Origin of the sequence: Mesorhizobium sp. M0772 (assembly GCF_040320135.1) — a bacterium.
Classification (GTDB): Bacteria; Pseudomonadota; Alphaproteobacteria; order Rhizobiales; family Rhizobiaceae; genus Mesorhizobium.
The window spans coordinates 1-55,885 of sequence record NZ_JAMYPB010000040.1 but is presented as its reverse complement, the minus strand read 5'-3'; the positions used below and the strand labels follow the sequence as shown (position 1 = coordinate 55,885).

Below are 55,885 nucleotides of genomic sequence, written 5' to 3'. Positions count from 1 at the left end.
ATGCCTTGTGGTTGCCGTCGCGATCCGCCGTGGTTCTGACCGATGGCGGCAGGGGTGTGTACTATCGCGGCCGTGAAGAGACAGGTCTCTGGCACCTGCCCCCGCACCGGGTTGCGGTCGTCGACTCCACAGGCGCGGGTGACTGCTTTCATGGCGCCTATGCCCATGTGTTGACGCGCGGAGCCGACACTGCGGGCCGGGTGGCATTCGCGGCCGCGGCGGCGGCCGTTTCGATAACGGGGCGTGGCGGGCGCGAGGCGCTTCCGACCGAGGACCAGGTCGTGCAACTCCTGGCATCGGCGAACGCGCCGTCAGCAGTCGACCTGAAAAATGCGCATGTGGATGCTGGAGCATGACCTGAAACGATCCGACGAAACATTTCGCAGGCGAACACAAGCCCAGGAGAATCATAAAAATCAGGGCTTATACTTGTGGATGGAGGAATATGGCAGAAGTCATTCTTGAGAAGATCTGCAAAACCTACGGGAACAGTTTTCGCGCAATCGACCAGTTGAACCTGTCCGTCAAGGACGGCGAGTTCTTGATCCTCGTCGGGCCTTCCGGCTGCGGCAAATCCACGGCGTTGCGAATGATCGCGGGGTTGGAAGACATCACCAGCGGCAGCCTTCGGATCGGCGGGGTCGACGTCGTCGACATGCCGCCCAAGGACCGCGACATCGCGATGGTGTTCCAGAGCTACGCGCTCTACCCGCATATGACGGTATCCGAAAACATCGCCTTTTCGATGCGGCTGGCAGGCAAGCCGAAGGCCGAGCGCAAGAAGCGCGTGGACGAGATCGCCAAAACTCTTCAGCTGACGTCTTTGCTGGACAGCAAACCCGCGAACCTGTCAGGCGGGCAGCGTCAACGGGTTGCCATGGGCCGCGCCATGGTGCGCGAGCCGGCCGCCTTTCTCATGGACGAGCCGCTTTCCAATCTGGATGCGAAACTGCGTGTGCAAATGCGCGCCGAAATCACCAGCCTGCAAAAGCAGCTCGGCGTCACGACCATTTACGTGACCCACGATCAGATCGAAGCGATGACGATGGGCGACAGAGTCGCGGTGTTGAAAGGCGGTGTGCTGCAGCAGGTCGACACACCCAAGAGGCTCTATGAATCGCCGGTTAACGCCTTCGTTGCCGGCTTCATCGGCTCTCCTTCGATGAACCTTTTCGAGGCGACCCTGAAGGGCGGCGAGCTCGCTTTTCGCGACTTCGCCGTCCGGCTGCAGGATGCAGCCTTCGTGCGCAGGCCGGCCTTGAGGTCGTATGCGGGGCGCAAGGTCGTGTTCGGGATCAGACCGGAGGATCTTTATGACAGCAGCCTTGAATCCGGTCGCAAGTATCAGACGATACCGGCCAGGGTGACCTCGATCGAGGAACTCGGCTCCGAACAGATCGTCCACATGAACATCGACGCGGTCCGGGTGGACTCCGGCGATCCGGATGCGGTGGACGATTTCGGCCTGGCGTCGAACGCGGTGGCGAGGTTCGAGCCGATCAGCGCCGTCCGCTCCGGCTCGGAAATCCGGTTGGCCGTGGATGATGCCAAGTTCCATTTCTTCGATCCCGAAACGCATCTGGCGATCTGAAGATCTGCGGAAGACCGCGGGCGGGAGCGAGGTGCCTGCGGAAGATACAAGAAGGCTTCTGAATGAACAGACGATCGTCCGCATTGTGCGGCCGACCTTGAAGAAGGAGGAGAAAATGATGTTTCGGATACGACCCGCGATGCTGAAAATAGCCGCGGCCGCATGGTTGCTTGGTGCAACCGGCGCCATGGCGGACACGACGCTGGAATTCACCCAATGGTGGGAGCCCGAATTGCCGGCGGGATCGCTCAGGGCAATCATGAACGACTTCGAGGCTGCAAACCCCGGCATCAAGGTGACGCTGGTCAGCGGTCCCTATGCGACCACGCGAGACCAGATCTCGGTCGGCGCCGCAACCGGAACGCTCAGCGACGTCGTCGGTCTCGACGGCGCCTGGGTGAACAATCTGGACGCGCAGGGTGCGCTGGCCGACATGAACCCGATGATGGATGCGAGCGGGTTCGACAAGACCCAGGTCGCGGATATCATCAAGGTGGACGGCAAGGCGGTGATGTTTCCCGTGGCTTCGTTCGTCTATCCGGTCTTCGTCAATCTGGACCTCGCCGCCCAGGCAGGCGTCACCAAGCTGCCGTCGACCCGCGCGGAGTTTCTCGAAGCCGCCAAGAAGATGACCCATGCCGACAAGAACCAGTATGGCTGGGTGCTGCCCCTGTCGCTGCAAACGCCGTCCGGTGTCCAGAACGACCTGATGTCGTGGGTCTGGGCCTCGGGTCAATCGATGATGGTTGAAGGCAAGCCGGCTCTCGAGGGCAAGCCGGTCGTCGATATGCTCACTTTCGTCAAATCGCTGAACGACGCCGGCGTCATCTCGCCCGGCATTGCCACCAAGACCGAGCAGGAAAAGGTCGAGGAATTCGTCAACGATCGGGTCGGAATGATGATCGACTCGCTCGCGCATGTGAATCTCATCCGCAAACGCAATCCCAAGCTGAACTTCGACCTCATCCCGGTCCCGGTCGTGGCGGACTACAACGGCAAGCGCGGCCTTCCCTATGCCTCCTGGGGCATCGGCATCTCTGCCGCCTCGAAACATCAGGATGAAGCCTGGAAGCTCGTCCAACATCTGATGAGTGAAAAGGTGAATGCCAAGCTCGTGTCGCTTGCAAACGCCTTCCCGGGGAACGTCAACGCCAAGCCCGATTTCGTGACCTCGGACAAGGCTTTCGCCAAGGCTTTCGAAATCTTCCAGACCGGCTATCTCGCCAACGAGTTCACGGGCCTGCCGGTGGCTGAAGACCTGATGACCCAGTTCGACGTGGAGGCTCAGAAGATGCTTGCCGGCGAGCAGTCTCCGGAACAAGCCGCAACCAACGCTCAAAAGGGCTGGATGGCGAAATTCTGAGCGGCCCATTGCCCGTTTGCTATCTTCCACCGGGTGGCCCGGCCTCGGCCAGGCCACCCGTCAACAACGGATCGCAATTTGAGATGGACCTGTTTTTGAAGCGCACCTTCCTCCTGAAGGCACATCCCAGGGGTCGCACATGACCAGGCAGAAGCGCTCCCACCATCGACTGAAACGAGCGGTCGCACCCTATCTCTATCTGTCACCATCGCTCCTCATAATCGGCCTTCTGATGCTGCTGCCGATGGTGACGGTGATTGGCTATTCGTTCCAGAACAGCGCGGTGCTGCGTCGCGACCCGTCCTTTGCCGGACTGAAACACTACCAGGCGATCTTTGCCGATCCGGTGTTCTGGGCCTCGCTGTGGCACACGCTCTACTTCACCTGCATGAGTGTCGTCTTCCATATGACCATCGGCATGCTCTTCGCACTCATGCTGAACAGCGACCGCATCAATCCGACGCTGCGCAACATTCTGCGCGTGCTGTACATACTGCCCTGGCTGTTCACCGCGGTAATTATCGCGGTGATCTGGCGCCTTCTGCTTGAGCCGAATGGTGTCGTGAACAGTGTTCTCATGCAGATGGGCATCATCGGTTCCAAGGTCGAGTGGTTTTCCTCGCCCGCGACCGCGCTGCACGCCGTCACCTTCGCCAATATCTGGGCGGGCTACCCGCTTTTCATGGTCAGCCTGCTCGCAGGCTTGCAGGGCATTCCCAAGGATTTCTACGAGGCCGCCGATATCGACGGCGCGAAGGCCTACCAGAAGTTGATCTTCATCACCATTCCGCAGCTGATGCCAATCATCATCAGCATCTCGCTGCTCGACTTCATCTGGACCATGCAGGTCTTTCCATTGATCTGGATAACGACGGGTGGCGGTCCGATCTACTCGACCGAGGTCCTCAGCACCTACACATACAAGCTGGCGTTTTCGAGCTACAACCTGTCGCAGGCCTCGGCGAGCGCCGTGGTCATCCTGCTGATCTCTCTCGGCCTGACGCTGTTCTACATCCGCTATCAAAAGGCTCGGTAGTCACATGAGGAAAATGCACACGCCGAAAGACAGGCTGATCACCGCCGCGCTCCATGTCGCGCTTGCCGCAGGGCTCTTTTTCGCGGCCTTCCCGATCTACTGGATGCTGAGCAGCTCGTTCAAGTCGAACACCGAAATCTTTGCCCTGCCACCAACCGTCCTGCCGAAGGCCTTCACGCTGGAAGCGTATGCGGCCATCCTGGGCGACCCGGTAAAGCTGCGCTTCTTCTTCAACAGCTACTTCGTGGCCGGAGCGGTGACCGTGCTGACGGTGCTGATCGCCTTGCTGGCGGCCTATGGGTTCAGCCGTTTCAATTTCCGCGGCAAGGGCAGCCTCAACACTCTCATCATCAGCACGCAGACGATCCCGCCGATCACGCTTTTGATCCCCTTCTTCGGGCTTGTCGTCTCGTATGGCATCTTCGACACCTATGTCGCGCTGATCCTGACCTATCTGGTGTTTACGCTGCCCTATGCGATCCTGCTGATGACGGGATATCTGAACACCTTGCCGCGCGACCTCGATGAAGCGGTGGCTGTCGACGGCGGCACCAGCTGGACCGCACTGTGGCGGGTGATCGTCCCGATTTCACTGCCTGGTATCGTGGCGACGTCGGTCTACACCTTCCTGTTGTGCTGGAACGAATTTCTCTTTGCGCTGACACTGACGAAGTCGACGTCCATGCGCACCGTCCCGATCGGCATCCAGTTGTTGATGGGGCAACACGCCTTCGAATGGAACCAGATGATGGCGATGAGCGTGCTCGGCTCGCTGCCGCTCCTGGTCATCTACCTGGTTGCCCAGAGGTTCTTCCTCGCCGGCATGACCGCAGGGTCGGTCAAGTAGGATGTCCCTCCAACGGAGGTGGATCAAGGAATGAAAGGATGACCGTGAAAGACCTGAAAGTCGGCTGCCAGACCTTTACCTGGGAAATGCTCGGCGACCGTTTTGCCGGCGGCCCGGACGATCTGCTCAAGGCGATCGCCGATGGCGGCTATGCCGGCATCGAGATCACCGACACGATGATCGGCCGCTATGCCGGCAAGCCGGCGGAGTTCGCGGCCGCGCTGAAATCATCCGGACTGACGCTCGTCTCCTTCGCCTTCGGCTCGAAGAGCGGTTTCACGCTCAGGGATGAGATCGGCGCCGACCTCGATACCGCCAAACGCTGGATCGACTTCGCCGCCGCCTTTCCCGGCGCGCTGGTGTCGATGGGCTCGGCCACGATCGTTTCCGACGGGCCGCGCGACCACAAGTTTGCCATCGCCGCCGAGGTCTACAACAAAGCCGGCGAGCTCGGGCGCGAGGCCGGCGTCCAGGTCGCGGTGCATCCAAGCTCGCATCACAACACGCTGCTGTTCGACCGCGCCGACTACGACCGCATCTTCGGGCTGCTCGACGCCTCGCTGGTGGGCTGGGTGCCCGACACCGGCCACATCTTGCGCGGTGGCCAGGACATGGCGGATACGCTCACCACTTATCGCGACCGCATCGGCTATGTGCATCTGAAGGATGTCGACGCGAATGGAACCTGGGCGATGCTCGGCAAGGGCGTCTGTGACACGGCGAAGGTGATCGAGATCGCTGGTGCTGCACCCAATTTCAACGGCTGGCTGGTGCTGGAGGAAGAGTCCGAAACGGCCGCCGCCGACCCTGCCGGCGCCGTCAAAACCAACCGCCAGACAATGCGCGGCTACGGAGCCTGAGACGATGACGACGAACAAGCCCCTGTCCGGCCCCGCCGCAATTGCCGCTCTGCCGCGCAACCGGCTTATCGGCGAGTTTTCGCTGTGGTCGGCCGACCTCGCCAATATGGAGCGCGATTTGAAGCGCATCGAGACCCATGCCGATGTCCATCATATCGACGTCGCCGATGCCCGCTTCACCCCTGGCTTCCTGTTCTTCCCGGATCTGGTGGCGCACATCGCCAAGCTCACCGCAAAGCCTATCCATGTCCATTTGATGGTCGAAGCCGAGATCGTCGAGGAACAGACGCGCCAGTTCATCGAGGCCGGCGCCGACCTGATCAGTGTGCACGCCGAAAACGGCGAGACCGGTCTGCGTGCCGTGAAACTGGCGCGTGAACTCGGGGCCGAGGCCGGCGTGGTGCTGCGGCTGGAAACACCGGTCGCGGCCGTCACGCCGTTCCTGCCGGAAGTGGCGTTCGTGACGCTGCTCGGCACTTCCATCGGCGTCAAGGGCCAGAGCCTGTCCGATCAAGCGTGTCCGCGCCTGATCGAGGCGCGCGCGCTGATGCGCAAAGCCGGCCGCGAGGCCGACATCGTGCTCGCCGCCGATGGCGGCATCCGCCATGAGACCGTGCCGCTGCTGCGCGCCGCAGGTGCGGAAACCGTGGTGCTGGGCTCGCTGGCCTTCGGCGATCCCGACCTTCCCCGGCGCATGGCCTGGCTGCACGGGCTGGAGGTCGCCGCCTGATGACCAAGCTTGCGCTCGCCTTCGATCTCGGTGGCACGGCGCTGCGCGGTGCGCTGGTCGAAAGCGATGGCCGTATCGTCGCTCATGCTTCAGCGTCGACGCTTGCCGGTGCGGGATCGGAGGCGGTGATCAGCCAGATCGTCGCTTTGGCAGGCACGCTCCTCAAGGAACACCCGCAGGCAAAGGTCGCCGGCATCGGCGTCGGTGCGCCGGGGCCACTCGACCCCAAGGCGGGGATCGTCATTGCGCCGCCAACGCTGGCCGGCTGGCATGATGTGCCGCTGATCGACATTCTGGGGCGGCATTTCGGCCTGCCGGTGCGGCTGGAAAACGACGCCAATGCGGCGGCGCTCGGCGAATGGCGTTTTGGCGCCGGACGCGGCAGCGGATCGCTGGTGTTCGTGACCGTATCGACCGGCATTGGCGGCGGCGTCGTCGCCGATGGCCACATCTATCACGGCAGGCGCGGACTGGCGGCCGAGATCGGCCACATGACCATCACCGGTGAAGGCGACCGCTGCTTTTGCGGCGCCATCGGCTGCTTCGAGGCCGTTGCCTCCGGAACCGCGCTCGGCCGCCGCGCCACGCGACTGACCGCGCCGGGCGACGGCTCGCTCTTACGACGGCTGTCAAATGACGGTGACGTCTCGGCCAGGCATGTCGTAGAGGCTGCCAAGGCCGGCGACGCCAACGCTCTCGACCTGATCGAGGCGGAAGCAAAATGGCTGGGCATCGGCTTCACCAATCTCTTGCATCTCTATTCGCCCGATCTGATTGTCATGGGTGGCGGCCTTTCCAACGGGTTCGACCTTCTGGCACCGTCGATCAGAGCGGTCATCCAGCAGCGAGCGATGCCGGCCTATCGCGACGTGCCGGTCGTGCAGGCTGAACTCGGCGACCGCGCCGGGCTGATCGGCGCCGCGAGCCTGATCCTGTGGGAAGGCGAACCGGGTGCGCCGCTGGCGATGGCGCAGGACGACAAGGACAGAGGCGCGACCCCCGATGCCACGGAGGCACGCCATGGCTGAACTCGAGCTGCGCGGCGCGCGCGAAGATGGTGAATGGTCCAGTTTTGAATGCAGCGCCAAGGTCCCCGAAGAGGACCCCTACCCTTCGCGATTCCAGCTGGCGTATTTTCGGATCGTTTGCCGCTTGTCTTCCGACAAGCCAACAAGGAGACTCTCCTCGAGATAGCCTTGCCGGATGAGATTGGCGAAGACCTGTATTAGCTGTGAATAGCGATAGTCGAACATCTGGTCGATCTTCCGTCGCTGCTGCCGCAGAAAGTCTTCGACATCCCACATTTCGGAAGGCGTTGCCGCAACGTGGGCCCTGCTCTTGAGTTCAGCCAACGTCTTGTCGAGCGCCACCTTCAGCGCTGCGTCATAGGCAGTGCGGGCGACTTTCTTTTCGGACGGAGACCATTTCTCATCAGCGGTCATCGACTGTCTCTATCGTGTTCGCGGCGGCCGTCATCCGGTAACCCTGGGACGCAGGACCCCGCCTTTGGGACCAATCTACTTTCCGCAATGGTGATCGTTGACCTTGTTCAGCGCATTCGCGTCCGGCCCGACCCGGTCGTAAGAGCACGGGCCGGCCGCCGTGGTGATCAGCATTTTGTCATAGTAGCGCGGGCCGCCGAACAGGGCGTAGATGAGGTCGCGATGGGCGGGGACGTAGCGTTCGGGTTCTGGCTGACGATGGCGATGCTTGTCTTTGGCGACAGCCGCTGTGGACAGGCTGCAGCCGACAGCGAGAGCGAGCATGCAGGTCGCAAAGATCTTGGTGGTCATCGGCAGTACCCCTTCTGACGGTTCGGAATCGCAGCATATCCAAAAGCGCCTGCCGAACAAAGGTTCCCTCGCCGGCATTGCCGGCCGGTGCCGAAATCAGCCCGCACTGCGCGCGCGCCGCCGTTCGGCTGCAACCAGGAGGTCGACGAAAGCGCGCACCTTGGCCGGCCTGAAGCGCGCCGGCGGGAAGACGGCATGGATGCCACCGGACGGCAAGGTCCAGTCCGCGAACACCCGCACCAGCCGGCCGCGCGCAATGTCGTCGGCGACGCTGTAATCCGGAAAGATGCCGAGGCCGATGCCGGCCAGCACGCAGGACAGCACGCCTGGTGTCTTGTCGCAGCTGACGACGGGGTTGAGTTCGGCCAGCACCGTTTCCGTGCCCCTCGAGAACAGCCATTGGCCGACCCCGCGCAACTGGGCGTTGCCGACCCAGGGCAGCGACTTCGCCTGCCTGGGGCTGGCTTCCCCAGGCAGCCTGGCGGCCAGTTCCGGGCTGGCGACGACGAATTGCTGCAGGCTGCCCAGCCGCCGCGCCAGATTGCTGGAATCGGCAAGCCAGCCGACGCGGATGCCAAGATCGATCTGCTCGTCGACCAGGTTGCTGACCGCATCGTCGAAGATCGTCTCGACCCGCATTTTCGGGTATTTTCTGATGTAGGCGGCGATGGTCGGCGCCACGACCTTCTCGCCATAATCGAGCGGCGCCGTCAGCCGCAGCGTCCCCGTCGGCTGCGCCGCTCGCTGCGAAATGTCGCCATAGGCTGCCTCCGCCTCGCGCAGGATGATCGCGGTCCGGTCATAGAACAGACGACCCTCTTCGGTCGCCGTCACGCGCCGGGTCGTGCGCCGCAACAGCGTAGCGCCAAGCTCTTCTTCGAGCTTGCCGACCTGATGGCTGACCACAGCCTTGGCAACATCGAGACGGTCGGCAGCGGCCGTGAACGAGCCGGTCTCCACCACGGTGGCGAAGTAGACGAGCCGATTGAGATTGAGGAGTTCGGTCACAGGCCACTCATTGTCTGATTTTATCAGACAGTTTGTATGATTGATCGCTATTTTTCGCAAGCGGTCCAGCTGTCATCTATCGGGCAACAGAATGAGGCCGCCATGACCAATGCAACCCTAACCTATCTTTTCGACCCGCTCTGCGGTTGGTGCTATGGCGCCACGCCGATGCTGGATCGACTGGCCGCCGGCGGGACCGCGCTCCAACTGCTGCCGGTGGGGCTTTTCTCCGGTGCCGGCGCGCGGCCGCTGGATGCAGGTTTTGCCGCCCACGCCTGGGACAATGACCAGCGCATCGCGCGGCTGAGCGGACAGCGCTTCAGCCAGGCCTATCTCGACAATGTGCTCAATGTCAGCGGCACCTTGCTCGATTCTTCCGCTGCCACCATGGGCATCAACGCCGCCGGGCTGGACGACTGGCGCCAGGAACTTGCGGCACTGAAGGCGATCCAGCATGCGCGCTATGTCGACGGCCGCGATATTGTGACGGTTGACGGCGTCGCTGCGGTACTGACGGACGCCGGCATGAGCGACGCGGCAAAGCTCTTGAAAGCGCCGACGCAGCCGTTTCTGGCGAAGCATCACGACCTGGTCAGCCGCGGGCGGATGTTGTTCCAACGGCTGCATGCCAATGGCGTTCCCGCGCTGGCGGTGATCGGCCAAACGGCGCCGCGCCTGATCGGCGCCAACGCGCTGTTCGGCAGCTACGACAATCTCGTCGCTCACATCGAGGCGGCGTAGTCCCAGAAATTCTCCCCAGATGAAATTCTCCCCAGATGAAATTCTCCCCAGACGAAAGGAAAATCCCCATGAAAATCGCACTTATCGGCGCGTCCGGCCAGGTCGGCTCCCGCCTGCTTAAGGAACTCTCCGATCGCGGGCACAGCATCACCGCCATTGCCCGGCATCCAGACAAGATCGCGGCACTTCCGGGCGTGACTGCCAAGAAGGGCGACGTCTTCGACAAGGATGGCCTTGCCGCCCTGATCAAGGGTCATGACGCGGTGATCTCCTCGGTGCATTTCCTCGACAGCGATCCCGATACGCTCATCGCAGCCGTGCGTGCTTCCGGCGTCAAACGCTACCTCGTCGTTGGCGGCGCCGGCAGCCTTGAGGTTGCGCCCGCCAAGCGCCTGGTCGACACGCCGACCTTCCCTGATATCTACAAGGCCGAGGCGCAGAAGGGCGCCGACTTCCTCGACACGCTGCGGACGGTCGACGATCTCGACTGGACCTTGCTGTCGCCTTCGGCGCTGTTCGTCGCCGGCGAGCGGACCGGCAAATACCGCATCGGCAAGGACACGCTGCTGACGTCCGACAAGGGCAGCAGCATTTCCTTCGAGGACTACGCCATCGTCATGGCCGACGAGATCGAAAAGCCGGCGCATATCAAGCAGCGCTTTACGGTCGGCTACTGAGCGCACTTCATTGACAGGGGCACTCGACGGAGCGGCCCGCGTCGGTTCCTATCGACGATAGTGCCATCGGAGCCTCCGATGGCACTATCGCTTTCTTCCGTTTCCACTCCTGCCGCCGGTCTGCGACTCTCGCCGGAGCGGTTCAGGACAGGAACGGAAACATGGCAGACATCGCAAAATCGAAAATCGCTATCATTGGCGGCAGCTCCGGAATGGGGCTGGCGTTGGCAAGGCGGTGCCTGGACTCAGGCGCCGAAGTCATCATCGTCAGCCGCAGTGAAGCCAGGCTCAAGCGTGCCGGCGAGGCGCTGCAGAACCCTTCCGCTTTGAGCGCCGTCGCCGCCGATATTGCCAGGGAGGATCAGGTCGCTGACCTGTTCAAGCGAATTGGCCGGCTCGACCATATCGTCAGCACCGCCGCCGACATCGAAGGCGCCTATGAGCTATTGCCTTCAGTCGACCTGAAGGCGGCGCAGCGGGTCGTCGAAAGCAAATTCTACGGGCCGCTGCTGCTCGCCAAGCATGGCGCGCCGCAGCTTTCGGCCAACGGCTCCATCACCTTCACCTCAGGCATCGCCGCCTTCCGGCCGGCGGCGCGCGGCTCGGTCGTTGCCGCTGTCAACGCTGCGCTGGAAGGGTTGGTGCGGGCGCTAGCGGTCGAACTGGCGCCGATCCGCGTCAACGCCGTCTCGCCGGGCTGGGTCGACACGCCGATCTGGAGTTTTGTGGCCGGCGACAAGAAGCACGAGACGCTCGATGCAATGGCCAGGCGCCTGCCGGTCGGCCGCGTCGGACAGCCGGACGACATTGCCGATGCCATCGCCTTTCTGATGGGCAACGGTTTTACGACAGGGACGGTTCTGCATGTCGAGGGCGGTCACCGGCTGATCTGAGCGCAGCGAAATTCCTGGCCGCGGCCGCCAGCAGCAGTTTCAGCGCCGGCGGCTGAACCCGCCGGCGGCGCCAGATCATGACCAGCGACGCGATGCGGGCCGAACCCGGCCATGGCAATTCGACGATCTCGCCGCGATCGAGCGCGTCGGCAACGGCCAGCCGCGGCACCAGGCCCATGCCGACACCAGTCGCCACCAGGCCCGCAATGGCGCCGATGCTGCCGACTTCGGCGGCAAGTTCTGGCGCTGCCATCTCGGCAAAGGCAGTGTCGAACAGATGCCGGTAGACGCATCCGGTTTCCGTCACCACGAAACGCATCGCGGCGAGTGCCGCGAGGTCGCTCTGCCCCGATGCGGGCGCATGTTCGGGTGGGGCGACAAGGACCAGCGGCTCGGCCGATATCGTGCGCCGGGCCAGACGTTCGTCCAGACCGCGCTTGTCGAAACAGAAGGCGACGTCGATCTCGCTCTCTTCGAGCTGCCGCAGCAGGGCGTCGCTGCCGGCGATTTTCAGCCGCAGACCGATCTCCGGGTGGTCGCCTCGAAAGGCCGCCAGCCATTGCGGAAGTCTGACGGTGGCAACCGTCTCCAGCGCGCCGATCGTAACCGTTCCGGCGGTCATCCCCGTCGTTGCCTCGACGGCAATACGCGCTTCCTCCGCCAGTTGCAGAATCTCTTCCGCATAGGGTCTCAGCGCGTCGCCGGCCGCCGTCAGGTCGAGGCCGTGGCGCGAGCGGATGAAGAGGACGACGCCAAGTTCGCTTTCCAGCGACTGGATCTGGTCGCTGACGCTCGACTGCGCCAGATGAACCTCCCGCGCTGCGCGGGTGATATTACGGTGCCGCGCCACGGCGAGGAAGGTCTTGAGCAATCGTGGGTGCATGCCGTTTCCGGATCTGTCTCTGTTCGACATTTCGGGCTTGGCTGGTCCATTTGCAACCCTGGTCCATTTGCAACCCCGGTCCATTTGCAACCCCGGTCCATTTGCAACCCATTGACGCCGGCGTCATCTGGTTGCGGCAGACCGAAGGGCCAGAATTTCGCGGCAATGACCCGCAAGTTTTCCCACGGCCGGCGCGGTGGCCCAAGAGATCGCCTCTGGCAGATCGCATCGCACGTATGCTCTATGCCAAGCTGATTTCCAGCACCGATGGAAGGACCGACATGCCCCGCCCGCAAGGAACCATCGCCCCGATCCTGACGCCGTTCGAGAACGATGGCCGCATTGCCCGTGACCTGTGGATCTCACATGCCAAATGGGTGCTGGGCCAGGGCGCCCATTTGCTGTCGCCGTTCGGCACCACGGGCGAGGCACTGTCGCTCTCGCTCGACGAGCGCATGCAGGCGCTGGAATGGCTGGTTGCATCAGGCATTTCGCCGGGGCGCATGATGCCCGGCACCGGCGTCACCGCACTGCCCGAAACCGTCGAACTGTCGAAGCACGCGGTCGGCCTCGGCTGCGCCGCCGTGATGGTGCTGCCATCGTTCTTCTACACGGCCGCCGGGGACGATGGCCAGGCGCGCTACTACAGCGAGCTGATCGAAAGGGTGGCCAACCCGGCGCTGAAGATGATCCTCTACCACATCCCGCAGAACTCCGGCGTGCCGGTAAGCCCTGCCCTGACCGCCCGGTTGAGCGCGGCGTTTCCAGAGACGGTCGTCGCCTACAAGGATAGCGCCGGCGACTGGAACAACACGGCGGCGGTGATTGCCGCCGCACCCGACGTCGCGGTGTTCCCCAGCTCGGAGGCGCAACTGACCAAGGGGCTCGCCAGTGGTGCTGCGGGCTGTATCTCCGCGACCGTAAATCTCAACGCTGCGGCCATCCGCGCCCTCTACGACGCGACGATCGCCGGCCAAGACGTCACGGAAGCGGACGCCGCGATCAGGGCGTTCCGCAAGGTGGTCCAGGATGCCGGCCTGATCCCGGCGATGAAGGCAGTGCTGGCGGTGCGCTCCGGCGACAAACGCTGGCTGAACCTGCGCGCCCCGCACCAGAATGCAACGCTGGAAAGCGGCAAGGCGCTGCTCACGGCGCTCGGTCCCGCAGCTGACCATATTGGTCGAGGTCGGGCATGATGGTGGCTGGTGCATGCTCGCATCTTTTCAATCGGCCTAAAGTGACGAGCCTGCCGCCTCTAACGCCGACACGGGCTTAAGCGGTCGCGGACGATCAGCCTCTTTCAGGCACAGTGCGATACCGCCATTGGCCCTTGAACGGTCAAAATGGAGGCGTACCATCGCGGCATCTGAAACTGAGTCTTCTTCATTCGTCTGGGCTAATGTCCGGACCGGATTGGATATTTCCTTGGCAAGGGACGCAACCAGCGGCGCGGCGAAGCGCGGCAAATCGTTTGCCCATGTGGCGGAGGCGTCCTGGGGCAAGGGCCTCAGCACGCTGCTGCGCATCGTGCGCATGACGTTGCGCCATCCCTGGCAGGTCGCGGTCACCATCGCCTCGACCTTCATCGCCGCGACGCTGCAGCTGTTCATCCCGCGCCTGCTGGGCCACGCCATCGACCAGGCGCAAGGGGTGATGGAAGCCGGTGGCGGCGCAGCGGCGGAGCAGGCGCTGTGGACGACGGCGATCACCTTGCTCGTCGTCAGCATCCTGCGCGGCCTCTTCACGATGGCGCAGAATTATTATGGCGAGGCCGTCGGCCACCGCACCGGCTATGAGCTGCGCCTGGCCTTCTACGAGAAGATCCAGCGGCTGAGCTTCTCCTTCCATGACCGGGTGCATACCGGTGACCTGATTACGCTTGGCCTGCTCGACCTCGACGGCGTGCGCATGTTCTTTTCCACCGGCATATTGCGCGTGGTGCTGCTCGGCGTGCTGATCGGCGTCGGCTCCTATCTCCTGATCAGCACCGATCTCGAGCTCGGGCTGCTCAGTCTGAGTTTCGTGCCGTTCGTCGCCTGGCGCTCCTCGGTCACACAGCTCAGGCTGCGCAGCACCTGGCTGACGCTGCAGGAGCGGCTGTCAGTGCTGAGCCGGGTGATGGACGAGAACCTCGGCGGAATCCGCGTCGTGCGCGCCTTTGCGGCGCAGCGGCATGAGCTGGAAAAATTCGACCGCGCCAAGAAGTCGGCGCTGGAGCTTGCCGACCAGCGCGTCGACATCCGCGTCTCTAACACCAGCGCCATGAATTTTTCCTTCCTGGCGGCCATGGGCCTGGTGCTGTGGTTCGGTGGCCAGAAGGTGATCGCGGGCCAGATCAGCGTCGGCACGCTGGCGCAGTTCCTCACCTTCATGACCATCCTGCAGATGCCGGTGCGCCAGCTCGGGCTGATGGTCAACTCGTTCGCCCGCTCCTCGACCTGCGGCACAAGGCTGTTCGAACTGCTCGACGCCGAACTCGACATTCAGGATGCGCCCGATGCCAAGGATCTCGTGGTCACCGAAGGCGTGCTGCGCTTCGACAATGTCGGCTTCCGCTACGCGGGCGCCGGCGGCCGGCCGGCACTGTCGGGCATTTCCTTCGAGGCAAGGTCCGGCGAGACCGTCGGCATTGTCGGCCCGCCGGGCAGCGGCAAGTCGACCATCGCGCATCTGATCCCGCGCTTCTACGATGTGACGTCAGGCGCGATCACCATCGACGGGCAGGATATCCGCGAGGTCACGCTGCAATCGCTGCGCAAGGCGGTCGGCGTCGTGCAGCAGGACGCCTTCCTGTTCACCACCTCGATCGAAAACAACATCGCCTATGGCAATCCGTGGGCGCGCGAGACCCGCATCGGGCAGGCGGCTGAATACGCCCAGCTGCACAATTACATCATCGGGCTTCCGGCCGGCTACACTACAGTCGTGGGCGAGCGCGGCTCATCGCTTTCCGGCGGCCAGCGGCAGCGCCTGACCATCGCCCGCACCCTGATGCTGCGGCCTTCGGTGCTGGTCTTCGACGATTCCACCGCGGCTGTCGACGCCGGCACCGAGCAGCGAATCCGCACCGCGATGAAGCGCTTCGCCAAGGACCGCGTGACGCTGATCATCTCGCACCGGCTGAGCTCGCTGATGCATGCCGACCAGATCCTGTTCGTCGAGAATGGCCGCATCGCCGAGCGCGGCACGCACCAGGAATTGCTGGCGCTGGGTGGACGCTACCGCGCGCTTTACGACCTGCAGCTGCGGCCGGACGACGATTTTGCGGTGGCGGTGGGAGCCGCATGATGTCAACACAGAACGACGACCAGAAGGAAGACACCAGCCGGCGGCCCACCAGGGCCGTCGTCGGTTCGCACCGCGACGAGGAAGAGGTCTTCGGCAAGGTCTACGATCCGCGTATCGTGCGCCGCATCTGGAGCTTCGTCAGACCGTATCAGGGCCGGATCTTCATCTCGGTGGCCGCCGTTTTGGTGTTCACTCTGACGCAATTGGCGATCCCGCTGGTCATCCGTTACGCCATCGACCACGGCATGGCGGCGGGCAAGGCCGACAGCTCCGTCATGAACTGGGCGATCGGCGCCTTCGCTCTGATCATCCTGATCAACTATGCCGCCAGCTATGTCCAGGAAAGCGTCGTCGGCAAGGTGGCTGAGAATGTGCTGTCGGATTTGCGCCGCGCCATGTTCAGCCATCTGCAGCGCGTCTCGCTGAGCTTCATGGACAAGACCGAGGTGGGCCGGCTGATGTCGCGCCTGCAGGGCGACGTCAATTCGATGCAGGAATTCCTCGAGACGTCGGTGATGTCGGTGGGCGACATCGTGCTTCTTTTCGGCATTGTCAGCGTGCTTTTGTGGCTCGATTTTCGTCTCGGCCTGTTGACGCTGTCGACCATGCCGGCGCTGTTCATCGTGCGCCTGTTCTGGCTGCCGCGCGCCAAGGTCGCCTTCATGGCCGCGCACGAAGCCAATTCGACCGCCAATGGGGCGCTGGCGGAAGGCATCCATGGCGTGCGCACTGTGCAGAGTCTCGAACGCCAGCACGTCAATTTCGACCTCTATGACGAGAAGGTGCTGGCCAATCTCAGGGCTCACCTGACCTCGGCCAAATATGCGCAGGTGATGGTGCCGATCGTCGACACGCTGACCGGCATTGCGATGGCGACGGTCATCGTCGTCGGCGGTTCGATGGTGCTGTCGCACAGCCTCGACATCGGCGTCATGGTGGCGTTCCTGTTCTACATCCAGCGCTTCTTCGACCCGATCCGCTCGCTCACCATGCAGTACAGTGTCATGCAGCGCGCAATGGCGTCGGGCCAACGCATCTCCGAAGTGCTGGACGTGCCGGTCGACGTCAGCGACAGACAAGGCGCGGTGGCGCTGACGCGCGACATGGACGGTTCGGTCGAGTTCAGGAACGTCACCTTCGGCTACCGGCAGAACCAGCCGGTGCTGAAAAACATCTCCTTCCGCGTCAATCCCGGCGAGACGGTTGCGCTTGTCGGCCCGACCGGTTCGGGCAAGTCGAGCTGCATGGCGCTGGTGCACCGCTTCTACGACGTCTGGTCCGGCGAGGTGCGGGTCGGCGGCCACGATGTCAGTGACGTCACGCAGGATTCGCTCGGCGACCAGGTCGCCATGGTGCTGCAGGAGCCGTTCCTGTTTTCAGGCACGGTGCTGGAAAATATCCGCTACCACAAGACCGAGGCCACCCGCGAAGAAGTGGTGCGCGCCGCACAGGCCGTCGGTGCGCACGACTTCATCGAGCATCTGCCTGACGGCTACGACACCGAGCTCGAGCAGCGCGGCGGCAATCTCTCGCTCGGCCAGCGCCAGCTGATCAGCTTTGCCCGCGCGCTGGTGGCGGACGCCAAGATCCTGGTGCTCGACGAAGCCACGGCCAGCATCGACTCCTACACCGAGATGCTGATCCAGAAGGCGCTGGTCACGCTGCTGGAAGGCCGCACCGGCCTGGTCATCGCCCATCGGCTGGCGACCATACGCGGCGCCGACCGCATCATCGTCTTACAGAACGGCGAGATCGTCGAGAGCGGAAATCACGAGCAGCTGATGGCGGCCAAGGGCCTATATGCCAGGCTCTACAACATGAACTACGCATCGTTCGACGATATTGCCGAGGAAGACATAGGCGCGCCGGCCGGCAAGGCGACGTGAGCTGCTGCCGGTTCAGCTCGACTGGGAATGGTGCGGGGCCAAAACTCGTCGTCGACCAATTCGGCTTCAGATGACGACGTTTCAGCTCGCCTTCCAGCGTAAGCCCGGCGTCACGCCTGCCGGCGCGTTCGGGTGGACGAGCCGCCGGTCGCCTTGAGGGCGATCCCGCCTAAATTCTGAATTCTACGCGCCGCCCAGCGCGCGCGATGGCACGCTCAGCTTGCGCCTGAACCTTAGCAAACGCCGTGATGATGGCTTTCGTTCCTTAGCCGTCGGATGAAAATCGCCGGGGAACAGGAAGGCTTGCTGGGAGTTTAGTTCTTCGAGCCGCGCCGTGAACGGCGCGGCAGCGAAGGAGACGGCATATGGGCCTGGGTACCATTCTTATTATCATCCTGATCATCGCGTTGCTCGGTGGCTTCAGCGGCCTCGGCGGCGGCCCGTTCTACGGCACTGGTTACTATGGCGGCGGTGGCCTCGGGCTGGTGCTGATCATCGTGATCATTCTGGTTGTTCTCGGGCGAATATAGCGTCGCCATGGGCGGCCGCCGAGTTCTACGGCGGCCGCGTTTTCGCCTGACATTGAGGTTTGAGGACATTGGTTGGCAGCTGAAGACATTGCTGGTCCGGAAACACTGGGCCGGCCTCGGCGCGAGCGAGAGCGAACGCGACGAGCTGGGATGTCCTAATGGTGGCACTATCCGAAGGCGCCGGGCGTAATGCTGCAGACCCGGACACCCGCCTGGCGGCCGTGGCGTTCATCGAGGCGGATCGGACGCTTCGAGAAACCCAGGACGGCGACGAGGCGGGTTCGGCCTTTCTCGCTCTTATCGACAAGGGCAGCATCGGGCCGAAGGCAGCAATGGCAGGCACGCCTTACGCCTGAACGCGGTCAACCCGCCGTAGTTCCGCCAGCAGAAACACCACCAGCACGCAGCACAGGATGCCAAGCGACGATGGCAGTCCCTGATGTCCGGTCAGTTGCATCGCCAGCCCGGCCACCGGGGAGCCGACGATGCCGCCTACGCCCCATACGAACGCAAAGGCGGCATTGCCGGCGATCAAGGCTTGACCGGTGAAACGCTCGCCGAGCTGGATCAGTGACAGCGTGTAGATCCCGAACGAGACACCGCCCCAAACGAAGAAGAGCGGCCAGATAAGCCATGTAGCGAAGAGCAATGGCAACAGCAGGCAACCGGCCAGGCAAGCCAGGACACAGAACAGCATCATCGGCTTCGAGCCAAACCGTTCGGCGGCGCGCCCAAGCACGACCTGCAGCACGGCATTGCCGGCGATGAAACAGGTGATGAGCGAAGCGATGCGCTGCTCAGTGCTGCCGAGCGCGGCACCATAGACCGCGAACAGCGAAAGCAGGACTTGCTCGAAGGCGGCAGCCGTGAAGACTGCGAACAAGAGCAGCGGCGCCAGCGCGAAGAAGCCGCCGACCGACACCGCTTCGCCCTCACGCGGCATGTCGGGCAGGCGTGGCGCGACGGCAAGCACGATCAGGCCGCAGACAAGGAAGGCCGCGCTGCCGATGATGAAGGGTGGCCATCCTTGCGTGCCGACCAAGCCTAGCGACAGCGGGCCGAGGCCAAAGCCGGCGGAAACGATGGAGGAGTATAGGCCCATGATGCGGCCTCGGCGTGCGGCGGGTGTGATCGAGACCAGCCAGGTTTCACTGATCACGTAAAGCGGATTGGCAAAGAAGCCGAGCAGGAAGCGCAACGGCATCCAGGCCCATACATCCTGCGTCCAGGCAATCGCGATCAGGACGGTTGCTGCCAGGATCGAACACACAACCGCAAAGCGCGCCGCGCCCACCCGCCGGACCAGCGCCGGCGTGAAGAGCGATGATACAATGAAACCCAGAGGCGTCATCGCGGCCGAGAGGCCGATAAGGCCCGGTGTCGTCCCTTGCCGTTCCAGGATGAAGCTGAGCAGCGGATAGGTCAGCCCCTGTGCTACGGCGAACACCGTAACGGTCGCGATGATGCCGGCCATCGCGACCCATGCGATGCGGTTCTCTGGCGGTGACGTCGCGTCTTCGGCGCTCATGCCGGCTTCGAAGCAGGATCGGCACGTTCCGGCAAGTGCAAATGCCGGCAAAACGCCGCGGTACGCCCAAACAGGCGGGCGGGTCTTATCCGCGACATCAGCTCACACTTGCCAGAAGCGTTTGACGATTTCGGCCTCGACCTGGCGTCTGGTCAGACCGATATCGTCGATCAGGTGCGGATTGGCCTCCGCCATCTGCTTGAGGTCCCAGCGAAAGCGTATCCGCTCGCGCCAGGCCGCGATCATGCCCCGCGGGCCCGTCGGACGCCTGCCCGATGACACCGCCTTTTCCGGCAAGGCTGCACGAGCAGAAGCAAGGGTATCGTTCATGGCAACCTCCATTCGGTTTGAGGAGCGACAGCCCTCGGCTTGAAAGAGGTTGAATTCTGCCGCATGCGGACGGCGCCGTAATTAAGCGCAGCCAAATAGTTCTCAAAAGTTCCAAACTGGCTAGAGCACCTCGCCGTTTCATGGAAACGACGAGGCGCTCAACTCTTTGTTTTGACGCCATACGTCCGTGAAGCGCTCCGCGCTTTCCCGTGGGAAAACCGCCTTCACACCTTTCCTGGAATTGCTCTATAGATGCGCGTTATGCAGGGATCGCGCTTTGCCTTTGGTCCGTTCGTGCTTGATCCGGGTGCGGGAACGCTCCTTCGGGACGATGTTCCCGTTGCCGCGGGCCACCGCGGACTGCAACTGCTGGCGGCGCTGGTCGCCCGGCCCGGCGAGATCCTGGCCAAGGCCGAGTTGATGGACGCAGCATGGCCAGGCACGGCCGTCGAGGAAGGCAACCTCACCGTCCAGATCGCGCAATTGCGCAAGCTGCTGGGTCCGGCCACGAACGGCGGAGAATGGATATCGACGGTTCCGCGTGTCGGCTATCGCTTCACCGGCACCATCGAACAGCTCGGCGATGCGAAGCGACAGGCTTTGCCGCTGCCCGCCAAACCGTCGATAGCCGTGCTGCCCTTTGCCAATTTCAGCAACGACCCCGAGCAGGAAGCCTACGCCGACGGGTTGACCGAAGACCTGATCACCGACCTGTCCCGGATCGGCGGCCTGTTCGTCATCGCGCGCAACTCGACCTTTGCCTACAAGGGCAAGGCGGTGGATGTGCGCGAGGTCGCCAGAGAACTTGGCGTGCGCTATCTCTTGGAGGGCAGCGCCAGACGCGCCGCCGGGCGCGTGCGCATCAACGCCCAGCTGGTCGACGCGCTGAGCGGCGAGCATTTGTGGGCAGACCGCTTCGATCGCGGCCTGGAAGATATTTTTGCCGTTCAGGACGAGGTGACGGCCAAGATCGTCGAGGCGCTGCTTGGCCGGCTGCGCGCGCCGCTGCCGCGCAACCGGCCCCGAAATCTCGAGGCCTACGATCTGTGCGTGCGAGCCCGCAACCTGATCGACGTCTCGCCGGAGACGGCGCGCGAAGCGCATCTGTTGCTGACGCGCGCGCTTGCGCTCGATCCGGACTATGCCGAAGCCTATCGCTGGCTTGCCATGAACCACTGGATGGGATGGGTGCATTGGGGAGAGCCCATTGAGCCTGCCCGCGGCCTTGCCCTGGAACTGGCGCGCAAGGCTGTGGCGATCGATCCCAACGATGCCGGCTGCCACTGGGTGCTTGCCAACCTGCTTGCCTATGAGCGCAGATTCGACGAGGCGGATGTGGGATTTGCCAAGGCGTTCGAACTCGACCCGAACGAGGCCGATGCCTGGGCGACATTGTCCGACATCGCGGTCCTGGCCGGGCGCGTCGAGGACGGCCTCGACTATATCAGCAAGGCGTTCCGGCTGAACCCGTTTCCGGCAAGCTGGTACTATCTGACGCTCGGCCAGGCGCAATATGCGGCGCGCGACTATGAAGCCGCCGTCGAGACGACGCGCCGGGACGAGACGTATCGGACAAGCTCGCGCCGTTTCCTTGCGGCAAGCCTTGCGCAACTCGGCCGGATCGACGAGGCGCGCGCCGAGGTCGACCTGTTCCTTGTCGCGAACCCACATTTCACCACCCGCCACTGGGTCGAGACGGAGCCGTTCCGCGACACTGCCACGCTCGACCATTTCGTCGATGGCTTCCGAAAGGCGGGCCTTCCGGATTGAGAGTGAGGGACCGGCGTGCTCGATCGATGCCGGGCACCGTCGGTTGCGGCTCAATCTGCCAATGTTTGCAAGTCGCGAGGCCGCTGACCGATCTTGCTTTCGCATGCAGTCATCCAACAGCGATTGCAGCGAAGCGGCGCGCGAAACCTCTGTCACGGTGAAGCCGGCTGGAACGGCCACGATCGATCCGGCCACGGGTGAGCGCTGGGTGGCGGCTGGCGACTGCCTGATTGCGCTCTCGTCTGCAATGCCGGCATCGCGGTCGCCGTGGGCAATGATCGGCTTGCCTCGTTGAGCTTTCAGCGACGCGCTCCGACAACTCGCGATGATTTTTCTAGATGCCGGATGATTTTTCTAGATGCCGTTTGTCGAAGCATGATCTTTTCCGAAAACCGTTTCCCACTTTTCTGGATCACGCTCTAGCGGCTGGCGTGATCGGGAAGTCCGCGCAATCTGATTGTCTGAGCGCCCTTTAGCTTTCCTTGTTTGAGGCCGGCGGCGGGAGTAATAGTCGCCACGGAATTGCGAGGAGGAAAAGATGACGCTGAACTTCGACCCGAAGGCGAAGGCCACGGCATTGTACCATGGCGAATTCCGACCGATGTTCATTGGCGGCAAGTGGGTCGCGGCGCGGTCCGGCCAGGGCATGCAGGCACTCAATCCGGCAACAGGCGAGGTGCTGGCGACAGTGCCGCGCGGCGGGGCTGCCGATATCGACGTGGCGGTGGCCGCCGCGCGCGCGGCCTTCGAAGGCCCATGGTCCAAATTCTCGCCCTACGAGCGGCAGTGCGTGCTGCTCAGGATCGCCGATCTGTTCGAGACGCATTGGGAAGAGCTCAGCGTTTCCGACACGCTCGATATGGGACTGCCGATCACGCGCACGCTCGCCAACCGGCGCCGCGTCATCGGCATGCTGCGCTTCTATGCCGGCATGGCCACCGCGCTGCATGGCGAGACGATCGACAATTCGATTCCCGGCGAGATCGTCACCTTCACCCGGCGCGAGCCGGTGGGCGTCGTTGGTGCGATCATTCCCTGGAACGCGCCGACCGCCGCCTCGACCTGGAAGATCGCGCCGGCGCTGGCGACAGGCTGCACCATCGTGCTGAAACCGTCCGAGGATGCGTCGCTGACGCCGCTGCTGATCGCGCAACTAATGCAGGAAGCCGGCGTGCCCGACGGCGTCGTCAACGTCGTCACGGGCACCGGGGCGGAAGCCGGTGCGCGGCTCGCCGAACATCCAGACGTCAACAAGATCGTTTTCACCGGATCGACGCTGACCGGCCAGGCCATTGCGCGGGCAGCCGTGGCCAACCTCAAGCGCGTTTCGCTGGAACTCGGCGGCAAGTCGCCGATCATCGTCTGCCGCGACGCCGACATCGACAAGGCTGTTCCGATCGCGGCGATGGCGGTGTTCGTGCATTCGGGCCAGATCTGCATTGCAGGCTCGCGGCTGTTCGTGGCGCGCGAAATCCATGACGAGTTCGTCCGCCGGCTCGCCGATTTCGCCGGCAGACTGCGGATCGGCCATGGCATCGAGGCAGAGACGGAAATCGGACCGCTCATCAATGCCAAGCAGGCAGCCAAGGTGGAGGGCTATATCAGGGCCGGCAGCGACGAAGGCGCCGAACTGGTCGCCGGCGGCTCGCGGCTGACCGGCGAGCTCTACGATGGCGGCAACTTCATTGCGCCGACGGTCTTCGGCGCCGTGTCGGACCAGATGACCATCGCGCGCGAGGAGATTTTCGGCCCGGTCATTTCGGCGATGCCCTTCGACTCGCTCGACGAAGCGGTGGCGCGTGCCAATGCGACGCCCTATGGCCTGGCCGCCGGCATCTTCACAACACATCTGGGCACCGCGCACAAGCTTGCGCGCCGCGTCAAGGCCGGCTCGGTCTGGGTCAACATGTACCATGCCATCGACCCGGCGGTGCCGTTCGGCGGCACGAAGATGTCGGGTTATGGCCGCGAGGGCGGCATCGAGCATCTGCACGAGTATCTGGAGACCAAGTCGGTCTGGATCCAGACCGACTGATATTCGCGCGGCGTACTCTGCGAATCACGATGAAACCACAACGGCCAGGACGGCGGCGCAGTCACCGGCTTTGACCAGGCCGGGGAAATGCCGCGCCGCCAGAATGCCGGACATTTTTGCCCGGATTTCCTGCGGAGCGATGCCGGTGCGGCCGGTGGAATGGATGCGCGCCAGCACCGAGCCTTCTTTCACAGGCTCGCCGAGATCGACCATGGTTTCGATCATGCCGTCCTCCTCGGCGAAGGAGAAACAATCGCCTGACGGCATGTCGAGCCACTGAGTTCTGCCCTTCTCGACCGCACCATCAACAATGCCGGCATGGCGCAGCACATTGCTGATGCCGCGCCGCGCGATCCGCACAGTCTGTGCGCGCGAGGTGCCGCCGCCGCCAAGCTCGGTGCTGACGAAGACCTTGCCCATTTCCTCCGCCGCCGTGTCGTACATGCCGACGGAGTCGATCTCGATCATGCGCATCGAGAACGGGGCAGAGAACGCCGCGACCGCATCGAAGGCTTTCTGCTCCAGCACCTTGTCGGGCACCGTGTGGGCGGCACAGAAGGGCACGAAATCCAGTGTCTTGCCACCGGAGTGGAAGTCGAAGACGAGGTCGGCGCGGGGCAGCAATTCGCGCTGGAAATAGTCGGCGATCTTTTCCGTCACCGTGCCGTCGGGACGGCCGGGAAAGCTGCGGTTCATATTGCCCTTGTCGATCGGCGATGTCCGGGTGCCGGCGCGAAAGGCCGGATAGTTCATCGCCGGCACGATGATCACCGTGCCGCTGACCTGTTTGGGATCGAGCGTGCGGGCGAGATCGTAGAGCGCCAGCGGCCCCTCATACTCGTCGCCATGATTGCCGCCGGTGAGCAGGGCAGTCGGCCCCTTGCCGTTGCGGATGACGCAGATCGGGATCATCACCGAGCCCCACGCCGAGTCGTTGCGGCTGTAGGGCAGGCGCAGGAAACCATGTTGCACGCCGTCCTTGTCGAAATCGACGGTCGGGGCGATCGGGGATGGGCGAAGGCTAGGCATCGGGCTCAATTCTTCACCACCAGTTTGCGCGGTACATTGGCGAGGCACTCTACACTGGTTTCGGTGATCAGGATGGATTCGGTGATTTCCAGTCCCATGGTCTCCAGCCAGAGACCGGTCATGAAATGGAAGGTCATGCCAGGCTTGAGTTCGGTGCGGTCGCCGGGGCGCAGGCTCATGGTGCGTTCGCCCCAATCCGGCGGATAGGAGAGACCGATGGAATAGCCGGTGCGGTTGTCCTTGACGATGCCATATTTCTTCAACACGGCGAAAAAGGCGTTGGCGATGTCCTCACAGGCATTGCCGGGCTTTGCCGCCGCCAGCCCCGCCTCCATGCCTTCCAGTGTCGCCTTCTCGGCATCGAGGAATTCCTGTGTCGGCTTGCCGAGAAAGACGGTGCGCGACAGCGGGCAATGGTAGCGGTTGTAGCAGCCGGCGATCTCGAAGAAGGTGCCCTCGCCCGACTTCATCGGCTGGTCGTCCCAGGTGAGATGCGGCGCCGAGGCGTCGGCGCCCGACGGCAGCAGCGGCACGATCGCCGGATAGTCGCCGCCGATGCCATCGACACCGCGCGTGCCGGCATCGTAGATCTCGGCGACCAGATCGCATTTGCGCATGCCTACTTCGATCTTGTCGACGATGCGCTGGTGCATGGCTTCGACGATCCGAGCCGCCTTGCGCATATAGTCGATCTCGGTTGAACTCTTCACGGCGCGCTGCCAGTTGACCAGCGCTGTCGCGTCGACGAAGCGGGCGTTGGGCAGGTGCTTCTGCAACGCGGCGAAGGCGGCAGCCGAGAACCAGTAATTGTCCATCTCGACGCCGATGGTCAGCTTGCCCCAGCCGCGATCACTGAGCACTCTGGCCAAAAAATCCATCGGGTGGCGCTCGGTCGACTGCACGTAGTGGTCGGCATAGCCGACGATGTTGTCATGCGCGAGATAGGCGGTGCGCTTGGCGCCATTGGCATCCTGGCCGCGACCGTACCAGACCGGCTCGCCCGATGGTGGCACGATCACCGCCTGATGCACATAGAACGACCAGCCATCATAGCCGGTCAGCCAGGCCATGTTGGATGGGTCGCTGACAACAAGCAGATCGACGCCTCTCACTTCCATGGCTTTTCTCGTCTTGGCGAGGCGATCCGCAAATTCGCCACGCGAGAATTTTAGGTTCGGCTGCATTGTTCTTGGTCCTCGTTTGTTGGGCCTGGAGCCTGTTTCAACTTTGTTGGAAACAGGCTCGTCGTTCTTGTTTGAACGTGATCTCTGGGAAAAACCGGGTTCCACTTCCGGATCACGCTTTGGCCAGCATCAGCTTTCAAAAATGGTTCCGGCATTGGCCGCCCGCGCCCGGTTGCGAGCGAGCGTGGCGATCGCCGTATCCTGCACGCCGGTGCCGGTGAGGTCGGCGATGGTGATGTCGCTGGGTGAGCGCCTTCCGTGCCGTTCGCCGGCGATGATCTGGCCGAGTTCGGTGACCGCGGCATCGGCTCCCATCACGCCCGATGCGATGGCGTGATGCAGTTCTCCCAGACGCCGTGTCTGCTTGGCGCTGTCGGCGACATAGAGATCGGCCATGCGCAGGATCGCCGGCGCGATCTCGTTCTTGTGTTCGGCATCCGAGCCCATAGCGGTGATGTGCTGCCCGGCAACGACAAAGCCGGCCTTGATCAGCGGCTCGGTCGACGGCGTGGTGGTGACGATGATGTCGGCGCCGATGGTTGCTTTGGCTGCATCCGGCTCGGCGCGCACGAGAATGCCGAGCTTTTCGCGCAGCGCGCCTGCGGCCGTCTCCGCCTTGACCGCATCGCGCGCCCAGATACGTGCCTCGGCGATCGGCCGCACCAACATGAGCGCTTCGAGTTGCAGCCCGGCTTGCACGCCGGCGCCGAAGATTGCGGCGACGGACGAATCCGGCCGCGACAGATGCTTCGCCGCGACGGCGCCGGCAGCAGCGGTGCGGACATCTGTGAGATAGCCATTGTCGAGCAGCAGCGCCTCGACCACACCGGTTCTTGCCGAGAGCAACACCATCATGCCGCCCCCGCTGGGCAGACCGAGCTTCGGATTGTCGAAGAAGCCCGAGCTAATTTTGACGGCGAAACCTTCTATTCCTGGCACATAGGCGGACTTCACATCCACCTCGCCGCGCTGCTCGTGAATGTCCAACCGCAGGATCGGCGGCATCGCCACCGGCAATGTGGCGAGCGCGCGGAAAGCGTTTTCGACGCAGGCGACCGCGTCGAGATCGAGCGGCACGATTGTGCGCAGTTCCTTCTCGGTGAGGATGGTCATCGGACTCATGTGTCGCGCTCCGTACTAGCGCGCACCACGAAGGATAGTGTTCCGTCACACCCCCCTCTGGCCTGCCGGCCATCTCCCCCGCAAGGGGGGAGATTGGACTGCACTCCTGCCTTCGCCAATCTCCAGCGCAGCAAGAACAGCGACCGCATCGAAGCTGCCGATCTCCCCCCTTGCGGGGGAGATGTCCGGCAGGACAGAGGGGGGTGGGCGGGAATTCGGCGTGGGAGAGTTTTCATGCCGCGCGCTCCGCGATTGCGTCACCGCAGACGATCTTGCGATGCGTGTTCATGTCGATATTGCGGCCCGAGAGAAGAACGACCACCGGCCCGGTCGCCCTGACCTTGCCGACGAGTAGCGCAGCGATGCCTACCGCTCCGGCGCCTTCGACGATCTCGCGCTCCTGTTCATAGGCATGGCGGATGCCGGCGGCGATCTCGTCCTCGCTGAGCAGGATGACGTCGTCGAGCAGATCGCGGCACATGGCGAAGGTCAGCCGGTTGCCGAGACCGATGCCGCCGCCGAGCGAATCCGCCAGCGTCGGCAGTTCTTCCACCTCGACCGGGCGACCGGCATCCAGGCTCGCCTTCATCGCAGCACCACGCGCCATCGAAACGCCGATGATTTTTGTCCCGGGGCTGACGGCCTTGACGGCGGCGGCGATGCCCGAGGCGAGTCCACCACCGGAGAGTTGCACCAGGACGAGAGCGGCATCCGGGACCTGCTCGATCATCTCCAGTCCGAGCGTGCCTTGCCCGGCGATGATGGCCGGGTGGTCGAAGGGCGGCAGCATCACCAGTCCCTCCTGCGCCACCAGCCGTTCGACCTCCTGCTGCGCCTCGTCCTGACTGTTGCCGATGATGCGGACATCCGCGCCAAGCCGACGGATTTCGTCGAGCTTGTTGCCCGGCACCAGTCGCGACATGCAGATCACCGCACGCATGCCTTCGAGCTTCGCGGCATGGGCCAGCGCACGGCCATGATTGCCGGTCGACGCCGCGACCACGCCGCGCGCCTTCTCCTCGGCGCTCAGCGAAGCAATGGCATTCGAGGCGCCGCGCAGCTTGAAGCTGCCGGTGGTCTGGCGGTGTTCAAGCTTGAGGTGGACGGGGATGCCCAGTCGTTCGGAAAGGCTGTGAGATAACCCTGTCGGCGTGCGTTCGATTTTGCCGGCAATTCGCTCCCGGGCGGCACGAATATCGTTAAGGGTGACTGTCGTCATGATCGTCAATCGCGCGGCAAAGGCAGCGTCATCAGACGGCCAAATTCGGGATGCGACGTCCCGTCGCCACACAACCGCAAACAATTCCAGGCGCTGGCCTGATTGCTGGTGACGACCGGGCGGTCGATCGCCTGTTCCATGCCGGGAACCGCGAGCGCTCCGCGCAATGCGGTGCAGGACACGAACAGTGCATCGGCCTGCGCATGCGTCGCCTCACGAGCTAGGTCGACGATCGCTGCCGGCGCAATGCGCGCCATCTCGCGATCGTCCTCGAAGCCGAGGCAGGTGAAGCTGACGATCTCAAAGCCGCGCTCGCCGAAATACGTCGCCATCGGCCTGGAGGTTTCGACGGTGTAAGGGGTGAGGATGCTGATCTTTTTCGCGCCCAGCGCCTGCAGCCCGCGCACGCCGGCCATCGGCGGCGTGACGACGGGAACACCCGGCTTGGCAGACTGGATCGCGGCCTCGATTTCAGCGTCGCCAATCACCACCGAGGCCGAGGTGCAGGAGTAGCAGATCGCGTCGAGCGGCTCGTCTGGCAGGATCAGCGCGGCGCCCGCCGCCAGCTTCGGCTGCATCTTGCGAAGGTTTTCCGGCGTCGTCGGATTCTTGTAGGGAATGCGCGCGACATAGACGCCGACCCGCTCGCTCGCCACCATGCGGCGGAAATCCGGTTCGCTGGTGTGGTCGGTGGCAAGGATGATCAGGCCGACGCGCTTTTCCAGCGGGCGCGCATCGAGCGCCGGCCTTGTCGGCATCAGCCTGATTTCGGGCAGCGGTTTCATCTCAGAATTACCTTTCGATCTTGCCGTAGCGATGTTCCAGCCAGCGCAGCAGCACGACCGAGAAGAGGCTGATGACGAGAAAGAAAGCGCCGACCAGCGTGATCGGTTCGATGTAGCGGTAGTAGGTGTTGGCGACGCTCTTTGCCTGGTTCATCAGCTCCAGCACGGTGATTGCCGATAGCAGCGGTGTCTCCTTGAACATGGCGATGAAATAATTGGCCAGCGCCGGGATCATCGGTGGGATCGCTTGCGGAATGATGATGTTGGTCCAGGTCTGCGTGGCGCTCAGATTGCAGGCCTTGGCCGCCTCCCACTGGCCGCGCGGCACGTTGTCGATGCCGGCGCGATAGACTTCCGCCGTGTAGGTGCCGTAGTGCAGGCCGAGCCCGATGACGCCGGCGACCAGCGGCGGCAACAGGATGCCGAAATCCGGCAGGACATAGAAGATGAAATAAAGTTGCACCAGAAGTGGCGTGCCGCGGATGAATTCGGCCGCCCAACCAACGGTGCGCGACAGGACCTTGTTGGGCGAGCGTCGCGCCAGCGCGATGCCCAGACCCACGACAGCGGCCAGCACGGAGCCGAGCAGCGTTGCCAGGATGGTGATCTTCACGCCCTGAATCAGCGTCGGCAGGATCTCCCAGACGAAGTTCCAGTCCCAATCCATCAGACGCGCACCCCGTCGAGGCCGCGCGCCATGCGGCGTTCCAATGAACGCACGCCCCAGGAGATGATCAGCGCCAGGGCGAAATAGATGATCAGGATGGTGGTGAACGGCGCCAGCGTGTTGCCGGTCTGCGAGCGCACGACCTGCGCCTGAAAGGTGAGATCGGCGAGCGAGATCAGCGACACCACGGAGGTCGCCTTGAGCAGCTCGATGGCGTTGTTGCCGAAGGTCGGCAGCATGATCAGCAGCGCCTGCGGCAGGATGACATGGCGCATGCCTTGCCAGCGGCCGAGGTTGAGCGCGATGCAGGCCTCATATTGTTCGCGGCCGACCGACTGGATGGCGCCGCGTACCACCTCGGCCGCATAGGCGCCGACATTGAGGCCCAGCGCCAGCACACCCGCCTGCAGCGGGGTCAGTTCGAGGCCGATCAACGGCAACACGAAATAGGCAAAGAACAGCTGCACGAAGATCGAGGTGCCGCGGAAGAATTCTATATAGACGGTTGCCAGCCAGCGCAGAGCAAAGAAGCGCGACACGCGGCCCATGCCGGCGAGGAAGGCCATGATCAGGGCGAGCACCGACCCCATCAGCGTCAGCTCGATGGTGACAAGCGCTCCCTGCAATATCAGGCCAAGGTAGCCGGACCACTGGGTCATTCGGGTTCCAACGGTTGGGTTCTAGCTCCTTCTCCCCGTACACTGGGAGAAGGTGCCGGCAGGCAGATGAGGGGCAGCGCTAAATTCTCAGAACCTGGCGCCGCCCATCATCCGGCCCTTCGGGCCACCTTCTCCCCGTGAACGGGGAGAAGGCAAAACGGCCCTATTTCGCCGCGCAGAGCTTGTCCCGCGTGGTCGACATCGCGGCTGCGGCCGAGAAGCCGTAGGGCTCGATGATCTTGGCGAACTCGCCGGATTTCTTCAGCTTGGCGAGCTCGACATCGAAGGCATCGCGCAGGGCCTCATCGCCTTTCTTGAAGGCGGCGCCGTCGCAATAGACCGGGGCGCCGACCACCGGGGCGATGACTTCGAGGTTCGGATCGTTGGCTTTCTTGACGAGGTCGTTGATCGACAGGACGGGCAGCGAATAGGCGTCGATGCGGCCGTCCTGCAGCATCTTCAGGCCGCTCTGGCCGTCCGGCACGACGATGACGCGCTCGCGCGGCACGCCGGCGTTGAGCGCCAGCTTCTCCTCGGTGCCGCCACCGGGCGCGCCGATGGTGGCTGACGTGTCCTTGGCGACGTCCTCGTAGCTCTTGAAGCCCTTCGGATTGCCCTTCTTCACCAGCATCGCCTCGGCGTCGCACAGCACCGGCTCGGAATAGACGACCGCCGCGCAACGCTCCGGCTTCATGAACAGGCCGGCGGTGACGACGTCGAAGCGGCCGGCCTGCAGGCCGGGGATCATCGCGCCATATTCGGAGATCGAAGCGACGATGTCGGCAACACCGAGACGCTTGAAGACCTCGCGCGCCACGTCGGGCGCCGCACCCGAAACCTTGCCGTCGGCGGCGACCGCCGTATAGGGCGGCTCGTTGGCGATCGCGACGCGGGCAAAGCCCTGCGCCTTCAATTGCTCGAGCTTGCTGTCATCGGCCGAACCGGTGCTCGACGCGGCGAGCACCGCCGTCAGTGCGAGACCGGCGACGCCGGCCAGAATGCCAAGTTTCTTCATTGTTCCCAACTCCTTGTTGTCTTCTTGGTTTTGTCTGGGGCGGTCTTTCGCCCCGCAAAGCGGTCAGACACGATGTCCGGCCGCGATGATCTTCTTCAGGAAGCCTTGCGTGCGCTCCTGCTTTGGATGGCGGAAAATCTCGTCTGGTTTGCCCTCTTCGACGATCTTGCCGCGGTCGAAGAACAGCACGCGGTCGGCGAAGTCGTGGGCAAAGCCCATCTCGTGGGTGACCAGCAGCATGGTCATGTCGGTCTCTGCGGCGAGCTTGCGCATGACATTCATCACCTCCTCGACCAGCTCCGGATCGAGGGCCGACGTCACCTCGTCGAACAGCATGATCTTCGGCGACAATGCCAGCGCACGGGCAATCGCCACGCGCTGCTTCTGGCCGCCGGACAGCTGCGCCGGCATCGACTTCGCCTTGTCGGCCATGCCGACCATGTCGAGCAGTTCCATGGCCCGCTTTTCAGCGGCGGCGCGAGGCGTGCCCTTGGTCAGCATCGGCGCCAGCGTGACGTTATCCATGACGCATTTGTGCGGAAACAGATTGAACAGCTGGAAGACCATGCCGATCTTCTGCCGCATCTTGGTCAGGTGCCGCTCGTCGGCGGGCAGCAGCTGGCCGTTGCGCTCCATGTGGTAGAGCTGCTCGCCATCGATCTGGATATGGCCGCCGTCGATCTTCTCCAGCGTCATCAGGATGCGCAGGATCGTCGTCTTGCCCGAGCCGGACGGGCCGATCAGCGCCAGCTTCTCGCCGGGCATGACCTGCATCGACAGGCCGTCCAGTACCTTGAACGAGCCGAAGCTCTTCGAAATGGCGTCGACCTTGATGATGGGTGAGGACAAATGAATTTCCCCTGCTGGAGAAGCCTGTGCCCTTAACGATGCGGAACGCGCCAAATCATGTCAATTGGGAAAATAAAATCATGACAATATTTCCGGCACTGCATGATTCCAGAGCAATTCCCGCTTAGATTGCGAGCAGCAGATGCTCCGGATCGCCAAGCAGCAACTTGGTGACAACGCCGAGGCCGGCGCGCAGTTCCCCCTCGGTGGTCGAGCCGAGCGAGATGCGCACCGCCGGATGCCAGGGCGCATCCGAGATGCGGAAGGAGGTGCCGGGCGCGATCGCCACGCCTTGCAGGCGGGCCTGGGCGACGAAGCTTTCCTCGGCACGGTCCGCGGGCAGTTGCAGCCAGACATGCAGCCCGTCGCGCAGGGCGCGGTAGTCGACCCCGGCCAGCACCTCGGCGGCGATATCCTGGCGGCGGCGTAAGGCCGTGCGCTGCCAGCGGACGAGTTCCATCGCGGTGCCGTCGGTCACCCATTTGGTGGCGATCTCGGCCACCAGCGGCGTCGCCATCCAGTTCGACACCAGATGCCGGTTGGCAACGGCGGCGACATAGCGGTCGGGCGCCGCGAGATAGCCGATGCGCAGGCCAGGTACGGTGATCTTGGTGAAGGAAGTGACGTAGAGCGTGCGCTCCGGCGCAAAGGCGGCGACCGGCGGCGGCCGGTCCTCGACCAGCGGACCCAGCACATCGTTCTCGATGATGGCGATGTCGTGCTTGCGCGCGACCGCGGCGATCTCTTCGCGCCGCCGAGCGTCCATCAGCGTCGCCGTCGGGTTGATCACCGACGGTTGCACGAATACCGCGCGAATGTCGGTGAGCCGGCAGACCTCGTCCAACGCCTCCGGGATCAGGCCATTGCCGTCGATCGGCAGGCCTTCCAGGTTGAAGCCGAGATAGCGCGCCAGCGGCACCAGCGTGTGGTGGCCGATAGCCTCGGTGGCGACAGTCGATCCCGGCGGCGCAACGCTCATCAGCGCCACGGTCATCCCGGCGGTCGCGCCATTGGTCAGGCTGATATTCTGTGCGGAGGTGTCGAGCCCACACAGTTTCAGCCATTCGACCGCCACCGCGCGGTGGCGCGGAAACACCATGTTGGGCCGAAACGACAGCGCCGAACTCGATGGCAGGTTTTCGGCCAGCCAGCCCAGCGCCTGCTTCAGCCGCTCCAGATGCATCGGCTCGCAGACCGGCTTCAGGATCGATAGGTCGATGACCTCGCCGAGGCGCTCCGGCAGATAGGGCGGCTCCGGGTCGCGGCGCTGCGTCTGGACAAAGCTGCCACGGCCGATCTCGCCCGAAATCAGGCCGCGCCGGATCAGTTCTTCGTAGGCGCGGCTGACCGTCTGCACCGACAGTTTTAAATCGTCTGCCAGCCTTCGATGCGTTGGCAGCCGCGCGCCGTTGGCCAGCCGCCCGTCATGAATGGCGCGGGCGAACTGGTCGGCCAGCGTTTGATAGGCTGGCCGGCGGATGAGCGCAGGGTCGGGTTGCCATAATGTCATGACTTAATAGAGATCGAAATCAGTGCAATTGACAATCGAAATAATGCGCCGTCATGGTGATGCCGACAAAAAGCGGACGCCGATGACATCAAAACTCGACGCAGTCGACCTCAGGATACTCGACGCCATCCAGCGCGACGGGCGCATCACCAAGCTGGCGCTGGCCGAACAGGTCGGGCTGTCGCCGACGCCGTGCTGGATGCGGCTCCGCAAGCTGGAGAAGGCCGGCATCGTCTCGGGCTACCACGCCAGGATCGCCATGCGCGTCGTGGCGCCGGTCGCCACCGTGCTGATGGAGGTGACGCTGGCCAGCCATCGCCAGGCCGATTTCGATCGCTTCGAACGCGTCGTCCGCGATATCGCCGAAATCGTCGCCTGCTGGTCGGTGGGCGGCGGCGTCGACTATGTGGTGAAGGTGATGACGCGCGACATCGACGCCTATCAGCGGCTGGTCGACGGCTTGCTGGAGCGCGAGATCGGCATCGACCGCTACTTCACCTACATCGTCACCAAGACGGTGAAGGAAGAGATCGTTCTCCCCATCGCCGACCTGCTGCCCGCATCGTCGTGAAGCCGGAGAGAATATCTGCCGGAACGACACAATAGAGAGACTCTCTCTCCTTCAAGCCATGCAAACAGCCTCTCTGTCTGCTTCTGGCCGATAGTCTTCCCGCATCAGTCCGAACCGGGAGGCCTCGACCATGTCCGCGCATTTCGCCCGCTCGCATCGCCACGAAGCGCTTGATCTCCTCGCCGACCGCCGGCTGCTGCGCGAGCTTGCCTATGTCGATGGGCATTGGACCGCGAGCGAAGCGGCCGAAAGCTTTGAAGTCACCGATCCGGCCACAGGCGCGACGGTCGCGTTTGTCGCCGCGCTCGATGCGCAGCAAACGACAAGGGCAATCGGTGCCGCCGCGCGTGCCTTCCCGGCTTGGCGGTCACTGCTGCCGCAGGAGCGGTCGAGAATTCTGCGAAAATGGTTCGAGCTGATTATCGCTGCGAAAGACGACCTCGCTCTGCTGATGACTTTGGAACAGGGCAAGCCGCTGCAGGAATCGCTCGGCGAAATTGACTACGCCGCCTCCTTCGTCGAGTGGTATGCCGAAGAGGCAAAGCGCCTCAACGCCGAGAGCGTCACCAGCCATCTGCCCAAAGCGGAAATGATGGTGCGACGCGAGCCGCTCGGCGTCGTCGGCGTCGTCACGCCCTGGAATTTTCCGGCGGCCATGCTGACCCGCAAGGCGGCGGCCGCCCTTGCCGCCGGCTGCACCATCGTCGCGCATCCTTCATCCGAGACGCCGCTGTCGGCGCTGGCGCTGGCGGAACTTGGCGAGCGCGCCGGCATCCCCGCCGGTGTCTTCAACGTCATCACCGGAAAGGCTGCAACCATCGTCGGCCGCATGTGCGAAGACCCACGCGTCCGCGCCATGAGCTTTACCGGCTCGACGGAGATCGGCCGGTTGATCGCGGCACAGTGTGCTCCGACGATGAAGCGGCTGGTGATGGAGCTTGGCGGCCATGCGCCGCTGATCGTCTTTGCCGACGCCGATGTCGACAACGCAGTGAGCATTGCCATCGATGCCAAGTTTGCAACGTCAGGCCAGGACTGCCTTGCCGCCAACCGCATCTATGTCCAGCGCCCGATCTACGATCGCTTCTGCGCCGCCTTTGCCCAGCGCATCGAGGCGCTGCGGACCGGCAATGGGCTTGTCGAAAAGATCGATATCGGACCGCTGATGCATGAGCGCGCCGTGACCAAGGTCGAGGAACAGGTCGCCGATGCCGTCGCCCATGGCGCGCGCTGCCTCACCGGCGGCAAGCGGCATCAGGCCGGGCCGCTGTTCTACCAGCCGACGTTGCTGGCCGATGTCAGCGACGAAGCGCTGATCATGCGCGAGGAGACCTTTGGGCCGGTCGCCGCAGTCACGCCGTTCGACAGTGAGGACGAGGTGATCGCCCGTGCCAACGCCACAGAATATGGCCTCGTCGCCTATGTCGTTACCGAGAATGGCGCCCGCCAGCAACGTATGGGCCGCGCGCTCGACTACGGCATGGTCGCCATCAACCGCGTCAAGATCACCGGAGCGCCGATCCCCTTCGGCGGCGTCAAGCAATCCGGCATCGGCCGCGAAGGCTCACGCCACGGGCTCGAAGCTTTCACCGATCTGAAGTACCTCTGTCTGGACGTCACATAGTCCGTCCGGCCATCTCTCAAGGAGTCAAAAAATGCTCGACCAGTCCAACGAACTCAACGCCTGGGATCGCGACCATTTCTTCCATCCTTCGACCCATATGGGCACGCATGCGCGGGGCGAGAGCCCGACCCGCATCATGGCCGGCGGTGAAGGCGTCACCGTCTGGGACAACAATGGCAAGAAGAGTATCGATGCCTTTGCCGGGCTCTATTGCGTCAATGTCGGCTATGGCCGCCAGAAGATCGCTGACGCCATCGCCACCCAGGCGAAGAACCTCGCCTACTACCACGCCTATGTCGGCCACGGCACCGAGGCGTCGATCACGCTGGCCAAGATGATCATCGACCGCGCGCCGAAGGGCATGTCGAGGGTCTATTTCGGCCTCTCCGGTTCCGACGCTAACGAAACCAACATCAAGCTGATCTGGTACTACAACAATGTGCTGGGCCGGCCGGAGAAGAAGAAGATCATCTCGCGCTGGCGCGGCTATCACGGCTCGGGCGTGATGACGGGATCACTGACCGGGCTCGACCTGTTCCACAATGCCTTCGACCTGCCGCGCGCACCGGTCCTGCACACCGAGGCGCCCTATTACTTCCGCCGCGCCGACCGCTCGATGAGCGAGGAGCAGTTCTCGCAGCATTGCGCCGACAAGCTTGAGGAGATGATCCTGGCTGAAGGTCCCGAAACCGTCGCCGCTTTCATCGGCGAGCCGATTCTCGGCACTGGCGGCATCGTGCCGCCGCCGGCCGGCTACTGGGAGAAAATCCAGGCGGTGCTGAAGAAATATGACGTGCTGCTGGTCGCCGACGAGGTGGTGACGGGCTTTGGCCGTCTGGGCACCATGTTCGGCTCCGACCATTACGGCATCAAGCCGGACCTGATCACCATCGCCAAGGGCCTGACCTCGGCCTATGCACCGCTGTCGGGCGTCATCGTTGCCGACAAGATGTGGCAGGTGCTGGTGCAGGGCTCCGACAAGCTTGGCTCGCTCGGCCATGGCTGGACCTATGCGGCGCACCCGATCTGCGTCGCCGCCGGCGTCGCCAATCTCGAACTGATCGACGAGATGGACCTGGTGCCAACTGCCCACGAGACCGGCGCCTATTTCCGCGCCGAACTCGCCAAGGCTGTCGGCGGCCACAGACACGTCGGCGACGTGCGCGGCGATGGCATGCTGGCGGCGGTCGAATTTGTCGCCGACAAGGACGACCGGGTGTTCTTCGACGCCTCGCTCAAGATCGGGCCGCAACTGGCGACAGCACTTGCCGCCAGCGGTGTCATCGGCCGCGCCATGCCGCAGGGCGACATCCTTGGCTTCGCGCCGCCGCTCTGCCTGACGCGTGAGGAAGCCGACATCGTCGTTTCGAAAACCGCCGATGCCGTCAACAGCGTGTTTTCCAATCTCTGAGATCGACCATGAATGCCATGACCAAGACCCTCCCCGCCACCATGGCCGCCGTGCTGCTCACCGGGCATGGCGGACCGGAAAAGATCGTCTATCGCACCGATGTGAAAGTGCCTGTGCCTGCCGCCGGCGAAGTGCTGGTCAAGGTCAGCGCCTGCGGTATGAACAACACCGATGTCTGGGTGCGCCAGGGCGCATACGGAACCGAGGAGGACGCTGCCGCCGTGTCGACATGGCGGCGGCAAGGCAACACGCTTACCTTCCCGCGTATCCAGGGCACCGACACAGTCGGCACCATCGCTGCTGTCGGCAAAGGCGTCTCGCCCGATCGCATCGGCGAGCGGGTGATGGTCGATTTTTCGATCTACAACCGCGACGACGATTCCCTCGCCGACATCGACTATATGGGCCACGGCCGCGATGGCGGGTACGCCGAATACCAGACGGTGCCGGGCGAGAATGCGCATGTCGTCGATACTAAGATGAGCGATGTCGAACTCGCCACCTTCTGCTGCGCCTACCTCACCGGCGAGCAGATGCTGGAACGCGCCGGGCTGAAAGCCGGCGAGCGCGTGCTGGTCACGGGCGCCTCAGGCGGCGTCGGTTCCGGCATCGTGCAGCTGGCGCGGGCGCGCGGCGCCATTCCCTACGCCGTCGTCGGCAAGGGCAAGGAGCAGGCGGTGCGCGACATCGGCGCCGAAGCGGTTATTACCCGTGGGGTTGCCGATCTTCCCGCCGCCGTGAATGAAGCCACTGGCGGCCAGCCGATCGATGTGGTCGCCGATCTCGTCGGCGGCGCGATCTTCAACGAGCTCTTGCGCATCCTGAGGCCCGAAGGCCGCTACACCACCGCCGGCGCGATTGCCGGTCCGGTTGTGCAGCTCGATCTCCGGACCATGTATCTCAAGCAGCTGCAACTGCATGGCTCAAGCCAGGGGACGCGCGCCGACTTCCGCCGCATCGTTGGATACATCGAAGCGAAGAAAATCCGGCCGCTGGTCGGCGGTGTCTACAAACTGTCCGATTTCCACAAGGCGCAGGCCGACTTCATCGCCAAGGATTTCGTCGGCAAGCTGGTGGTTGTGCCGGACGCCATGTGGAACATCCGCGCATAACGGCTCCCAACGCTCCTACGTCAGAGCGCGTCGTAAACGGCATCAATCAATACCTTGCGGCGTGGATCGACGTCGTCGAAACCCAGCATGCGGTTGGTGACGTAGCCGAATCCGACACCGGCGCCGGGATCGGCAAAACCGAGGGCGCCGCCCCAGCCGCCATCGCAGCGACGCGCGGCTGGCATAGGCGGCGTCGTCGAGTTGAAAGCCGGCGGCGAATTGTCGGCGCTTGAGACATAGCGCGCATGAGGGCGAACCGGAATCACCGCAACGAATGCAAGCCACAGGCCGGCAACCAGACCCTGCATCTTGACAGACGAGGCGAAAGCCAAAAGAGTGAAACCGGTTTCACTGGGGACCGCCGGTGCATTTCGATCTGTCCATTCTGCTCCCGCATCTGGGTTTTCTGGCGCGCGGCGCCGAACTTACGGCGGCGGCTTGCGCGCTGTCGCTGGTGGGAAGCGTCGTCATGGGCGCGTTGGTGGCGATCGCACGCACCTCCGCCTCGGCACTGCTTCGACGGATCGCCTTCGTCTATGTCGATCTCTTCCGCAATGTGCCGTTCATCGTCCAGCTGTTCTTCTTCTATTACGGCCTGCCCGAGCTCGGCATTTACATCGATGCCTTCACCACCGGCGTCGTGGCGCTTTCCATTGCCGGCGGCGCCTATGCCTCCGACATCATTCGCGCCGGCATCCTCGCCATAGACCAGGGCATCATCGACGCCGCTGAAGTGAGCGGCCTGTCCAGGCGCAAGATCTTCACCCGCATCGTGCTGCCGATTGCGCTGCGCACCTCCGTGCGACCGCTCGGATCCGTGCTCATCAACATGATCCTGACATCCTCGATCCTTTCGACCATCACGCTCAACGAGCTCACCGGCTCAGCCCAGATCGTCGTCTCGCAGACCTATCGGCCCTTCGAGGTCTATGTGGTGCTGCTTTGCGCCTACGCGGCCCTGACCTATCTGGTCTCGCTGGGCGTCACCCTGCTCCACCGCCATCTCAATCGGGACATGATGGAGGCGGTCGACTGATGCGGTTCAGCGACTTCACCTCCTACGACCTGATCCTGCTGGCGCAAGGTCTCGGCACCAACATCGCGCTGTTTCTCGTCACCTCTCTGATCGGACTGCTGATTGGCCTGAGCTGGGCGTTGGTGCGGTTCTACCGTGTGCCGGTTCTGGCCCAGGTCGTCACCTTCCTGTCGGAGCTGTTGAAGAACTCGCCGGTGTTGGTGCAGCTGTTCCTGGTGTTCTTCGGCCTGCCGGCGCTGTTGCATATAAGGGTGACGCCGGTCACCGCAGCGACCATCACTCTGTCGGCGAACACCGCGGCATTCGTCTATGTCATCGCGGTCTCGGCGATCGAGTCGATCGAACGCGAGCAGGTCGAGGCCGCGCGTGTCTTCGGCCTGACCCGGTGGCAGGTCCTGCGCCATATCGTTTCGCCCCAGGCTGCCGCCTTCGCGGTCGGCCCGCTCGTCGCGCTGCTGGTCAACCAGCTTCAGGTGACGTCGCTGATTTCTGTCATCGGCGTCGTCGACCTGACCAAGATCGGCCACATCCTCAACATGCGAACCTTGAAGCCGTTCGTGGTCTGGACCGTCGTCGGGCTGCTCTACTATGGCGCGGCAAAGCTGGTCGCCCTGCTTGGCGAGCGTCTTGAAAACCGCCTGCGGGCGCACAGCGCCTGGCGGGGGCTTTAACATGCTCAAGATCGAAAACGTGCACAAAGCGTTCGGCGAGGTCACTGTGCTGGACGGCGTCGACCTGACGATCGCGCCCGGCGAAGTGGTCTCGATCCTCGGGTCGTCGGGGTCCGGCAAGTCGACACTGATCCGTTGCATCAACGGCCTCGAAAAGCTGAAGTCGGGCCGCATCACGGTCGACGATTTCGATGTCAGCAAGCCGAAGGAGCTGGCCGAGGCGCGCAAGCGCTCAGGCACCGTCTTCCAGCTGTTCAACCTCTATCCGCATATGAGCGCGCTTCAGAACATTACGCTCGCCCCGATCGAGGTGCTGAAGATGCCGCGCCCTGAGGCCGAGGCGCTGGCGCGCAAGCTGCTCGAGTCCGTCGGCCTCGCCGATCGGGCCAACGCCTACCCGGCGCAGTTGTCGGGCGGGCAGCGCCAGCGTGTCGGCATCTGCCGGGCGCTCGCCATGCAGCCGCGCTATCTGCTGCTTGATGAAGTGACCAGTGCGCTCGACCCGGAAATGACTTCCGAGGTGCTGGCCATCCTGGCAAAGCTCGCCGCGCAAGGCACGACCATGCTGTTCGTCACCCACGAGATCGAATTCGCGCGCGAGATTTCCAACCGCATCGTCTTCCTCGACAAGGGCAGGCTGGTGGTCGATCTGCCGACGGATCGTTTCTTCGCCGCGGACGGCGGCCGGGCGCAGCCGCGGGTTGCGCAGTTTCTCTCCAGGATGCGCAAGGACTAGGAATGCTGCTGTTAGCCAACAACGAAGCATGGCCGGGATTCGAAACCTCGGTGCAAATGCTGCGCGATGGCGCCGTCAGCCTGGACGCGATGGTTGCCGGCATCGGCATGGTGGAGAAAGAGGTCAAGGTTCGCAGCGTCGGTTATGGCGGCTGGCCGAACATGCTGGGCGAGATGGAGTTCGACGCCGGCGTCATGGACGGCAATACAAGAGAGGTCGGTTCAGTCGGCGCCGTGCCAAGGACCTTGGCGGTCGCTGCCCTGGCGCAGCAGGTAATGAAGCGCCTGCCGCATGTGATGCTGACCGGCGAAGGGGCGCGGCGCTTTGCCAGCGAAATCGGTTTTGCCGAAGACGAAGTCTTGTTCGAGGACAGCAAGCGCGTCTGGTGGGAGCGGCTGCAACAGGAACTCACACCGCAACAGCTGGCGAAATTCCCCGATATCGATCTGGCGCCGCTCAGCCGTACTATCACCGATCCCGAGCGCGTCCGCGACACCACCGTCTTCCTGTCGGCGGATGCGCGGCGCGGCATCCATGCCGCGACTTCGACCTCGGGCTGGGCCTGGAAATATCCGGGCCGGCTCGGCGATTCTCCCATTCCCGGCGCAGGTTTTTACGCCGACAGCCGCTATGGTGCGGCGGCGTGCACCCATACCGGCGAGATGACGATGCGCTGCACGACCGCGCGGACCGTCGTGCTGGCCATGAAGCTTGGCCGATCCTTGTCGGATGCGGTCGCGCTGGCGGCCGAGGAACTGGCTGAACTCGACACCGGCTTCCTGGCCGGAGTGGTCATCCACGCCGTCGACGCCGAGCAGAACCACGAGGTGGTGAATTTCAGATGCGAGGGCGAGGTCCGCTACTGGCTCTGGAAGGATTCCATGTCCGCACCCGAATTGCGGGCGGCAAGACGCGTCACTTGAAAATAAGGAGAGGAACCATGAAAACCGTACTGCGTGCCTTCGCCGCGCTGGCCATCGTGGCCGGTTCGGCATTTCCGGCCCTTGCCGGCATGATTGACGACATCCGCTCACGCGGCACCATTCGCATCGGCGTATCGCTCGGCGGCGAGCCGATCGGCTTTCGCGATGCACAAAACAACCCTGTCGGCTACGATGTCGATGTCGCGACGCTGCTGGCGCAAAAGCTCGGGGTGCCGGTCGAGTTCGTCGACGTCTCGGGCGATGCCCGTATTTCCATGCTGGTGTCGGGACAGATCGATGTCGCGGTCGCAAACACCTCGGCAACGCTCGAGCGGGCCAAGACCGTCAACTTCACCATCCCCTACAACCGGGCCGGGCTGCGCGTCATCGTCCAGAAGGATGCCGGGATAACCGACCTCAAGGGGCTCGCCGGCAAGAAGGTTGTCGTCGGCCGCGGCACCACGGGCGAAACCTTCCTCAAGGCAGCCGTGCCGGACGCAGAGCTCGTTTATGTCGACCAGTTCGCGCCCGACGGGGTTCTGCAGCTGCAACAGAAGCGCGTCGATGCGGCGATCGAGGATTCCTCGCTGCTCGATTACCTCGCAACCAAGACACCGAGCCTGGTGACGCTGCCTGGCCTCTATTCCAACGATCCGATCGGCATCGCGGTCGCCAAGGGCGATCCCGAATTCGTCCGCTGGCTCGACATGTTCGTGTCCGACTTCATCCAGTCGGGTACCTATGAGACGACCTACAAGAAGTGGTGGGGGCCGGACTCCAACCCGCCGGCGCTCAACCCGCTGTGGTGACACCCACTACCGGTAACCGATCGGCGCACACTCGAGGCGCCGTCGCAACGATCGCCGATGTCGCGCGGCTGGCAGGCGTGTCGCGTGCCGCGGCCAGCCGTGCGCTGTCGAGCGGACCGCGACCGGTCTCGGCGGACAAACGCGAACGTGTCGTGCAGGCCGCCGCGCAGCTCGGCTACAAACCCAATCTCCTGGCGCAAAGCCTGACCACCAAGACCGTCAATCTGGTTGCCGTCGTGGTCAACCACATTCACGACCTTTCAGATCTCGACCTGTTCGACCGGCTGCTCGACGCAATCCAGTCGATCGGCAAGCAGGTCATCCTCATCCGCATCGGCTCGGCGGAAGGGGTCGAGGATTTTCTGCGCAACGGCGTTGCCTATCATGTCGATGCCGCCGTGGTGTTCTCCGACTTTGCCGATGCAGCGACGGTGCGGCGCATGTTTCGCTCGGACCTGGTCATCATGCTGAACGGACTGCATGACGATCTGTCACCCACCGTCATTCCCGATGAAGGCGTCGGCATCGCCGAGGCCGTGGCGGATGCGGCGGCCAAGCGCGCGCGCACGGCCAGCCTGCTGACCGGCCGTTCGTCCTCGCGGGTCGAACAGCTGCGCATCGGCCACTACCTCGAAGCGTTCCGGCATCATGGAATTGAACTGCTGCAGACGGTCCAGGGAGACTATTCCTACGAGTCGGGCTATGCGGCAGCCGCCGGCCTGACGGGACGCGGCTGTCCCGATGCGGTCTTTTGTACGTCCGACGCGATGGCCATGGGTGTTCTGGATGTCTGCCGGGCGGATTTCCCCGACAACCGGCCCAGCCGCTTCCGCCTCTATGGCTTCGACAATGTGTCCCTGACCAATTTCGACGCCTACCCGATATCGTCAATCGGCTACGACAAATCAGACTATGTGGGTCATATCGTCGGCGCCCTCTCCAATCCGCAGGTCTTCATGCCCGGCCAGCCGCCTGTCGTTATATTGACCCGGCTGATTTCGCGCTTGACCGCGTAACTAGCGCCGATGTTGGACTGCTTGTCCGGCGTCGATCTCCCAGAGATCGAACGGAGATCGCGCCGGACAATGTACCGGCGCTACTGCAATTTCGCCTGCAGCGCGTTGACGTCGTCGGTTGTCATTTCACCGTCGGTCGTCACCTTGCCGTCGACGATCTTCCACAGCCGGAACGGACCGGTGATGTCGCCATATTTGTCGAAGCTGACCGGACCGATGACGCCTTCATAGCGGATCGGCTTGCCGTCCTTGATCAGGCCGAGCGCCTTGGCGAACTCGTCCTTGCCGGCATAGATCGGTGTGCCGGCAGGATCCACCGCCTTGTACATGGCATCCTTGATCTTGGCTGGATCCTCGGAGCCGGCAATGGCAATGGCGAGGCCGACAATGGCGCCGGCATCATAGGAACGGTCGGCTGCCGGGTTCGACGGCTCGATACCCGAAAACTCCTTGTAGTTTTTCAGGAAGTAGTCGGTGGAGGCCGTCGGGCTGGTGCCGGAAGAGGTGCCATAGGCATCCTTGAGATAGTCGGCGCCGACGGATTCGATGAAGTCCGGGCTGTTCATGCCGTCATTGAGCAGGAATTTCTGCACGCCGCCCTGCGATATCCAGGTGCGGGCGACCGTTGCGCCGTCGACCGGCGTGCTGACGAGGTAGAGCCCGTCCGGCTCGCCTCCCATCGCCGCCGTCACTTCCGAAGCATAGCTCGACTGCTTTTCATTATAGGGCGTGTCGGAGACGATGGTGCCGCCGAGCGCTTTGTAGGCACGCGAGAATTCGGCCACCATGTTGACGCCGAAGTCGTTGTTGACATGGATGATCGACAGTTTCTTGAAGCCCTTGTCGATGGCGTATTTGGCGGCGGCCACGCCTTGCAGCGCATCCGACGTGATGGTGCGGAAGAAGATGCCGTTGGTCTTGCCGTCGCGGCCAAGGGCGGTCAGCGTCGGCGAGGACGAAGCCGGCGACACCTGCACGATCTTGGCCGGCCCGGTGACCGAGGTCAAAATCGGGATCGACACCGAGGAGATGATGCCGCCGATGATCACCGGCACCTTCTTGACCTGTACCAGCTGGGTCGCGGCATCGACCGCGATATTGCCCTGGCTCTGGCTGTCGCGCGTGTCGGTTGCGAGATCGCAGCCGCGTACGCCACCGGCTTCATTGATGTCGCGGAAGGCCATTTCGACGGACTTCGCGCCGGCCTGGCCGTATTCGCCGGCCGGACCGGTGAGCTCCATGACCAGGCCGACGGTGATCTTGCAGTCCGCTGCGTGTGCGGCGCCGGCCATCGTCACGAGAGCCAGTGCTGTGGTGATTTGAAGTATCGTCTTCTTCATTGCCGTTCCCCTTTTCTTGTTTGAACTTTTGCCTGTTCAGCCTTCCGGCGCCTGCAGCCAGGTCTCATGCAGATGCCGCCATTCGACGCCGTTTGGTGCCGATGAACTGGTGGTGAAGACCGCACTGGACTGCCGGCGACTGTGTTTGCCGGCGCGCAGTTGCGCCTCGATGTAGAAGATGACGATCGTGTCCGCGTCCTGCCAACCCGGCCTGATGTCCTCGATCGATATGGCAAAACCGTCGTCGCAAGTGGCGCGGCTTGTCCGGACATGATCTACGACCGCGTCGCGATCGAGGATCTGGCCATTCGGCGCCACCATGGTGAGGCCTTCGCCCATGACAGCCTCGAAGCGGCCGAACTCCACAGCGTCGGCTCGCGCGGCGACAAACCAGTCGACGAAGAAGCGATGCAGGTCGATGATTTCAGCGCTGGCACGCGAAAAAAGGGAAGGCTCTCCGCTCATTTCTTCCCCGCATTGAGGTTGTAATGCATGATCGAGCCGTGGCGGCCATGACGGTCGCGCTCCAGCGCGTAGACATCGCCCGCGAGGCCGGTGCCTTGTGCGATGGCGGCAGCAATCCGCGCGCGATCGTCGGCGTCGAGCGCGACGTCCATGATTTTCGTATTGGCCAGCGCATGTGCCTGGTTGCGCGCACCCACAATGACGGCCGCGACCTGCGGCTGCTCGAGCACCCATGCCGAGGCGATGGTGGCGATGTCGACGCCGTGGCGATCGCCGACCGCTTTCAGCGCCTTGAGCAGGGACTGGAACAGCTCCCAGCCGCCGAAGTCGTCGATGATCAGCTTGTATTTGACCAGCGAGCGGTTTTCGAGCGGCGTGGAGGGCTCGGCCACGCCAAGCCATTTGTCGCTGAGGAAGCCGCCCGCCACCGAGCCGTAGCAGAGGAAGCGGACACCGTTCTTAGCGGCAAGGCCCGCAAGGCTGTTTGCCGGCCGCTGGTCGAGCACTGAATATTGCAGTTGCTGGCTGACCAGCGGGATGCCCGCGGAGAGGATTTCGGCTAACCTCGGCGTATCGAAATTGGTGGTGCCGAGATTGCGCACCTTGCCTTCCAGCCGAAGCTCGTCGAGCCAACCCATCGCCTCGACGTAACGAGGCTGGTCATAATCCCACCAGTGAAACTGCACGAGATCGATCCGCTCCGTCTTCAGCCTGCGAAGCGACTGATCGACGATGCCCCTGATGTAGTCGCGGCTGATGCTTGCCAGTCGTTCGAGGTCCGGCACCAGCTTGGTGTGCACCTTCATCCTGGCCGCGACGTCGAGACCGCGATCGCGCGCCAGCCGCAGGCGCGCGGCGCCGATCAGTTCCTCGACGCCGGTGTAGATGTCGGCGCAATCATAGGTCCAGATGCCGGCATCGAAAGTGGCGATCAGGTCGGTCACCGCCTGGCTGCGGTCGACGGCGCCATGGCCACCGGCGAGCTGCCAGCCGCCGCGGATGACGCGCGAGATCGTATAGCCGGGGCTGAGTTCGATCGTCCTGGCGCTCATCTTTTGTCGGTCTCCTTCGGCAGCGGCACCGCTGTGGTTTCGGCATGGCTGAACCGCCGCTTGGCAAGCCTGACGATGCGGAGCCGGCTGGCGCAATTGGGATCGGGACAGGCGATCTCGGCATCCGAGGTCATCCAGTCATTTGCATGCGTCGGGCGCTGCTTTGCCGCCAGGAGCGGCAACACGGCCGAGATCGAATAGATCGAAAAACCCTGCCCTGCCGGCAGCGAGAGCATTTCGCCCTTCAGTTCGAAATAGTCGCCGGCCCTGGCGCCGCAATAGACCGGCTTGCCTTCGGGAATGACCGCTTCGACGCGCAGATCGAAGAGCTCGAAACTGTCGTCGGCCATTCAGGCCTCCACCAGGCTGAAGGTGATGTCACAGGCGCCGTTGCGGCGGATAACGCCGCAGGCGGCGGCAAACTGATCGCGCTCTCCGGCAAGCACTTGCGCGACCACGCTGCCGGCCAGCCAGCCGATCGGGAACAGCAGCCGCGCCCCCTGCCCGTAGTACAGGCCGATATCGAAGATGGCATTGGGATTGCCGCCCCACACGCGTGGCGGCACATAGGACAGCACGATATCGCCGGGCTGCGGCGTCAGCGTTGCATTCTCCGGTGGCAAAGACTGGGCATAGGCCTGGCCGTGGAGATCGGCTGACGGAACCGGGCACGAGATTTCCGGTCCTGTCCACATCGCATGGATGCCTGGGATGATGCGTGGCTGCGCCAGATACGCCAGCAGGAAGGCGGCATTCTCCGGCGCCTTTTCGGGCAATAGCAGCGCCGTCACGGAAAGCTTCGAGCGTGGTTCTGTGATGCCGATGGCGGGCTTGGGCATGTCAGTCCTTCGCCGATTGAAGTTTGTCGCGCAGGAAGGCGAAGGGGCGGCTGATGTCGGCTACCAGCGCCTCGCGCGCCGCTTGCGCATCCTGTTTGGCAAGTGCCGCGACAATGCCGCGGTGATAGTGCGCGGTATCGACCTCGCCGGCCTCGGAGAAGGCATAGATGGCGACGCGGATGCAGGGTCCCGATTGAAGCCAGAGGCTTTCGATCATCGGGATCAGCACAGCCGAGCCGCAGCAGCGGTAGATCTCAAAATGGAAGCTCTGGTTGAGCGTCGCTTCGCGATCGATATCCTTCTTGTGCTTCAGGGCCCGCATCTCGTCCCATTCGCCCAGCATGGCTTCGATCGACGCGATCTGGCGCGGGCTCATGCGCCTGGCGGCAAGCGCGATCGCTTCGCCTTCGATGAGTGAGCGGGCACGCAGGAGGTCGTCGATGCGCTCCAGCGTGATCGGCGGCACGCGCACGGAACGGTTGGGCAGCGCCTCCAGTGCCTTTTCCGTGATCAGCCGGCCGAGCGCTTCGCGTACCGGCATGGTCGAGGTGACCAGCGCATCGGCAAGACCACGGATGGTCAGCACCTGGTTCGGCTCGAAAAGGCCACCGATCAGAGCACGGCGCAACTCGGAATAGACGCGATCCTGCACCGTCTCGCGGCCGACCGGCGTAAGCTGGGCTGCGATCGTCTCGTTGTTCTTTTCGATGGCAGCCTTCTGCATTACCGGCATTTGCCCCGTTTTCGGCTTGCGAATGAAATTAAAGCCGAATAGCGTGATCAAAGCAAGTGTGATCACAAATCAAAAATCAGGAGGCGACAACGATCGTCTTCGGCCAGAGGGTTTGATGAGCGATGCAGCGGAGCGCCAACGGCAGGAGACCCGTGCGCCAGTTCTGACGGCACGAAACGTCGTCAGGCGTTTTGGCGGCCTTGTCGCCGTCAACGATGTCTCGTTTGATGTCAAAGCGGGCGAAATCCTCGGCCTGATCGGGCCGAATGGCGCCGGCAAGACGACGATGTTCGATCTGTTGGCGGGCAGCATATTGCCAACCAGCGGCGATATCCTGCTCAATGGCACGCGCGTCTCCGGCGAAGCCGCTCATCTGCGTATCGGCCGTGGTCTTGGCCGCACCTTCCAGATCCCGCGCCCCCTGCCCAATCTGACGCTGATCGAAAACATCATGCTGGCGGCGCAGGGCCAAGCCGGCGAAAAATTGCTCGCCAACTTCGTCACGCCGTGGCGAGTGGCGGCACAGGAAAGAGCAGCCAGGGCAAAGGCACTCGAGCTGCTCGAGCTCGTCTCGCTCGCTCGGCTGGCGCACGAACCGGCGCGCGTGCTTTCCGGCGGTCAACGCAAGCTGCTCGAACTCGCCCGCGTCATGATGGCCGATCCGGCGATCATCCTGCTCGACGAACCGGCCGCCGGCGTCAACGCGACGCTGCTCGAGATCATCATCGACCGCATCCGCGACATCAACGCGCACGGCATCACCTTTCTGCTGATCGAGCACAATATCGACATGGTGACGCGGCTCTGCCACCGTGTCCTCGTCATGGCGAGCGGCCAGTTGCTCAGCGAAGGCACGGCAGAGGAAGTCGCCCGCGACCCGCGCGTCATCGAGGCTTATCTCGGGGGCGCCACATGAACGAGACCGTCCTCGACGTGCGCAACCTCGAAGCCGGCTATGAGCTTGGCGTGCCGATCGTGCGCGGCGCCTCGATCACCGTCGGCAAGGGCGAGATCGTCGTCGTGCTCGGCCCCAACGGCGCCGGCAAGTCGAGCTTCATCAAGGCGATCGCCGGCCTTGTCCCGATCACCGGCGGCGCGGTGTTCCTGGACGGCAAGGACATAACCGCCGCGCCCGCCCACACCATGGTCCGGCTCGGCCTGGCCTTCGTACCGCAGACGGAGAACATCTTCCCGCTGATGTCGGTCGAGGACAATCTGAAAGTCGCCTGCGGCATCCTCGAGCGACGCGAAATCCCTGCCCGCATCGAGGAAATGTACACGGCCTTCCCCGACCTCGTCCGCCAGCGCCGCACCGCCGCCGGCAATCTGTCGGGCGGACAGCGGCAGATGCTCGCCGTCGCACGTGCGCTGATCGTCCATCCCAAGGTGCTGCTGCTCGACGAACCGTCGGCCGGCCTGTCGCCGAAATTCGTATCGACGGTGTTCGAGATGCTGGCCGGCATCCGCAGGTCCGGCGTCACCATCCTGCTGGTCGAACAGAACGCCAAGGCAGCGCTTGCCATCGGCGACCGCGCCTATGTGCTGGTCGAAGGCAAGGACCGGCACGAGGGCGTTGCTTCCGAACTGTGGAACGATCCTGTCGTCGCCGAACTCTATCTCGGCCAACGCCCGTCCCCCGTCGGCAAGGGAGGCGCGGCATGAGCCTGCAATTTGTCGTCGATGGGCTGCTGACCGGCTCGATGATCGGCCTTGGCGCCATCGGCGTGACGCTGACCTACTCGATCCTGCGCTTCTCGAACTTCGCCCATGGCGACTTCATGGCCTGGGGCACCTATGCGACGCTCGCCGTCGTCAGCGCCATCGGCGCGATCTTCGGCAAGGTGGCGCCCATTGGACCGCTGTCTTTCGGCTGGCCGCTGCTGGTTGCGCTGCTTGTCGGCATGACTCTCACCGCCCTGCTGGCGCTGTTGCTCGACAAGGTGCTGTTTTCGCGGCTGCGCTCGCAGGGGCAAGCGATCATCGTGGTGATGGCGAGCTTCGGCGCCTCGATGGCGCTGCGCAGCCTGCTCGAATTCACCTTCAGCTCACGGCCGACCTATTTCAGCCGCGCGATCCAGATCGCCATGCCGGTCGGCTTCGGCATCCGCATCACGCCCGATCAGATCGCGCTTCTGCTGCTGACCGCCGTGCTGGTGCTCGGCGTGCATCTGTTGATGACACGCACGCAGACCGGCCGCTCCATGCAGGCGCTGAGCCAGAATGCAGCGCTGGCCCGCATCGTCGGTATCGACGTTGCCTCCGTTGTGCGTGTCACCTGGATCATCGGCGGGGCGCTGGCCTGCGTGGCCGGCGTGATGATCGGCATTCTGGTGCAGATCCGCCCGTTCATGGGCTTCGACATGCTGCTGCCGATGTTTGCAGCAGCCATCCTCGGCGGCATCGGCAGCATTCCGGGCGCTGTGCTCGGCGGCTTGATCATCGGTCTTGCCGAAGCCGGTGCGGTGCAGCTGATCGGCGCCGAATGGCGCGCCGCAATCTCCTTCATCATCCTGATGGCGGTGCTGTTCGTTCGGCCGATCGGCCTGTTTGGTGTGAGGGAACGCTGATGGACCTGCTCGGCTACGGCGCCTTCTTCCTGACCACCGCACTGATCTTTTCGCTGGTCACACTGGGGCTCAATCTGCAGTGGGGGCTGACTGGCCTTTTCAATGTCGGCCTTGCCGGATTCGTCGCCATCGGCGCCTATACATCGGCGCTGCTGACGACCCCGGACGATGCCGCGCGCTTCGGCGGCTTCGGTCTGCCGATCCTGGTTGGCTGGGCGGGCGCCATGGTCGTCGGCGGTATCGCCGCAGCACTTACCGGCATGGCCACGCTGCGTCTGCGATCCGACTACCTGGCGATCACCACCTTCGGCGTCGCCGTCGTCGTGCAGCTGGTCGCGCTCAACGCGCAGAAACTCACCGGCGGCCCGTTCGGCATCGGTTTCATCCCGCGCCCGTTCGGCGGCCTTGCCGAAACGCCGCTGCTGTTCAACCTGTCGAACCTCGCCGTCGTTTCGGCTGTGACGCTGATCGCCTATCTCGCTCTGGAGCACCTGTCGCGCAGCCCCTGGGGCCGCGTGCTCAAGGCGCTGCGCGAGGACGAGCGAGCGGCGATTTCGCTGGGCAAGAGCGCGCGCTTCTACCGCGTCCAGGCCTTCGCCGTCGGCGGCGCTATCATGGCGCTGGCCGGCGCTTTGCAGGCGCATTTCACCGGCTTCATCGCGCCCGATAACTATCTGCCGATCCTGACCTTCCAGGTCTGGGTGATGCTGATCGTCGGCGGCTCGGGCAGCAATGCCGGCGCCGTTGCCGGCAGCATCCTGGTCTGGGCGATATGGGCGGGGTCGGGCACGCTGACCAGCGTGCTGTTTGCGCCCGAGCAGCAGGCACGCGCGGCCTCACTGCAGATCGTCGCCATCGGCGTCATGCTGTGCGTCATCCTGCTGATCCGGCCGAACGGATTGTTCGGCGATCGGCCGCGCCGGCCGAAGCCCGGCAAACAGACAAAGGCGGCGGCCAGCGAGAACGAGGCCGGACCATGAATGCCATGATCCGGCAAGACGTGCATGGCGTTTCACTCTGGCATGCCGTTAGCCGCAACCGCCGCGACCGGGGCACGCTGCAAGGCGGGCTCGACGTCGATCTCGCGATCGTTGGCGGCGGCTTTTCCGGCCTGTCGACGGCATTGCATGCCTCTGAGAAAGGGCTTTCGGTCGCGGTCCTCGAAGCCGAATTCATCGCTTGGGGTGCGACCGGCCGGAATGCCGGCTTCGTCGTTCCGAACTTCGCCAAGCGGGATCCAGACGACATCATCACCGAACTCGGACCCGAGCGCGGCGGGCGCCTGGTTGACTTCGCCGCCGGCAGCGCTGATCTCGTCTTCGGCCTGATCAAGAGGCACGGCATCGAATGCGACGCTGTGCAGAATGGTTGGATCCAGCCGGCGCATTCGTCCGCCGCGCTGGAAAAGACGCGATCGCGCGCCGAGCAATGGGCGGCGCGGGGCAGGCCGACCGTAACGCTCGATGCCAAGGCGGTCACGACGCTCACCGGTATCGGCGGCTACGCCGGCGGTTGGATGGATAACTCGGGCGGCGTCCTCAATCCGGTCGAGTATGCGCGCGGCCTGGCCGATGCCGCCGAAAAAGCCGGCGCGCGGATCTTCGAGCAGACGCGCGTCGCTTCCATCGACCGCGCTGCGGATGGCTGGACCTTGACGACCGCATCCGGCGCCGTGCGTGCGGGCAAGGTGGTGATCGCCACCAACGCCTATGGCGGGGCACTGAACCGGACACTGGCGCGGACCTATATCCCGCTGAAAGTCTTCCAGATCGCCACTGCGCCGCTGTCGCGGGCCATACGCGCGCGCCTGCTGCCCGGCGGCCAGGGCGTCGGCGACACCAGGCGCAACCTGTTCACGTGCCGCTTCGATGGCCAGAACCGGCTGATCAGCGGCGGCATGCATGTCGTCGGCGCCGGCGCTGAGACGCGCATGCCGCAAACGATCTGGCGACGGCTCGCCAGGCATCTCGATTTGCCTGACCTGCCGCCGCTTGCCTACAGCTGGACAGGCGTGGCGGCGGTGGTGCCGGATTTCCTGCCGCGCCTCATCGACCTCGGCCCGGGCCTGATCGCCGGCTTCGCCTGCAACGGCCGCGGCATCGCCATGACCACGGTAATGGGCAAAGTGCTGGCGGACTGGGCGAGCGGAACGGACGCCCGATATCTGCCGCTCCCCTTCGCACCGCCAGCGCCGATCCCGCTGCACCACCTCGTGCGCTATGCACCGAATATGCTGCTCCCCTGGAGCATCCTGCGCGACCGGCTGGATTAACAGCCAAGCCAGGTGATCCTCCTGCCGGCGCGCTCACAGCGACCCGAAAAGGACCGCCACACCTTCCGCAATCGATGACCGTGGCGGCCCAGGAGGATATCTTCAGATCCCCTCGCCAGCCAGCCGCATCTACTCCGCAGCCTGAACCCGATTGGCCTGGATGACCGCCCGGATCTCGGACCGGCAGGAGCCGCAATTTGTGCCGGCCTTCAGGGCGCCGCCTATGGCTTCGACTGTCGTGCACCCGGCTGCCACTGCCGCCGCGATCTGGTTGACCCCGACGCTGAAACAGGAGCAGACGGTCGCGCCCGCATCGGGCCGATCGGCGCCGGCGCGACCGGCGACGATCCTGAAGCGTTCGCGCTGGCTGGTGTGAACCTCCTGGAGTTGCTGTGCCGCCCAACCCCGCGAAACCGCCACCGGTCCCGACGCGATAAACAAAGCCCCGGCGAGGTGCTGGTCGTCGAAGGCAGCAATACGATGCTGGCCGGTATCGCGGTCGTGATAGGCGAGCGTATCGGCTACGGGAACATCGAAAAGCGAACCAGCAAAACCAGCCCAGTCGATGTCGTCGTCAGCAAAGGCAAGCTCCACCCGCCAGCCGCCCTTGCATGTGGCCACGGCCCAGTAATCTGCTGCGACCGCCACCGGCTTGCGGCGCACCACGGCGAAGCCGAAGGCTCTCGCGGCGAACTTCTCGATGCGGGCGCCGACATGTTTCAGCGCAGGCTGACCGGAAACCGGATCGGTCAGAGGCGCGGTCAGCGTGTCGAGCCGGCCTTTTGCCGAAAACTGGTCAGTCCAGTGCATCGGCGCAAACACGCTGCCCTGGCGCTGGCGTGCCGTCACCAGCGCGCGCACCAGCACATCGCCGCGCGGGCTGGAGACGCGCACGATGTCGGCGTCGCCAATGCCGTGATGCGTGGCATCCGCCGGGTGGATCTCGACGAAGGGCTCGGCCATGTGCTGGGAGAGACGTGGGCTTTTCCCAGTGCGGGTCATCGTGTGCCAATGGTCGCGAACACGGCCGGTGTTGAGGATCAGCGGATAGTCCGGGCTGGTGCGTGTCTCGACGATGGGACGAATGGCGATGAAGCGGGCCTTGCGGTCGGGATTGTAGAAATTGCCGTTGGCGAAGAAGCGGGTGCTGGAACGGTCAAGTCCCGCTTGAACACCCCCCTCTGTCCTGCCGGACATCTCCCCCGCGAGGGGGGAGATTGGCAGCTTTGACGCCGGCATATCTTCTGCATCGTTGGTAATTGGCGAAGGCCGATGCGACGGCTGATCTCCCCCCTTGCGGGGGCGATGGCCGGCAGGCCAGAGGGGGGTGGCTGGGCTCGGCGCCGGCCATTGGAAAGGCTCAAGCGCTGCATAGGCCTCCTTATCAACACCAGCATAAGCGCCAATATCAAAATCCCGTGCGCCGTCATTCTCGAACCCGGACAGCGCGGCGTGTCCGGCGAAGATTTCCGCTGGCGACGAATAGGAAAACGCCTCGTCAAACCCCATCCGCCGCGCCACTTCCGAAACGATCCACCAATCCGGCAGCGCCTCACCGGGTGCCGGCAGGAAGGCGCGCTGGCGCGAGATGCGGCGCTCTGAATTGGTCACGGTGCCGTCCTTCTCGCCCCATGCGGCGGCAGGCAGCCGCACATGGGCGTGGCGCACGGTGTCCGTGCTCGCCAGCACGTCCGACACCACGACGAACGGGCAAGCCTTGATCGCTGCCTCGACGGCATCGGCGTCCGGCATCGAATCGACCGGGTTGGTGGCCATGATCCACAATGCCTTGATGCGGCCGGCGGCGATCGCCTGAAACATCTCGACCGCCTTCAGACCGGGCTTTGGGGCGACGGCCGGCGCATTCCAGAAACGCTGCACGCGGTCGCGGTGCTCGGGGTTTTCGATCTCCATATGGGCGGCCAGCATATTGGCCATGCCGCCGACCTCGCGGCCGCCCATGGCGTTGGGCTGGCCGGTCACTGAAAACGGTCCTGCCCCAGGTTTGCCGATGCGGCCGGTGGCGAGATGGCAGTTGATGATGGCGTTGACCTTGTCGGTGCCCGAAGACGACTGGTTGACGCCTTGGCTGTAGACGGTGACGGTCTTCGCTGTGGCGGCAAACAGGCTGTAGAAGCGGGCAAGCTCCTCTTCGCTCAAGCCGGTGGCGGCGGCAGCGCCGGCAAGATCGAGTTTCGAGGCGGCGAAGAGCGCTTGCCCGAAGCCAGTCGTGTGGGCGGTGATGTAGGCGCGGTCGAGCGCGTTGTGCTGGCCAAGCCAGGCGAGCAGACCAGTGAACAGAGCAACGTCGCCATCCGGCGCGATCGCCAGGTGCATATCGGCGATATCAGCAGTCATGGTGCGGCGTGGGTCGACCAGCACGACCTTCATCTCCGGTCGTTTTTCCCGGGCCGTCGCGATGCGCTGGAAGAGCACGGGATGGCACCAGGCGAGATTGGAGCCGACCAGCACGATCAGGTCGGCGAGCTCGAGATCCTCGTAAGTGCCGGGCACGGTGTCGGAGCCGAAGGCGCGGCGGTGGCCGGCAACCGATGAGGCCATGCATAGCCGCGAATTGGTGTCGATGTTGGCCGAGCCGATGAAGCCCTTCATCAGCTTGTTGGCGACATAGTAGTCTTCGGTCAGCAACTGGCCGGAGACATAGAAGGCGACGGAGTCCGGACCGTGCTCGGCGATGGTTTGCGAAAAGGTCGAAGCGACGAGATCGAGCGCTTCGTCCCAGCCGGCACGGCGGCCGTGGATTTCCGGGTAAAGCAGCCTGCCATCGAGGTCGATGGTTTCGCCCAGGGCCGAGCCCTTGGAGCAGAGCCGGCCGAAATTCGCTGGATGGTCGGGGGCGCCGCGGACGCTGACTTCACC

57 protein-coding genes (1 of these 57 cut by a window edge) are annotated in these 55,885 nt (G+C 63.8%); 33 read left to right on the top strand and 24 right to left on the bottom strand.

Features of this window, described 5'->3' with window-relative positions; translation table 11 throughout:
• The 8 genes from NKI06_RS23040 to NKI06_RS23005 form a co-directional block, all read left to right on the top strand.
• A protein-coding gene (locus NKI06_RS23040) for a PfkB family carbohydrate kinase (RefSeq protein ID WP_352987322.1) crosses the window boundary here: on the top strand, positions 1-356 show its 3' portion. 595 nt of this gene lie to the left of the window's left edge; only the last 356 of its 951 coding nucleotides appear in the window; its start codon lies off the left edge, out of view; its stop codon occupies positions 354-356.
• A gap of 89 nt (positions 357-445) precedes the next feature.
• Positions 446-1,591, top strand: a complete 1,146-nt coding sequence (locus NKI06_RS23035) for an ABC transporter ATP-binding protein (RefSeq protein ID WP_023686996.1) — start codon at positions 446-448, stop codon at positions 1,589-1,591.
• 115 nt (positions 1,592-1,706) lie between these two features.
• Complete coding sequence (locus NKI06_RS23030; protein WP_352987320.1) at positions 1,707-2,954, top strand: ABC transporter substrate-binding protein; 1,248 nt, start codon at positions 1,707-1,709, stop codon at positions 2,952-2,954.
• A gap of 139 nt (positions 2,955-3,093) precedes the next feature.
• Positions 3,094-3,990: a carbohydrate ABC transporter permease gene (locus NKI06_RS23025; protein WP_352987318.1), complete on the top strand. Its 897-nt coding sequence runs from the start codon at positions 3,094-3,096 to the stop codon at positions 3,988-3,990.
• Positions 3,991-3,994: 4 nt separating this feature from the next.
• Positions 3,995-4,837, top strand: a complete 843-nt coding sequence (locus NKI06_RS23020; RefSeq protein ID WP_023686993.1) for a carbohydrate ABC transporter permease — start codon at positions 3,995-3,997, stop codon at positions 4,835-4,837.
• Positions 4,838-4,875: 38 nt separating this feature from the next.
• The gene (locus NKI06_RS23015) at positions 4,876-5,697 is read left to right on the top strand and encodes a sugar phosphate isomerase/epimerase family protein (protein ID WP_352987316.1); all 822 of its coding nucleotides are present in this window, start codon (positions 4,876-4,878) and stop codon (positions 5,695-5,697) included.
• Between the two features lie 4 nt (positions 5,698-5,701).
• Positions 5,702-6,427, top strand: a complete 726-nt coding sequence (locus NKI06_RS23010; protein WP_352758136.1) for a ribulose-phosphate 3-epimerase — start codon at positions 5,702-5,704, stop codon at positions 6,425-6,427.
• The gene (locus NKI06_RS23005; protein WP_352987314.1) at positions 6,427-7,455 is read left to right on the top strand and encodes an ROK family protein; all 1,029 of its coding nucleotides are present in this window, start codon (positions 6,427-6,429) and stop codon (positions 7,453-7,455) included. Before NKI06_RS23010 ends, NKI06_RS23005 begins: the two co-directional genes overlap by 1 nt.
• A gap of 78 nt (positions 7,456-7,533) precedes the next feature.
• Here NKI06_RS23005 and frp read toward each other — a convergent pair whose 3' ends face one another.
• The 3 genes from frp to NKI06_RS22990 form a co-directional block, all read right to left on the bottom strand.
• Positions 7,534-7,869 carry a fluorescence recovery protein gene (gene frp, locus NKI06_RS23000; protein WP_352787641.1) on the bottom strand — a complete coding sequence of 112 codons (336 nt, stop codon included), beginning with the start codon at positions 7,867-7,869 and terminating at the stop codon, positions 7,534-7,536.
• A gap of 75 nt (positions 7,870-7,944) precedes the next feature.
• Positions 7,945-8,220 (bottom strand): hypothetical protein, encoded by a 276-nt coding sequence (locus NKI06_RS22995; protein WP_023729215.1) that lies wholly within the window; start codon positions 8,218-8,220, stop codon positions 7,945-7,947.
• A 96-nt stretch (positions 8,221-8,316) separates the two neighbouring features.
• Complete coding sequence (locus NKI06_RS22990) at positions 8,317-9,228, bottom strand: LysR substrate-binding domain-containing protein (protein ID WP_023699792.1); 912 nt, start codon at positions 9,226-9,228, stop codon at positions 8,317-8,319.
• Between the two features lie 102 nt (positions 9,229-9,330).
• Here NKI06_RS22990 and NKI06_RS22985 point away from each other — a divergent pair, with 102 nt between their 5' ends.
• The 3 genes from NKI06_RS22985 to NKI06_RS22975 all read left to right on the top strand — a co-directional run bounded on the left by NKI06_RS22985 (position 9,331) and on the right by NKI06_RS22975 (position 11,539).
• Positions 9,331-9,969, top strand: coding sequence for a DsbA family protein (locus NKI06_RS22985; protein WP_352987311.1), 639 nt, complete (start codon positions 9,331-9,333; stop codon positions 9,967-9,969).
• A gap of 68 nt (positions 9,970-10,037) precedes the next feature.
• The gene (locus tag NKI06_RS22980) at positions 10,038-10,646 is read left to right on the top strand and encodes an NAD(P)-dependent oxidoreductase (RefSeq protein ID WP_352987309.1); all 609 of its coding nucleotides are present in this window, start codon (positions 10,038-10,040) and stop codon (positions 10,644-10,646) included.
• 161 nt (positions 10,647-10,807) lie between these two features.
• Positions 10,808-11,539: an SDR family oxidoreductase gene (locus NKI06_RS22975; RefSeq protein WP_352987307.1), complete on the top strand. Its 732-nt coding sequence runs from the start codon at positions 10,808-10,810 to the stop codon at positions 11,537-11,539.
• On the opposite strand, the gene NKI06_RS22970 is transcribed toward NKI06_RS22975, so the two are convergent.
• Positions 11,490-12,422: a LysR family transcriptional regulator gene (locus tag NKI06_RS22970; RefSeq protein ID WP_352987305.1), complete on the bottom strand. Its 933-nt coding sequence runs from the start codon at positions 12,420-12,422 to the stop codon at positions 11,490-11,492. The genes NKI06_RS22975 and NKI06_RS22970 overlap by 50 nt on opposite strands.
• 281 nt (positions 12,423-12,703) lie before the next feature.
• On the opposite strand from NKI06_RS22970, the gene NKI06_RS22965 reads away from it, so the two are divergent.
• From NKI06_RS22965 to NKI06_RS22945, 5 genes are all read left to right on the top strand, one after another.
• Entirely contained in the window at positions 12,704-13,618 is a 915-nt protein-coding gene (locus NKI06_RS22965; protein ID WP_352987303.1) for a dihydrodipicolinate synthase family protein, read from the top strand.
• 229 nt (positions 13,619-13,847) lie between these two features.
• Positions 13,848-15,710: an ABC transporter ATP-binding protein gene (locus NKI06_RS22960; RefSeq protein ID WP_352987300.1), complete on the top strand. Its 1,863-nt coding sequence runs from the start codon at positions 13,848-13,850 to the stop codon at positions 15,708-15,710.
• On the top strand, positions 15,710-17,596 hold the full coding sequence (locus NKI06_RS22955; protein WP_352987298.1) for an ABC transporter ATP-binding protein: 1,887 nt from the start codon (positions 15,710-15,712) through the stop codon (positions 17,594-17,596). The genes NKI06_RS22960 and NKI06_RS22955 overlap by 1 nt, the downstream gene beginning before the upstream one ends.
• 365 nt (positions 17,597-17,961) lie before the next feature.
• On the top strand, positions 17,962-18,126 hold the full coding sequence (locus tag NKI06_RS22950; RefSeq protein ID WP_023667887.1) for a DUF3309 family protein: 165 nt from the start codon (positions 17,962-17,964) through the stop codon (positions 18,124-18,126).
• A gap of 158 nt (positions 18,127-18,284) precedes the next feature.
• The gene (locus NKI06_RS22945; RefSeq protein ID WP_352987296.1) at positions 18,285-18,482 is read left to right on the top strand and encodes a hypothetical protein; all 198 of its coding nucleotides are present in this window, start codon (positions 18,285-18,287) and stop codon (positions 18,480-18,482) included.
• On the opposite strand, the gene NKI06_RS22940 is transcribed toward NKI06_RS22945, so the two are convergent.
• Entirely contained in the window at positions 18,473-19,654 is a 1,182-nt protein-coding gene (locus NKI06_RS22940) for an MFS transporter (RefSeq protein WP_352987294.1), read from the bottom strand. The genes NKI06_RS22945 and NKI06_RS22940 overlap by 10 nt on opposite strands.
• Before the next feature lie 102 nt (positions 19,655-19,756).
• Entirely contained in the window at positions 19,757-19,984 is a 228-nt protein-coding gene (locus NKI06_RS22935; RefSeq protein ID WP_023692229.1) for a DUF1127 domain-containing protein, read from the bottom strand.
• Positions 19,985-20,236: 252 nt separating this feature from the next.
• Between NKI06_RS22935 and NKI06_RS22930 the strand changes: the two genes are divergently transcribed.
• Together NKI06_RS22930 and NKI06_RS22925 are read left to right on the top strand one after the other, a co-directional pair.
• Entirely contained in the window at positions 20,237-21,754 is a 1,518-nt protein-coding gene (locus tag NKI06_RS22930) for a winged helix-turn-helix domain-containing tetratricopeptide repeat protein (protein WP_352987291.1), read from the top strand.
• Between the two features lie 538 nt (positions 21,755-22,292).
• The gene (locus NKI06_RS22925; RefSeq protein WP_352987289.1) at positions 22,293-23,789 is read left to right on the top strand and encodes an aldehyde dehydrogenase family protein; all 1,497 of its coding nucleotides are present in this window, start codon (positions 22,293-22,295) and stop codon (positions 23,787-23,789) included.
• 24 nt (positions 23,790-23,813) lie between these two features.
• On the opposite strand, the gene doeB is transcribed toward NKI06_RS22925, so the two are convergent.
• The 10 genes from doeB to ehuR form a co-directional block, all read right to left on the bottom strand.
• Complete coding sequence (gene doeB / locus NKI06_RS22920; RefSeq protein WP_023682666.1) at positions 23,814-24,818, bottom strand: N(2)-acetyl-L-2,4-diaminobutanoate deacetylase DoeB; 1,005 nt, start codon at positions 24,816-24,818, stop codon at positions 23,814-23,816.
• Positions 24,819-24,823: 5 nt separating this feature from the next.
• Positions 24,824-26,002 (bottom strand): ectoine hydrolase DoeA, encoded by a 1,179-nt coding sequence (doeA, locus tag NKI06_RS22915; RefSeq protein ID WP_352987287.1) that lies wholly within the window; start codon positions 26,000-26,002, stop codon positions 24,824-24,826.
• A gap of 129 nt (positions 26,003-26,131) precedes the next feature.
• Entirely contained in the window at positions 26,132-27,124 is a 993-nt protein-coding gene (locus NKI06_RS22910) for a cyclodeaminase (RefSeq protein ID WP_286456279.1), read from the bottom strand.
• Between the two features lie 232 nt (positions 27,125-27,356).
• On the bottom strand, positions 27,357-28,343 hold the full coding sequence (gene eutB / locus NKI06_RS22905; RefSeq protein ID WP_352987284.1) for a hydroxyectoine utilization dehydratase EutB: 987 nt from the start codon (positions 28,341-28,343) through the stop codon (positions 27,357-27,359).
• 5 nt (positions 28,344-28,348) lie between these two features.
• Entirely contained in the window at positions 28,349-29,128 is a 780-nt protein-coding gene (gene eutA / locus NKI06_RS22900) for an ectoine utilization protein EutA (RefSeq protein WP_352987282.1), read from the bottom strand.
• Between the two features lie 7 nt (positions 29,129-29,135).
• Positions 29,136-29,795, bottom strand: coding sequence for an ectoine/hydroxyectoine ABC transporter permease subunit EhuD (gene ehuD / locus NKI06_RS22895; protein ID WP_352498036.1), 660 nt, complete (start codon positions 29,793-29,795; stop codon positions 29,136-29,138).
• On the bottom strand, positions 29,795-30,454 hold the full coding sequence (gene ehuC / locus NKI06_RS22890; protein WP_023682673.1) for an ectoine/hydroxyectoine ABC transporter permease subunit EhuC: 660 nt from the start codon (positions 30,452-30,454) through the stop codon (positions 29,795-29,797). The genes ehuD and ehuC overlap by 1 nt, the downstream gene beginning before the upstream one ends.
• Before the next feature lie 163 nt (positions 30,455-30,617).
• Complete coding sequence (gene ehuB, locus NKI06_RS22885) at positions 30,618-31,469, bottom strand: ectoine/hydroxyectoine ABC transporter substrate-binding protein EhuB (RefSeq protein ID WP_023682674.1); 852 nt, start codon at positions 31,467-31,469, stop codon at positions 30,618-30,620.
• Positions 31,470-31,532: 63 nt separating this feature from the next.
• A complete protein-coding gene (gene ehuA / locus NKI06_RS22880; RefSeq protein ID WP_023682675.1) occupies positions 31,533-32,318 on the bottom strand; it encodes an ectoine/hydroxyectoine ABC transporter ATP-binding protein EhuA in 786 nt (261 codons plus the stop codon).
• A gap of 124 nt (positions 32,319-32,442) precedes the next feature.
• Positions 32,443-33,828, bottom strand: a complete 1,386-nt coding sequence (ehuR, locus tag NKI06_RS22875; RefSeq protein WP_352987279.1) for a MocR-like ectoine utilization transcription factor EhuR — start codon at positions 33,826-33,828, stop codon at positions 32,443-32,445.
• 82 nt (positions 33,829-33,910) lie between these two features.
• Between ehuR and NKI06_RS22870 the strand changes: the two genes are divergently transcribed.
• The 4 genes from NKI06_RS22870 (at position 33,911) to NKI06_RS22855 (ending at position 38,546) form a co-directional block, all read left to right on the top strand.
• The gene (locus NKI06_RS22870) at positions 33,911-34,399 is read left to right on the top strand and encodes an Lrp/AsnC family transcriptional regulator (protein WP_352987277.1); all 489 of its coding nucleotides are present in this window, start codon (positions 33,911-33,913) and stop codon (positions 34,397-34,399) included.
• A gap of 130 nt (positions 34,400-34,529) precedes the next feature.
• Positions 34,530-36,023 (top strand): NAD-dependent succinate-semialdehyde dehydrogenase, encoded by a 1,494-nt coding sequence (locus NKI06_RS22865; protein ID WP_352987275.1) that lies wholly within the window; start codon positions 34,530-34,532, stop codon positions 36,021-36,023.
• Positions 36,024-36,054: 31 nt separating this feature from the next.
• Positions 36,055-37,434, top strand: a complete 1,380-nt coding sequence (locus NKI06_RS22860; RefSeq protein WP_352987273.1) for an aspartate aminotransferase family protein — start codon at positions 36,055-36,057, stop codon at positions 37,432-37,434.
• An 8-nt stretch (positions 37,435-37,442) separates the two neighbouring features.
• Entirely contained in the window at positions 37,443-38,546 is a 1,104-nt protein-coding gene (locus NKI06_RS22855) for an alcohol dehydrogenase family protein (RefSeq protein WP_352987271.1), read from the top strand.
• Positions 38,547-38,566: 20 nt separating this feature from the next.
• On the opposite strand, the gene NKI06_RS22850 is transcribed toward NKI06_RS22855, so the two are convergent.
• The gene (locus tag NKI06_RS22850; protein WP_245260037.1) at positions 38,567-38,731 is read right to left on the bottom strand and encodes a hypothetical protein; all 165 of its coding nucleotides are present in this window, start codon (positions 38,729-38,731) and stop codon (positions 38,567-38,569) included.
• Positions 38,732-38,910: 179 nt separating this feature from the next.
• Between NKI06_RS22850 and NKI06_RS22845 the strand changes: the two genes are divergently transcribed.
• From NKI06_RS22845 to NKI06_RS22820, 6 genes are read left to right on the top strand one after another with little or no spacing between them, the layout of a single operon-like run.
• Positions 38,911-39,582, top strand: coding sequence for an amino acid ABC transporter permease (locus tag NKI06_RS22845; protein ID WP_023827980.1), 672 nt, complete (start codon positions 38,911-38,913; stop codon positions 39,580-39,582).
• Positions 39,582-40,253 carry an amino acid ABC transporter permease gene (locus tag NKI06_RS22840; protein ID WP_023667866.1) on the top strand — a complete coding sequence of 224 codons (672 nt, stop codon included), beginning with the start codon at positions 39,582-39,584 and terminating at the stop codon, positions 40,251-40,253. The genes NKI06_RS22845 and NKI06_RS22840 overlap by 1 nt, the downstream gene beginning before the upstream one ends.
• A gap of 1 nt (position 40,254) precedes the next feature.
• Positions 40,255-40,989, top strand: a complete 735-nt coding sequence (locus NKI06_RS22835) for an amino acid ABC transporter ATP-binding protein (protein ID WP_023710015.1) — start codon at positions 40,255-40,257, stop codon at positions 40,987-40,989.
• 2 nt (positions 40,990-40,991) lie between these two features.
• Positions 40,992-41,912, top strand: coding sequence for an isoaspartyl peptidase/L-asparaginase (locus NKI06_RS22830; RefSeq protein ID WP_352987270.1), 921 nt, complete (start codon positions 40,992-40,994; stop codon positions 41,910-41,912).
• A 17-nt stretch (positions 41,913-41,929) separates the two neighbouring features.
• Positions 41,930-42,721 (top strand): transporter substrate-binding domain-containing protein, encoded by a 792-nt coding sequence (locus NKI06_RS22825; RefSeq protein WP_023726283.1) that lies wholly within the window; start codon positions 41,930-41,932, stop codon positions 42,719-42,721.
• Positions 42,715-43,737 (top strand): LacI family DNA-binding transcriptional regulator, encoded by a 1,023-nt coding sequence (locus tag NKI06_RS22820; RefSeq protein ID WP_023732245.1) that lies wholly within the window; start codon positions 42,715-42,717, stop codon positions 43,735-43,737. The genes NKI06_RS22825 and NKI06_RS22820 overlap by 7 nt, the downstream gene beginning before the upstream one ends.
• An 80-nt stretch (positions 43,738-43,817) precedes the next feature.
• On the opposite strand, the gene NKI06_RS22815 is transcribed toward NKI06_RS22820, so the two are convergent.
• From NKI06_RS22815 to NKI06_RS22790, 6 genes are read right to left on the bottom strand one after another with little or no spacing between them, the layout of a single operon-like run.
• On the bottom strand, positions 43,818-45,077 hold the full coding sequence (locus NKI06_RS22815; RefSeq protein ID WP_023692246.1) for an ABC transporter substrate-binding protein: 1,260 nt from the start codon (positions 45,075-45,077) through the stop codon (positions 43,818-43,820).
• A gap of 36 nt (positions 45,078-45,113) precedes the next feature.
• Complete coding sequence (locus NKI06_RS22810; protein ID WP_023667860.1) at positions 45,114-45,542, bottom strand: hypothetical protein; 429 nt, start codon at positions 45,540-45,542, stop codon at positions 45,114-45,116.
• A complete protein-coding gene (locus tag NKI06_RS22805; protein ID WP_352987266.1) occupies positions 45,539-46,594 on the bottom strand; it encodes an aldo/keto reductase in 1,056 nt (351 codons plus the stop codon). Before NKI06_RS22805 ends, NKI06_RS22810 begins: the two co-directional genes overlap by 4 nt.
• Entirely contained in the window at positions 46,591-46,944 is a 354-nt protein-coding gene (locus NKI06_RS22800) for a TIGR04076 family protein (protein ID WP_023732249.1), read from the bottom strand. The genes NKI06_RS22805 and NKI06_RS22800 overlap by 4 nt, the downstream gene beginning before the upstream one ends.
• Positions 46,945-47,433 carry a DUF3830 family protein gene (locus tag NKI06_RS22795; protein WP_023667857.1) on the bottom strand — a complete coding sequence of 163 codons (489 nt, stop codon included), beginning with the start codon at positions 47,431-47,433 and terminating at the stop codon, positions 46,945-46,947.
• A 1-nt stretch (position 47,434) separates the two neighbouring features.
• Positions 47,435-48,157: a GntR family transcriptional regulator gene (locus NKI06_RS22790; RefSeq protein WP_023667856.1), complete on the bottom strand. Its 723-nt coding sequence runs from the start codon at positions 48,155-48,157 to the stop codon at positions 47,435-47,437.
• Between the two features lie 124 nt (positions 48,158-48,281).
• Here NKI06_RS22790 and NKI06_RS22785 point away from each other — a divergent pair, with 124 nt between their 5' ends.
• The 5 genes from NKI06_RS22785 to NKI06_RS22765 are packed head-to-tail and all read left to right on the top strand — an operon-like array spanning position 48,282 to position 53,005.
• Positions 48,282-49,082: an ABC transporter ATP-binding protein gene (locus NKI06_RS22785; protein WP_023735676.1), complete on the top strand. Its 801-nt coding sequence runs from the start codon at positions 48,282-48,284 to the stop codon at positions 49,080-49,082.
• Positions 49,079-49,828 carry a branched-chain amino acid ABC transporter ATP-binding protein gene (locus NKI06_RS22780; RefSeq protein WP_352987263.1) on the top strand — a complete coding sequence of 250 codons (750 nt, stop codon included), beginning with the start codon at positions 49,079-49,081 and terminating at the stop codon, positions 49,826-49,828. Before NKI06_RS22785 ends, NKI06_RS22780 begins: the two co-directional genes overlap by 4 nt.
• Complete coding sequence (locus NKI06_RS22775) at positions 49,825-50,733, top strand: branched-chain amino acid ABC transporter permease (RefSeq protein WP_352987261.1); 909 nt, start codon at positions 49,825-49,827, stop codon at positions 50,731-50,733. The genes NKI06_RS22780 and NKI06_RS22775 overlap by 4 nt, the downstream gene beginning before the upstream one ends.
• Positions 50,730-51,713, top strand: a complete 984-nt coding sequence (locus NKI06_RS22770) for a branched-chain amino acid ABC transporter permease (RefSeq protein WP_352738683.1) — start codon at positions 50,730-50,732, stop codon at positions 51,711-51,713. Before NKI06_RS22775 ends, NKI06_RS22770 begins: the two co-directional genes overlap by 4 nt.
• Positions 51,710-53,005 (top strand): NAD(P)/FAD-dependent oxidoreductase, encoded by a 1,296-nt coding sequence (locus tag NKI06_RS22765; RefSeq protein WP_352987259.1) that lies wholly within the window; start codon positions 51,710-51,712, stop codon positions 53,003-53,005. The genes NKI06_RS22770 and NKI06_RS22765 overlap by 4 nt, the downstream gene beginning before the upstream one ends.
• A gap of 129 nt (positions 53,006-53,134) precedes the next feature.
• On the opposite strand, the gene NKI06_RS22760 is transcribed toward NKI06_RS22765, so the two are convergent.
• A partial coding sequence (locus NKI06_RS22760) for a nitrate reductase (RefSeq protein WP_352987257.1) occupies positions 53,135-55,885 on the bottom strand: 2,751 nt, incomplete at its 5' end.

Bases quoted from the DNA above. Each gene is read 5' to 3' on its own strand.
- NKI06_RS22800 (WP_023732249.1), bottom strand. From the start codon at position 46,944: ATGGCCGACGACAGTTTCGAGCTCTTCGATCTGCGCGTCGAAGCGGTC.
- eutB (WP_352987284.1), bottom strand. From the start codon at position 28,343: ATGACGACAGTCACCCTTAACGATATTCGTGCCGCCCGGGAGCGAATT.
- eutA (WP_352987282.1), bottom strand. From the start codon at position 29,128: ATGAAACCGCTGCCCGAAATCAGGCTGATGCCGACAAGGCCGGCGCTC.
- NKI06_RS22840 (WP_023667866.1), top strand. From the start codon at position 39,582: ATGCGGTTCAGCGACTTCACCTCCTACGACCTGATCCTGCTGGCGCAA.
- ehuD (WP_352498036.1), bottom strand. From the start codon at position 29,795: ATGGATTGGGACTGGAACTTCGTCTGGGAGATCCTGCCGACGCTGATT.
- NKI06_RS22795 (WP_023667857.1), bottom strand. From the start codon at position 47,433: ATGCCCAAGCCCGCCATCGGCATCACAGAACCACGCTCGAAGCTTTCC.
- NKI06_RS22995 (WP_023729215.1), bottom strand. From the start codon at position 8,220: ATGACCACCAAGATCTTTGCGACCTGCATGCTCGCTCTCGCTGTCGGC.
- NKI06_RS22865 (WP_352987275.1), top strand. From the start codon at position 34,530: ATGTCCGCGCATTTCGCCCGCTCGCATCGCCACGAAGCGCTTGATCTC.
- NKI06_RS22930 (WP_352987291.1), top strand. From the start codon at position 20,237: ATGCGCGTTATGCAGGGATCGCGCTTTGCCTTTGGTCCGTTCGTGCTT.
- ehuC (WP_023682673.1), bottom strand. From the start codon at position 30,454: ATGACCCAGTGGTCCGGCTACCTTGGCCTGATATTGCAGGGAGCGCTT.
- NKI06_RS22780 (WP_352987263.1), top strand. From the start codon at position 49,079: ATGAACGAGACCGTCCTCGACGTGCGCAACCTCGAAGCCGGCTATGAG.
- NKI06_RS22940 (WP_352987294.1), bottom strand. From the start codon at position 19,654: ATGAGCGCCGAAGACGCGACGTCACCGCCAGAGAACCGCATCGCATGG.
- NKI06_RS22835 (WP_023710015.1), top strand. From the start codon at position 40,255: ATGCTCAAGATCGAAAACGTGCACAAAGCGTTCGGCGAGGTCACTGTG.
- NKI06_RS22975 (WP_352987307.1), top strand. From the start codon at position 10,808: ATGGCAGACATCGCAAAATCGAAAATCGCTATCATTGGCGGCAGCTCC.
- NKI06_RS22850 (WP_245260037.1), bottom strand. From the start codon at position 38,731: ATGCCAGCCGCGCGTCGCTGCGATGGCGGCTGGGGCGGCGCCCTCGGT.
- NKI06_RS22935 (WP_023692229.1), bottom strand. From the start codon at position 19,984: ATGAACGATACCCTTGCTTCTGCTCGTGCAGCCTTGCCGGAAAAGGCG.
- NKI06_RS22970 (WP_352987305.1), bottom strand. From the start codon at position 12,422: ATGCACCCACGATTGCTCAAGACCTTCCTCGCCGTGGCGCGGCACCGT.
- NKI06_RS22815 (WP_023692246.1), bottom strand. From the start codon at position 45,077: ATGAAGAAGACGATACTTCAAATCACCACAGCACTGGCTCTCGTGACG.
- NKI06_RS23010 (WP_352758136.1), top strand. From the start codon at position 5,702: ATGACGACGAACAAGCCCCTGTCCGGCCCCGCCGCAATTGCCGCTCTG.
- NKI06_RS22965 (WP_352987303.1), top strand. From the start codon at position 12,704: ATGCCCCGCCCGCAAGGAACCATCGCCCCGATCCTGACGCCGTTCGAG.
- NKI06_RS23030 (WP_352987320.1), top strand. From the start codon at position 1,707: ATGATGTTTCGGATACGACCCGCGATGCTGAAAATAGCCGCGGCCGCA.
- NKI06_RS22950 (WP_023667887.1), top strand. From the start codon at position 17,962: ATGGGCCTGGGTACCATTCTTATTATCATCCTGATCATCGCGTTGCTC.
- NKI06_RS22955 (WP_352987298.1), top strand. From the start codon at position 15,710: ATGTCAACACAGAACGACGACCAGAAGGAAGACACCAGCCGGCGGCCC.
- NKI06_RS22765 (WP_352987259.1), top strand. From the start codon at position 51,710: ATGAATGCCATGATCCGGCAAGACGTGCATGGCGTTTCACTCTGGCAT.
- NKI06_RS22925 (WP_352987289.1), top strand. From the start codon at position 22,293: ATGACGCTGAACTTCGACCCGAAGGCGAAGGCCACGGCATTGTACCAT.
- NKI06_RS22775 (WP_352987261.1), top strand. From the start codon at position 49,825: ATGAGCCTGCAATTTGTCGTCGATGGGCTGCTGACCGGCTCGATGATC.
- frp (WP_352787641.1), bottom strand. From the start codon at position 7,869: ATGACCGCTGATGAGAAATGGTCTCCGTCCGAAAAGAAAGTCGCCCGC.
- NKI06_RS22980 (WP_352987309.1), top strand. From the start codon at position 10,038: ATGAAAATCGCACTTATCGGCGCGTCCGGCCAGGTCGGCTCCCGCCTG.
- NKI06_RS22870 (WP_352987277.1), top strand. From the start codon at position 33,911: ATGACATCAAAACTCGACGCAGTCGACCTCAGGATACTCGACGCCATC.
- NKI06_RS22825 (WP_023726283.1), top strand. From the start codon at position 41,930: ATGAAAACCGTACTGCGTGCCTTCGCCGCGCTGGCCATCGTGGCCGGT.
- NKI06_RS23020 (WP_023686993.1), top strand. From the start codon at position 3,995: ATGAGGAAAATGCACACGCCGAAAGACAGGCTGATCACCGCCGCGCTC.
- NKI06_RS23025 (WP_352987318.1), top strand. From the start codon at position 3,094: ATGACCAGGCAGAAGCGCTCCCACCATCGACTGAAACGAGCGGTCGCA.
- NKI06_RS23035 (WP_023686996.1), top strand. From the start codon at position 446: ATGGCAGAAGTCATTCTTGAGAAGATCTGCAAAACCTACGGGAACAGT.
- NKI06_RS22810 (WP_023667860.1), bottom strand. From the start codon at position 45,542: ATGAGCGGAGAGCCTTCCCTTTTTTCGCGTGCCAGCGCTGAAATCATC.
- NKI06_RS22785 (WP_023735676.1), top strand. From the start codon at position 48,282: ATGAGCGATGCAGCGGAGCGCCAACGGCAGGAGACCCGTGCGCCAGTT.
- NKI06_RS22805 (WP_352987266.1), bottom strand. From the start codon at position 46,594: ATGAGCGCCAGGACGATCGAACTCAGCCCCGGCTATACGATCTCGCGC.
- doeB (WP_023682666.1), bottom strand. From the start codon at position 24,818: ATGCCTAGCCTTCGCCCATCCCCGATCGCCCCGACCGTCGATTTCGAC.
- NKI06_RS22830 (WP_352987270.1), top strand. From the start codon at position 40,992: ATGCTGCTGTTAGCCAACAACGAAGCATGGCCGGGATTCGAAACCTCG.
- doeA (WP_352987287.1), bottom strand. From the start codon at position 26,002: ATGCAGCCGAACCTAAAATTCTCGCGTGGCGAATTTGCGGATCGCCTC.
- NKI06_RS22860 (WP_352987273.1), top strand. From the start codon at position 36,055: ATGCTCGACCAGTCCAACGAACTCAACGCCTGGGATCGCGACCATTTC.
- NKI06_RS22790 (WP_023667856.1), bottom strand. From the start codon at position 48,157: ATGCAGAAGGCTGCCATCGAAAAGAACAACGAGACGATCGCAGCCCAG.
- NKI06_RS23005 (WP_352987314.1), top strand. From the start codon at position 6,427: ATGACCAAGCTTGCGCTCGCCTTCGATCTCGGTGGCACGGCGCTGCGC.
- ehuB (WP_023682674.1), bottom strand. From the start codon at position 31,469: ATGAAGAAACTTGGCATTCTGGCCGGCGTCGCCGGTCTCGCACTGACG.
- NKI06_RS22910 (WP_286456279.1), bottom strand. From the start codon at position 27,124: ATGAGTCCGATGACCATCCTCACCGAGAAGGAACTGCGCACAATCGTG.
- NKI06_RS22855 (WP_352987271.1), top strand. From the start codon at position 37,443: ATGAATGCCATGACCAAGACCCTCCCCGCCACCATGGCCGCCGTGCTG.
- ehuR (WP_352987279.1), bottom strand. From the start codon at position 33,828: ATGACATTATGGCAACCCGACCCTGCGCTCATCCGCCGGCCAGCCTAT.
- NKI06_RS22985 (WP_352987311.1), top strand. From the start codon at position 9,331: ATGACCAATGCAACCCTAACCTATCTTTTCGACCCGCTCTGCGGTTGG.
- NKI06_RS22945 (WP_352987296.1), top strand. From the start codon at position 18,285: ATGGTGGCACTATCCGAAGGCGCCGGGCGTAATGCTGCAGACCCGGAC.
- NKI06_RS23015 (WP_352987316.1), top strand. From the start codon at position 4,876: ATGACCGTGAAAGACCTGAAAGTCGGCTGCCAGACCTTTACCTGGGAA.